Genomic DNA, 55,436 nt, shown 5'->3' with positions numbered 1-55,436 from the left:
CCACCTGATGCTGCTGCTGCAGTACGGCAACATGAGCAAGGACACCACCAAGTACAACACCCGCATGTTCGCCGAGAAGGTGATGCCGCACGTGAAGGACCTGTTCTCCGACTGGGAGGACAAGTGGTGGCCCAAGCCGATGGCCAAGGGCCAGCGCGCCGCCGTCCCGGCCTTCCGTCCCCAGACCGTCGCGGCGGAGTAGGCCTTGTCCGATCCGGTGACGACCACCGTCGAGGTGAACGGCTTCTCCTGCCGCGTCTGGACCAAGGGCAGCGGGCCCAAACTCGGCTTCCTGGCAGGCTTCGGCGGCCTGCCGCGCTGGGTGCCGTTCCTCGACGAGCTGGCCAGGACGCGCACGGTGATCGTGCCGTCGCTGCCGGGCTATCCCGGCGGCGGCCTCGGCCACACCGTGCTCGACACCCATATCGACTGGGTGCTGGCGGTGCGCCAGATCGTCGAGAAGGCCGGGCTGGCCGGCGCCGACCTGCTGGGCGCCTCGGTCGGCGGCGCCTTTGCCGCCGAAATGGCCGCGATCTTTCCCGGTCATGTCCGGAAACTGGCGCTTATCGCCCCGTTCGGCCTGTTCGACGAGGCCGTCCCTGCCGCCGATCCCTGGGCGCAGCGCAAGGACGCGGTCGCGGGCCTCATGTGCGCCGACGCGACCAAGTGGGAAGCGCTGGTGGCGCCGCCGGAAGGCGCCAACTCGATCGAATGGCCGATCGAGATGACGCGCGCGTCCGAGGCTGCCGCCCGCGCCCTGTGGCCGCTCGGCAATACCAGGCTCGAGAAGCGGCTCGGCCTGATCGAGGCACCGACACTGGTGCTGTGGGGCGACAAGGACGCCGTGCTGCCGCCAAGCTATGCGCAAAAGTTCGCCGACGGCATCAACGGCTCGACCAAAATCCAAACCGTTGCCGGCGCAGGCCACCTCGCCTATCTCGACCAGCCCGAGTTGGTTGCCCGGGCCGTGCTGGAGCATCTCTCCTGACGCCTTCGTGGTTGCACAGTCGGTTGGGATGGGTATTGTCCGCCGCGTCGCAGTTTCACGGGGGTTACGAGCCAATGACGATCCGCTCGATCAATTGGGCCGCAGGGATTTCCATTCTGGCCGCCACGCTGGCCTTTGGCGGCAGCTTGCCGGCCGCCGCCCAGGGTCCGGTCCAGGCGGTTCCGCGCGCCGGCGTTTCGTTCGCCAACACCGTCACCGTGCGGGGCTGGATCGAATCGATCGACACCGAAACCCGGACCATGGTCTTCACCACGCCGGAGGGCCGGCTGGTCAACCTGGCGGTCGGCGACGGCGTCAAGAACCTCGACACGATCCCCGAGAACGCCGCGGCCGACATCACCTACAACGAGATCGTGACGCTCCTGAATCTGCGCCAGAAGGGCCCCGGGTCGCGCGAAGCGCGCCGCGATAGCAGCAAGCCCGATTCCTCGACTGATATCGATCTCGGCCGTGTCACCTTCACGGTCACCGCCGTCGACCTCGCCACCAACCAGGTTTCGGTGATCGACGGCCGCGGCGGCCCGATCCGCACCTATTCCGCGCGCTCGATCGCCACGCAGGACATGCTGAAGAAGATCAAGGTCGGCGACGTCGTGATCGGTCTCACGACGCCGATGTCGGTCACGGCGATCACGCCGGTCAACTAGGGACCGGCGTCAGGCGCTTCGCACTGATCAGTCAGGTTCGCTGAGCGCGCACCATTGGAGCGCGACGGTCTGCGCCTGATGCTCTTCCGGCGCGTTGACCAGCGTCTCGTAGCCGCGCTCCGAAACGATACTTGCTCGGCTCGGCGGACACGGCTTTTCTCCCCATTGGACAGCAAGCCGGAACTGTGCCGGTTGCTGCCAGAGGAGTCGAGTATGCGTCATGCCCTGATCGTTGCCCTCACCGGGGCATTCACTGTTGCCGGCTGCCAGTCGTCCTATGTGCCGCTGGCGGGACCGGGCGCCGACAGCGCCGGCCAGCAGTTCGGTCCCCCGCCACCCGGCATGGGCGCGGTCTATTTCTTCAATCCGACCTCAGCCAGTCCGGTCCTGAACGTTAGGGCCAACGGCCAGGAGATCGGCCGGCTCGGTACGCAAACCTGGATGCGCGCGGAGTTCGCGCCGGGCCCGAACACGTTCCATTGCTGGGGTGCAAATTCCACCAACCAGGTCACGATCGACCTCGCCCCCGGCGACATGCGCTTCATCGACGTCGAGATGCAGCCTGGGCAATTCGTCTGCACGATTCGCGAAGCCGATCCGGGCGCCGGCCGCGCTGCCGTCCTGAACGGTAATCGCGCGGTGCAGTACTGACGGGGCGCGTCAGGAGATCGCGACGTCTTCCCAGAAGCCGATCCAGTGATCGACCGGCTTCATCTTGGCCTGCGGCGCCTCGTAGGACCATGCTGCGCGCGGGCTCTGCGCCGCCCCTTCGACGACGTCGTAGAACTGCACGCCGTGCGGACATTCGAGATCGCTCGCCGTCTTGGGCGTGACCTTCAGCAGGTCCATCTTCACCGTGTCGCGCGGGAAATAGACATAGCCGCCGACTTCGAGGGTCTTGTCGCTCTCGGCAATCACCTTGCCGTGCCAGGTCGCCTTATGGGTCATCGATGCATCCCCTGAGTGGATGCCCATTAGGTGATGGCCGGAGCGGGACATTCAAGCGGCAATCTGCGGCCTGAAGCTGGGCTCGGTGGCCACCGCACTCGGCCGCCCCGCCATCTCACGCGCCCAGCGGTTGACGTTCGGCGCCTGGTCGGCAATCGCCTTGAGCTCGGCGACATCGGGGAAATAGGCGTAAAGCGGATAAAGGTAGAGGTCGGCCACGGTCAGTGAATCGCCTGCCAGGAAACGATGCTGTCCGAGCTGGCGGTCGAAGACCGGCAACACGTCCGCCGTCTTGGCCAGATACTTCTGCGCCATTTCCGCCGGCACCGGCAGGAAGCCGGCGCGCGCCGCGAAGTAGCGCAGCGCGGCGTTGACCAGCGAATCCGCAACGGCGCTCGCCCACTGGTCGCAAACCGCCGCGGCGGCCACGTCGTCCGGCCACAGCTTCGGTCCCGGAAAGACCCGCTCGAGGTAGCGCAGGATCGCGATCGACTCGTAGAGCGTCAGCTCGCCATGCGTGATCGCGGGGATTTTGCCGAACGGGTTGAGCGCGCCGATCGTGTTGGGCATCGCGTCGACCATCTCGTAGTCGACGCCCTTCTCGTGGCACGCCAACCGCACCGTTCGGGTGAAGGTGCTGGGCGACAGTCCGTGGATCTTGAGCGTTGCCATCATTGCCTCCTTGGTTGTCGAAACTCATCTGATCGAAGGTCCGACCCCCTTCCGCCCTTCGGGCACCTTCCCCCGCAGAAGGGGGAAGGCGAAGAAATTCATGCCTTCCCCCGTCTGCGGGGGAAGGTGGCGCGTAGCGCCGGAACGGGGTCGGAGCTTCGTCAGTAGCGGTCGTGCCGGCGGACCCAGGCCATCGAGAAGGACAGCGCCTTCTCGTCCCGCCCCTTCGAGGTGATGTCGAGCAGCTGATAGGCGCCGTTCAGCATGTCGAGGCCGCGGGCATACGTCGAATAGGTGCGATAGATCGCGCCGTCGTCGCGGCGGAAGGCGCTGAGGCCGGGAGCCTCCTGGCCGTAGGGCGCCAGGGTGTCGTGGTTGTACTTCGGCTCCTTCTCGTCGGGCGGGAAGGAGACGCCGAAATCGAAGTTGAAATCGTTGTGCAGAGAGGAGACCCAATGGAAGGTCCAGCCCATGCGCTTGCGGTACGCCTCGAGCCTGTCGATCGGCCCACGCGACACGACCACGAACGAGGTGTCGCGATGCGCGAGATGCACGTCGATGCCGTTGAAATTGTCCGACCAGAAGGAGCAGCTCGGGCAGCCCTCGTTCCAGTCCGGGCCGAACATGAAATGCTGCACGATGAGCTGACCCCGACCTGCGAACAGGTCACCCAGAGTCACGCGACCCTCGGGCGCGTCGAAGACGTACTCCTTCTCGACCTTCATCCAAGGCAGCGCGCGACGTTCCTCCGCGAGCTCCTCGCGCAAGCGCGTGAACTCCTTCTCTCTGGCAAGCTGCGCGCGGCTGGCTTCGAGCCACTCCGATTGCGAGACGATGCGATGGCTTGTCATGCTGTCCTCCGCAGAAAGGCTTCGAGCTTGTCGAACGAACCGCTCCAACCGTCGTTATGGCCCTGGCGGCTGGGCGTGTCGGCGAACGAGCCATGGATCAGCGTCAGCTCGGTCTTGCTGCCGACGGAGCGGAATTCGAGGCGCACCGTGGTCTCGTGCCCGCGCGGCGTGTCGAAGTCCGCGCCCGCATGGTGCGCCCAGGTGAAGACCAGTCGCTCCGGCCGCTTGACCTCGAGATAGCGGCCCGACGTGGCGAAGGTCCGGTCGGGACGATGCCCGCGCGCGCGCCAGGCGCCGCCCGGCCGAACGTCGAGGTGGGCCTCATCGAGCATGACGCCGGGCGGACACATCCACTGGATGAACTGGGTTTCGTCGGCCCAGGCGTCGAACACGCGCTCGCGCGGCGCGTCGAAGATGCGGACGAGGCGCAACGTGTTGTCGTCAAGAACGGCGGCCACGGCGTTTCTCCTTCGCAGGTTTCGGAGTCGTACGGGCAAGGAAAGCATCGAGCTGGTCGAACTGCTGCTCCCAGAAGCGCCGGTAGAACTCGATCCAGTCGGCCGCTTCGCGCATGCCCTCGCCGCGCAGGCTGCAGCGGCGCCATTGCGCCTCGGTGCTGCGCTCGATCAGTCCCGCCTCGGTCAGCACCTTGAGATGGCGCGACACGGCCGGCAGCGACATGTCGAACGGCTCGGCCAGCTCGCCCACCGTTGCCGCTCCCGTCGCCAGCCGCGCCAGGATCGCGCGCCGGGTCGGATCGGCCAGCGCCGAGAAGGTTTGCGAGAGCGCATCCATATTTAACCAATACGTTAAATACGACAGATCGTCAAGTCCTTGCCCTGTCGACCCGTTGAGGGACGCCAAGAAGGCATCTTGCTTAACTGCCCGGCGATCGGCGCCCTAGGCACGCGTATGATTCCCAGAGACTATGGGTAAAGTGGAGTTCGCAATGCCACCGTTTTCACCCCAATGGAATGCGTTTACGAGAGAAGCTGCGATTGCCTCGCAATCAATCAGCTCTGGTCTCACCACGCTTCGAAAGGCCTATTATAGTTCGACGGGCCTCTACAGCCATGCGTTCTTCAGTCTGGCGATAGGCTTCGAGCGGCTTCTCAAGATCATTGTCATCATCGACTACGCGGTGCGCCACAGCGGCGCGCTCATGCCAGAGAGGATGTTACGAAAGTATGGTCACGATATCGGGCTTCTATTCGCCGATGCCCGGCTTGCGCGCGCACGAACAGCGAGCCGTAGCGATATCTTCGATCTTCCGGCCAATGGTATCGAAGCCGATATAATACGCTTCCTTACGAAATTTTCGAAGAGCACGCGCTACTACAATCTCGACTATCTCTCCGGCGTCGCCGTTACCGTCGATGATCCCATAAGAGAATGGTTCGACAGCATCGGAAGCCGCATCTTCGAAGCACATTACAAACCAAGTGACCAGCGACGAGACCGCGCCCGCGCGGAAATCGTGGACGCGCTCATCGGGTCACATTCAGCAGTGTTTCATACAGCTGAAGATGGTTCAGCGCTAACAACCGTCAGTTCGGCTTCCTTTCGAACAGCACAGAATAAAGTGCTTCAAAAATACGGGACATTTTATTGCGCCAAGATTGCTCGATATCTCTACATACTCCTCCACGACTTGGAGAAGCCTGGACATCAGGTCGGACTGGACGTGGCCGGACTGCATGAGCTCTTCTTCATCTTTCTGGAGGACAGATATCTACTTTCTCGCAAGACCTTTCCGCCGAGAGGACAATAACTTCTATGCGATGCCGCTTCGCTGGGCCGACCCCGAAGCGCTATGCCGGCAACAGCGGACACCGATCGAAGATCAGCGTCATGAAGTCTACGGCGCGACGCGCTCGCGTGACCGTACATGCATTTTTTAGCCTGACCGAACGCTGACATCATTACCTCAACGGTATTCGACGCCTGCCGTGGTGGAGCGCATCTCTGGCGCACCATCGAAGGAGGCTTTCATGCTCATGCATCGCCGCACGTTCCTCGCCGCAGCCGCCGTCCCGGCGCTGCTCCCGTCGCCCACGCGCGCCGCCTCAGGCACGATCGAGACGCGCGACGGCCAGCGTCTGTTCACGATAGACAAGGGCACTGGCCGGCCGGTCGTGTTCATCCATGGCTGGACGCTCAGCTCCGCGATCTGGAGCCTCCAGGTCGAGGCGCTCGCGTCGCAAGGCCTGCGCGCGATCGCTTACGACCGGCGCGGCCATGGCCAGTCGAGCAAGCCTGAGACCGGTTACGATTACGAAATCCTCAGCGCCGATCTCGCCACCCTGCTCGACAAGCTCGACCTCAAGGACGTGGTGTTGGTCGGTCATTCCATGGGCGCCGGCGAAGTCGTGCGCTATCTCGCGCGTCATGGCCGCGCGCGCGTCAGCCGCGTGATGCTGGTCGCGCCGACAACGCCCTATGCGCTCAGGACCGACGACAATCCGCAAGGCGTCGACCGCGCCCTGTACGACAAGATCGTCGCGGCACTGTGGAGCAATCGATACGGCTACCTCGCCTCGGGCGCGCCTGGCCTGCTCGGCCGCAACGCCGAACCCGAGCTGGTCGAGTGGGCGATGTCGATCGCGCTGCAGGCCACGCCGCAGGCGCAGATCGGCTGCCTGCGCGCCTTCTCCGAGACCGACTTCCGGCCCGATCTCGCGGCCGTCAAAGTGCCGACCCTGATCGTCTACGGCACCGCCGACTCGCCGATCACACCGATCAACGCGGGCCGCACGCAGGCGGGTATTGCGGGCAGCCGCGTGGAAATCTATGAGGGCGCGCCACATGCCTTGTTCGTGACGGATGCGGAGCGTTTCAATCGGGACCTGCTCCAGTTCGCGAGGAGCTAGAATCCGGATGGAAGCGATCTATCGGGTCGACGGCGTCACCGCCGACACCAGCGCGCACGCGGGCGGGCCGTGGGACCCAAAGCTGCAGCACGGTGCCGCACCCTCGTCGCTGATCTGCTGGGCTGTGGAGCGCCTGCCCTCGCCCGTGCCGATGCGGGTGGCGCGGCTCACCGTCGACCTGATGCGGCCGGTACCGGTGGCGCCGCTCACGATCGAGACAGAGGTGTTGCGCGAAGGGAAGAAGATCCAGCTCGTCGCGGTACGGCTGCTGGCCGGAGGCAAGGAAGTGGTGCGCGCGACCGCGCTGCGGATCCGCAAGCAGGCCGAGGCGCTGCCGGTCGAGACCCCCTACCCGCCGCTCGACCTGCCGTTGCCCGAAGCAGGCAACGACGCGATGGCCGGCGCGATGTCGAACACGCCGTTCCTGTCCGGCCTATCGGCGCGCAACGTCAAGGGCGCGTTTGCGCAGGCCGGGCCGGCGGCGATCTGGTTCCATGCGACGCGGCCGATCGTCGAGGGCGCGGCGATCTCGCCGCTGATGCGCGCCGCCATCACCGGGGATTTCTGCAACGGCACCTCCTCGGTGCTCGACTTCCGCCACTGGACGTTCATCAATGGCGACCTGACGCTCAGCCTCGCCCGCGAGCCGGTCGGCGAATGGATCCTGCTCGATGCCGAGACCTGGGCCGGTCCCGACTCGATCGGCCTCGCCGCCGCGAGGCTCGCAGATCGCGCCGGCTATTTCGGCCGCGCCGTCCAGAGCATCCTGTTCGAGAAGCGGTCGTAGTCTTCTCTTCCGGACCGCGACCTTCCAGATCGCTCATGCTCATGAGCGAGCCGGAGGCTCGCGGTCCGGAAGAGAAGACATTCCAATAGGGATGATCTCGGAAGAGGCCAGGGAGAATGGCGTGCCGGACCAGTCGCCGAGCCATCGTTCGACCGTGAGGCCCGCGGCGTCGATCAGCGACGCGAGTCGCTCCTGCGGCGGGAACGCAATCTTCGATTGCGATGAATACAGACGGCCATCCGCAAGCTCGTAGTAGGTCCCGTACGTCACGATGCCCGTGACGGGATCGCACGATGCATCGTTCCAGGCGAGCACGCGGCCAAGCGCGGGGTGTTCGATGTGCCGCTTCGAATTCGCGGACGTCCACGCGCGCCACTGCCCAAATTCGGGATTGCGGGAATCGAAGATAAAGTGGCCCGTGGGCGCGAGATGAGCCGCGATGGTGCGAAGAACGGCCGCGCGATCCTCATCGGTGAGGAACACCTGGAAGGCGTGACCGGTCAGCACGACGAGATCGAAGTGCCGGTCGAGCCGGACTGTCCGGGCATCGTGGCGGATCCACTGCACGCGCTCGCCGCCCGGCCTCTTGGCTGCGATGTCGAGCATGGCAGCAGCGGGATCGACTCCGACCACTACACGGCCGGCCTGCTCCGCCATAGACGCTGCGAACAAACCGGTGCCGCATCCGAGGTCGAGCACCGAGCCACAGCCCTCGGCCAGCGTGCGGCAATAGTCGAGATCCTCGGCCCAGCCGTTCTCGAGGTCGTAGAACTGCGCCAGATCCGGATCGCCATAGAGCCGGTCCGTTTCCACGAATCGCTCAGCCTCTCTTCCAGCTCGTGCCTTTCGGCCCGTCCTCGAGGATCACGCCCTTGGCCTTGAGCTCGTCGCGGATGCGGTCGGACTCCTTGAAGTCCTTCGCCTTGCGCGCGGCCTGGCGGGCGGCGATCGCGGTCTCGATCTCCACATCGCTCGGCCCCGTCGATCCTGCCGGCGTCCAGCGGAACCACGCCTCGGCGTCCTCCTGCAACAGGCCGAGCGCTCGCGCGCCGGCACGGAGCTGCGCCGGATCGTCGAGCTGATGGATCGCGGCGATGGCCTGCGGCGTGTTGAGATCGTCCGACAGCGCCTCCTCGACCGATTGCGGGACGGCCACTTCGGCAATCGCCTTGCCGCGCAGGAATCCGTACCAGCGATCGAGCGTCGCCTTGGAAGCCTGTAGGCCCTCGTGCGTGAAGTCGAGCGGTTGACGGTAGTGCGCCGACAGCAGCAGCAGGCGGATCGCCTCGCCGGGATACTGGTCGAGCAGCTCGTGCACGGTGAAGAAGTTGCCGAGCGACTTGCTCATCTTCTCGCCGGAGATGTTGAGGAAGCCGTTGTGCATCCAGTACTTCGCCATGATGGCGTGACCGAAGGCCGAGCGGCTCTGGGCGATCTCGTTCTCGTGGTGCGGGAAGATCAGGTCGAGGCCGCCGGCATGGATGTCGAAAGTCTCGCCGAGATGCGCAGCGCTCATCGCCGAGCACTCGATGTGCCAGCCCGGCCGCCCGCGGCCCCACGGGCTCGGCCAGCCCGCCTGCACGTCGGTCGACGGCTTCCACAGCACGAAGTCGGCCGGGTCCTTCTTGTAGGGGGCCACCTCGACCCGCGCGCCAGCGATCAGCTCGTCGCGCGGCTTGCGCGACAGGCGGCCGTAGTCGGGCATGCTGGGCACACTGAACAGCACATGGCCGTCGGCGGCATAGGCATGGCCGCGTTCGATCAACCGCTTGATCAGCGATACCATCTCGCCGACATAAGCAGTGGCGCGCGGCTCGACGTCGGGCGCGAGCGCGCCGAGCCGGCCCATGTCGCTCTGGTAGGCCTGCGCGGTGCGGTTGGTGAGGGCGTCGATCGTCTCGCCGTTCTCCGCCGCGCGGGTCATGATCTTGTCGTCGATATCGGTGATGTTGCGCACGTAGGTGACGCGCGGATAGCTCCGCTTCAGCATGCGGTAGAGCACGTCGAACGCGACCACCGGGCGTGCATTGCCGATATGGACGTAATCGTAGACGGTCGGGCCGCAGACATAGAGGCGCACGTGCTCCGGCTGGAGCGGCACGAACGGCTCTTTCTCGCGCGACAGCGTATTGTAAATGACCAGGGACATCGCCCCTTACTCCCCAATGCAGATATGAACGAAGGCTGACCGGCCCGGAACGGGCGTCAGACCTCGGAACATCGCGGGAGAAAGATGAACGACATGGCGCCTCTTTATACGAAGCGTTCGTGCCGTGCAAACTCTTGTCCGCGGCATGTCCTGCTCAAGCCGCTTCGCCCTCCAGCCGCGCCCTGGCCTTGGCGCGGCCGATCAGCGGCAGGAGCCTGGCCATCTCCGGCCCGTTGTCCTGGGCCGTGAGCGCGAGCCTGAGCGGATGGAACAGCGCCCGGCCCTTGCGCCCGCTCGCAGCCGACAGCGCGCTCGTCCAGGCCTTCCACGTCGCGTCCGTCCAGGGTTCCGACGGCAAGGCCTTCGCCGCGTCGGACAGGAACGCCGGCTCCTCGATGCGCGGGGTGATCGGTCCGCGCACGACATCGGCCCAGATCGTCGTGTCGGACAATGTCGTGAGGTTGCCGCGCACGGCGAGCCAGAAGGCCTCACCCAAGTCGTCCGGCAACCGCTCGCGTACCGCAGCATAAGGCATGGCATGCAGGGTGCGGGCGCTGAGATGCACCAGCTCCTCCTCCGAGAAGCGCGCCGCCGCGCGCCCGACCCTCGCGAAGTCGACGGTCGCAACGAGGGCGTCGAGCGATGTCACCGGCTCGACGGGATCGGCCGTGCCGAGGCGCGCCAGCAGCGCGCAGATCGCCAGCGGCTCGATGCCCCGCTCGCGCAGCTCGCCGACCGACAGCGATCCGGTGCGCTTGCTCAGGCCGCCGCCGCCCGCATCGACTAGCAGCGGCAGATGGGCGAATACCGGAACAGGGCCGTCCAGCGCCTCGAACATCTGGATCTGTGCACCGGTGTTCGTGACATGATCCTCGCCGCGGACCACATGAGTGATGCCGAGGGCGATGTCGTCGACCACCGAGGTGAAGCTGTAGAGGTAGGACCCGTCCGCGCGCACCAGCACCGGATCGCTCTGGCTCGCCTCGTCGACATGCTGGGCGCCACGCACCAGGTCGGCCCAGCGCACCTGCTCGGGCGCGAGCTTGAAGCGCCAGTGTGGCCGGCGCCCCTCGCCTTCGAGCGTTCTGCGCGCCGCATAATCGAGCTTGAGCGCGGCCCGGTCGTAGACCGGCGGCCGGCCCTGGGCGAGCAGCCGGCGGCGCTTGAACTCCAGCTCCTCTGGAGTCTCGTAGCAGGGATAGAGGCGGCCGGACGCGATCAGCGCGTCGCGCGCCGTGTCGTAAGTGGCAAGGCGATCGGACTGGCGCTCCTTGATGTCCCAGGTGAGACCGAGCCAGCCGAGATCGCGCTCGATCGCCGTCTCGAACTCGGGCTTGCTCCGGGCACGGTCGGTGTCGTCGAGCCGCAGTATGAATTTACCGTCATGCCGTCGTGCAAATAGCCAGTTGAACAGCGCCGCGCGGATATTTCCGACATGTAGCAGGCCGGTGGGGCTGGGCGCGAAACGGACGACGACGGACATCGGGGCGACTTGTGACGATGGTGCATTGGCGGGTCAAGCGAGCTTCGTCTAAGGTCCGCCGCGAGTGGATCGGCGCAACCGTGCGCCGATGGTGTGTACCCACGGAGTAGTACAGTGAAGCGTCGTCATCTTTTGGTTGCCGGCTTCGGCACGCTGGCAGCCCCCGCGATCGTTCGCGCCCAGGCCAAATATCCCGACCGTCCCATCCGCCTCGTGATCCCCTTCGCGCCGGCCGGTCCGACCGACATCATCGGCCGCAAGGCCGCCGAAAAGATGACCGGAATCATGGGGCAGACCTGGGTGGTCGACAACAAGGCCGGCGCCGCGGGCTCGATCGGCGCGGTCGAGGTCAAGAATGCCAAGCCGGACGGCTACACGGTGCTCCTCGCGACCTCCTCGACTCATGCGATCAATCCGACCGCCTATGCCAAGCCGCTCTACGACGCGGTGAAGGACTTCACGCCGATCTCCTCGATCTGCGTCAATCCGGCGGTGCTGGCGGCCCGGACCGACATGCCCGACACCGTGACGGGCCTCGTCGAGCTGATGAAGAAGAACCCGGGCAAGTATTCCTACGGCTCGTCCGGCACGGGAGGGATCTTTCATCTCACCGGCGAGTACTTCAAACGCGCGGTCGGCGGCATGGACGTGGAACACATCCCCTACAAGGGCTCGGCTCCTGCCCTCAACGACATGATGTCGGGCCAGCTCGCCTGGATGTTCGACACCTTCGCCACCATGCTGCCGCTGCATCGGGCCGGCAAGATACGCATCCTGGGCTATGCCTATTCCGTACGGGCCCCCATCGCTCCGGAGATCCCGACCATGATCGAGGCCGGCGTAAAGGGCTACGAGGCCTATACCTTCAATTTGATCCTGGGCCCGGCCAACATGCCGAAGAACATCGTCGATTCGCTCGACCAGGCGTCGCGTAAGCTGATGGCCGATCCCGACATGGTGAAGTTCCTCAACGATGTCGCAGCCGCGCCGACGCCCGACACCACTCCCGAGCGCACGGCGAAGTTCATCACCGACGAGATCGCCAAGTGGGCGCCCGTGATCAAGGACGCCGGCATCCGGGTCGAATAGCTGCCCCCTCCGCCCCCCTTCCGCCCTTCGAGGACGGAAGGGGGTCTCCTTGGCGTGCCGAGCTCGCTTCGTTTATGGTCACGCTCAGGGAGTGAAACTGGAGTGCGTCCATGAAGCGTCGTCATCTTCTCGCCGCGGGCCTCGGCTCGCTGGCTGCGCCAGGGCTTGCCCGCGCGCAGGCCAAATACCCCGATCATCCGATCCGGCTCGTTATTCCGTTCGCTCCGGCCGGGCCGACCGACATCATCGGCCGCAAAGCGGCGGAGAAGATGACAGCGCTGTTGGGTCAGACCTGGGTGGTCGAAAACAAGGCCGGCGCGGCCGGCTCGATCGGCGCGGTCGAGGTCAAGAACGCCAAGCCAGACGGCTACACGCTGCTCTGCGCGCCGTCCTCCACGCACGCCATCAATCCGACCGCCTACGTAAAGCCGCTCTACGACGCGGTGAAGGATTTCACGCCGATCTCATCGATCTGCGTCAACCCGCTGGTGCTCGTCGCCCGGCCCGAAATGCCCGACACGGTGATGGGCCTCGTTGAGCTGATGAAGAAGAACCCGGGCAAATATTCCTACGGCTCGTCGGGCGCCGGCAGCATCCTTCATCTCGCGGCCGAATACTTCAAGCGCGAGGTCGGCGGTATGGATGTCGAGCACGTCCCCTACAAGGGGTCGATGCCGGCGCTGCAGGACCTGATGTCGGGCCAGATCGTCTGGATGTTCGAGACCTTCTCGACCACGCTGCAGCTGCACAAGGCCGGCAAGGTACGCATCCTGGCCTATGCCTATTCCAAGCGGGCTGCCATCGCACCCGAGATCCCGACCATGATCGAGGCCGGCGTGAAGGGCTACGAGGCTTATACTTTCAACCTGATCCTGGGGCCGGCCGGCGTGCCGCAACCGGTCGTCGACACGCTCGATCAGGCCTCGCGCAAGATGATGGCGGATCCGGAGATGGTGAAGTTCCTGGAGGACATCGCCGCGGTGCCGGCGACCGACACTTCGCCGGAACGCACGGCCAAGTTCATCCGGGACGAGATCGCCAAATGGGCGCCGGTGATCCGCTCCGCGGGGGTGAAGATCGAATAGGCAATTGGAACTTTTCCTCTCTGCGCAGCGCGGGGAGGAAAAGCGCCGCTACGGGCGCGGCGCGAGCGGCACCGGCTGGCCGCTCGCGGCCGGAGACGCGGCAGTACCGTATGGCGTCGCGGTGCCGCTGCCGGGCCCGTAGCCGGCGCCAGCGCCAGCGCCGACGCTCGGCGCCATCACGGCCCCGGGCGCATTCGCATTCTGGCTGCTGATGTAGTAGCCCGCGACGGCGTTCGACTTCTCGCCCGCCGTCTTCGCCGGAACATCGAGCTCGCCGATACGATTGCCTTGTTTGTCCAATCGGTAGCCTTGGGCATCGAGGACGAAGTCCTCGTTGTCGAGGGCCGCGCCGCTCGCTTCCTTGCGGTAGGGCGCCGGATATTGGACGACCTTGTAGTCAGGCACGGGGAGTCCACAGGCGCCAAGGCTCAGGCCGCTCACTACCGCGGCAACAACACGAATAGACGCCATCGTACTCCCCCATGGCCGAAACCTAGGGCCGGGTCGACTGCGGGCTGATGATGTTGCCGCGCGCGTCGAGCCGGTTCCCCTGGCCATCATAGCGGAAGCCGAACTCATCCTTAAAGGCCTGAACGCCGGCCGGAGGCGGCGGCGGGGCCGGCGGAACGTAGTCCGGAGCCGGAGTCGGGGTATAAACGACCGTGCCCGGGGTCACATAGGCTTGGTCGGCCCGCCAGCGGCGGGAATCCATCTCCCGGCCGACGCAGCGGTCATAGGGGCCGGTTCCGGGCTGCAGGCCGTAGGAATAGCAGGCGTCGCGGGCGTCGGAGGTGAGCCGCGCCTCGGCATAATCGCGCGGCACGCGGCCGCGGGCGCGGGCTTCCTGCTCGCGCTGCACACAGCGATCATAGCCGATGCTGCCGGGCGGGAAGCCGTATTCGACACACGCCTGGGCCGAGGCCGAGGTGGTGTAGACCGGCCTGGGACCCGGCGGAAGGGCGGAAGTGGTGGTCGAATTGTAGCTGCAGGCAGCGGCTGACAGTCCCACTGCTACGACAGAAAACAGCCTGGCACGAAGCATAGGGCGTTCCTCCAGCGGATAATCTCACCCGCAAACGCGGGGATTCGCCGGAGGTTGCGCTCAAGCGGCCTTCTTCAGCGCGCCGTCGCGCAGCTCGCGGCGCAGGATCTTGCCCACGTTGGTCTTCGGCAGCTGATCGCGGAACTCGATGTATCTCGGCCGCTTGTAGGCGGTGAACTCCTTGCGGCAGTAGACAGCCAGCGCCTCCCTGGTCAGGTTCTTGTCCCGCCGGACCACGAACAGCATCACCGCCTCGCCCGACTTCTCGTCGGGCACGCCGACCGCGGCGCATTCGAGCACCCCGGGATGGTTGGCCACCACCGCCTCGATCTCGTTGGGGAAGACCTTGAAGCCCGAGATGATGATCATGTCCTTCTTGCGATCCACGATCTTGATGTAGCCGCGCGCGTCCATCTCACCGATGTCGCCCGACTTGAAGAAGCCGTCCGGCGTCATGACCTTGGCGGTCTCGTCGGGTCGCTGCCAGTAGCCGCTCATCACCTGCGGTCCCTTGATCGCGATCTCGCCCGCCTCGCCGAGCGGCAGTTCCTTGCCGGCATCGTCCAGGATCTTGATCTCGACATTGGGCATCGGCAGGCCGATCGAGCCGGTATAGGCCTGCGAATCGGTCGGATTGCAGGTGACGCCGGCGGAGGTTTCGCTCAGGCCGTAGCCCTCGACGATCGGGCAGCCGGTGATGGCGAGCCACTTCTTCGCAACCGCCTCCTGCACCGCCATGCCGCCGCCGTTGGAAATCAGCAGGCCGGAGAAATCTAGCCTGGCGAACTCGGCGTTGTTGGCCAGCGCGTTGAACAGCGTGTTGACCGCCGGGAAGATGTTGAGGCGGTGCTTCGCCAGCTCCTTGACCGTGCCGGGAATATCGCGCGGGTTGGGGATCAGCACATTGAGCGCGCCGGTGCGCATGCCGAGCAGGCCGCAGGTGATGAAGGCGAAGACATGATAGAGCGGCAGCGCGCAGACGATGGTGATCTGGCCGGTGATCGGCTTGCGCCTGAGGCCGGGCTGCATCCAGGCTTCCGACGCCAGCAGGTTGGCGACGATGGTGCGATGCAGGAGCATCGCGCCCTTGGCAACGCCGGTGGTGCCGCCGGTGTACTGCAGCACCGCGATGTCGTCGGGCCCGAGCTCGCGGCGGTCGAAGGCCATCGAGCGGCCAGCGGAGATCACCGAATTGAACGGAACGTGACCCGGCAGCGACCAGGCGGGAACCATCTTCTTCATCGTGCGCACGACGAAGTTGACGATCGGGCCCTTGAGGACGCCCAGAAAGTCGCCCATCGAGGCGACGACGACATGCTTCACCGCCGTGCCGGCCAGCGCCCGCTGCAGGGTCGAGGCGAAGTTCTCCAGCACGATCACTGCCTCGGCGCCGGAGTCCTCGAGCTGGTGCTCGAGCTCGTGGGCGGTGTAGAGCGGGTTGACGTTGACTGCGATGAAGCCCGCGCGCAGCACCGCGGCGACGGCGATCGGATATTGCAGCACGTTGGGCATCATGATCGCGACCCGCGCGCCGCGAGCCAGGCCGCGGCCCTGCAGCCACGCGGCGACCGCCCTGGACAGCGTGTCGACCTCGCCGAAGGTGATCGCCTTGCCCATGCAGACGTAGGCGGGAGCATCGCGATACTTCGCGAAGCTCTCCTCGAGCAGCGACACCAGGCTCGGATAGACCGACGGATCGATATCCGCCGGCACGCCCGGCGGATAATTCTTCAGCCAGAACCGGTCCATTTTTGCCTCCGCCGCTCCCTGTTCATTCTCCTCTCCCCAGACAGGGGGAGAGGAGAATGAGGAGAGTGACTACTTCTTTTCGAGGGTGGATTTGATCTCCTCGTAGGACTCCTTCATCCGGCCCTGGATGATGCCGACCGCCTCGGTGCCGGACTTCTGAACCAGTTCGGCGATGTCGCGGGTGTTGGCGATGGAGGCTTCCATCGCCTTCTTCGCGAATTCCGTCTGCTTGGCGAGGATGTCCTGCGGCGAGCCCGTCGGCTTGAAGTCCTTGGCCATCTCGGTGATGTCCTTGACGGTCGCCTCGAAGATCTCGCGCTGCTTGTTCGCGATCGCCGTGGCGCCGCCCGCCATCGCCTGCCAGGAGCGGGTCATCGCTTCGAAGTTTTTCTGATGGTGCTCCATGATCTTCGTCATGTCGAAGGATGGCACCTTGAGCTGCTCGCCAATCTTGCGGAACATATCCGTAAAGGCCTGGGATGCGTCGGCCATGAGAACCTCCTTCAAAACGACCTAGAGCTGGAGCTTCAACCCCTGCTCCAGCACGTGCAAGGCCAAACCGGCCAAACCGCCGATCAAGGTGCCGTTGAATCGGATGTATTGCAGGTCGCGGCCGACGGTGAGCTCGACTCTCCCGATCAGCACGTCGATGTCCCAGGACTTGACCTGGTCGGCGATGAAGCGGCCGACGCCGCTCCTCTGGCTCTGCACGAACTCGCCCAGCACCTCGACCATGCCGCGATTGATCTCGGCGCGGATCGCCGGGTCGCGCGCGAGCTGGCCGCCGATGTCGACCAGCATCGCCTCGAGTTGGCGCTGGACCTGCGAGTCCCCGCTCCCGGCATCGCGCTCGAGGAAGCTGCGCAGCCCGTCCCACGCGTGCCCTGCCAGCGCCGCGACTTCCGGGCGGGCCATCAGCTCGCTCTTCATTTCTTCGGCACGGCGGGCGAAGGAGCGCGAGGTGCCGAGCCGCTCGACGAAGCTCTTCGCGAAGCGGTCGAATTCCGCGCGCACCGGATGGTCGGGATCTTTCCGCGCCTCCTCGAGGAAGGCGATCGCCGACGCCACGATCTTGCGCAGCAGGTAGGCATCGGCGCGATAGAGCTTGAACACGGCCGGCAGCTCCTGACGGATCTTGTTGCGCAAGGCCGCCAGCGCCTGCTCGTTGGTCAGGAACTTCTCCAGCACGCCCAGCAGCTCGTCGAGCAGGCGCCGGTGCTGACCTTTCTCGGTGATCGTGCCCAACAGGCCGGCAGCGAGCGGCGCGATTTCGATCTTCTGGAGCTCCGTCTGCAGGCGTTCGGCCAGGAACCGGCGCAGCCCGCCCTCGTCGATCGCTGCCAGCGCCTTGGGCAGCATCCGGACCGCGAAGGCCGACAGCGCCGCGCTGCGCTCGCGGTCGCCAAGCCACGTCGCCATATGCGCGGCGAAGTCGACCTCGCCCAGCTTCTTCGCGACCGTCTCGGGCGCCAGGAAATTGGACTCGATGAAGTTGCCGAGATTGTCGGCGATGCGTTCGTGGTTGCTCGGAATGATGGCGGTGTGCGGGATCGGCAGGCCGAGCGGCCGGCGGAAAAGCGCGACCACGGCATACCAGTCCGCCAGCCCGCCCACCGTCGCCGCCGACGCGAACGCGGCGACATAGCCCCACGCCCAATGCATCGGCTCGAAGTGCCGCGCGACGCCGAACAGGGCGGCCGTCGAAATCAGCAGCAGCGTCGCGGCCAGCTTGATCCGGCGGAGCTCGCGCGCACGGTCCGCATCGCGGCCCTGAAGAGGCGAAGCGTCATCCATCCTGTCGTATATAGTGCGCCGGTCGTGCCTTTCGCGGGAGGAAATCATGAAGGTCGGGTTCATCGGCGTCGGCAACATGGGCGGCCCCATGTGCCGCAACATCATCAAGCGCTCCAACCATCAGGTGACGGTGTTCGACCTCAATCCGGCCGCGGTGAAGACCTGCACCGATCTCGGCGGCACGGCTGCAAAATCGATCGCCGAGGTGACAAAGGGCGCTGACGTGGTGATGACCTCGCTCCCCATGCCCAAGGACGTCGACGCGGTTACCCTCGGCGACAACGGCATCCTGGCCAATATCTCGAAGGGCCAGACCTATATCGACCTCTCGACCAATGCGCCGTCGATGGTGAAGAAGATCGGCGCCGCCATGGAGGCCAAGGGCATCGCCATGCTCGACGCTCCCGTAAGCGGCGGCACGACAGGAGCGGAAGCCGCGACGATCGCCATCATGGTGGGCGGCGACAAGAAGGTGTTCGACGACGCCCTGCCGGTGCTGCAGTCGTTCAGCGCCAACGTCATCCACATGGGCGGGCTCGGCTCCGGCACGGTCGCCAAGCTGGTCAACAACATGTTGTCGTTCTGCAACATGGCCGCGCTGTGCGAAGGCATGATGCTGGGCACCGGCTACGGCCTGGAGCCCGAGAAGCTGCTGCAGGTGATCTCGAGCTCGAGCGGCAACTCGAACGCCATCAAGAACTTCACCCTGCGGGCCCTGCCGGGCCACTACTCGCCACCGTCCTTCGCGCTCGACCTCGCCTACAAGGACCTGCATCTCGCCCTCGAGCTCGGCGACGAGCTCGGCATTCCGCTGCAGCAGGGTGCCTCGACGCACAACCTGCAGCGCCTCGCCAAGGGCATGGGTTGGGGGCCGGACGACAGCTCCTCGGTGCTGCGCGTCTACGAGACGATGCTGCGCCGCAAGGTCAAGCCGTAGAAATCGGGAGGAAATCATGAAAGTCGGATTCATCGGCGTCGGCAACATGGGCGGCCCCATGTGCCGCAACATCATCAAGCGCTCCAACCACCAGGTGACGGTGTTCGACCTGAACCCCGCCGCGGTGAAGACCTGCACCGATCTCGGCGGCACGGCCGCCAAGTCGATCGCCGAGGTGACCAAGGGCGCCGACGTGGTGATGACGTCGCTGCCGATGCCGAAGGACGTCGAGGCGGTGACCTTGGGAGACGGCGGCATCCTGGCCAACATCGCCAAGGGCCAGACCTATATCGACCTCTCGACCAATGCGCCGTCGATGGTCAAGAAGATCGGTGCCGCGATGGCAGCCAAGGGAATCGCCATGCTCGACGCTCCCGTCAGCGGCGGCACCGTCGGGGCGGAAGCGGCGACCATCGCCATCATGGTCGGCGGCGACAAGAAGGTGTTCGACGACGCCCTGCCCGTGCTGCAGTCGTTCAGCGCCAACGTCATCCACATGGGCGAGCTCGGCACCGGCACGGTCGCCAAGCTGGTCAACAACATGATGGCCTTCTGCAACGCCGCCGCGGCCTCAGAAGGCATGATGCTTGGCGTCACCGCCGGACTCGATCCGGCGAAGCTCGCCCAGGTGATCGCCAGCTCGAGCGGCAACTCTGCCGTCTTCAAGTCGTTCTCCGAACGCGCGCTGAGCGGGCAGTTCTCGCCGCCGTCCTTCGCCCTCAACCTCGCGCACAAGGACCTGCATCTCGCCATGGAGCTCGCCGACGAGCTCGACGTGCCGCTGCCGCTGGGCTCGGCCACGCACAACCTGCAGCGCATGGCGCGCAAGATGGGCATGGGCAACGCCGACAGCTCGACCGTCCTGGCCGTCTACGAGAAGGTGCTCGGCAAGACGGTCAAGCCGTGAGCGGGGCCGTCCTCCCGACGCACGGCCGCTTCGACTTCGTCCCGATCGTCGACCGGCCGGATTATTCCTGGCCGGGCGGCAAGCGGCTCGCACTCTGGGTCGCCATCAACGTCGAGACCTTCGGCTACGGGCTCGACGGTCCGACCCTGGGCAACCCGCTGCCGATGCCCGACCAGCGCAACTGGTCGTGGCGCGAGTACGGCAACCGGGTCGGCCTCTGGCGCATGCTCGAGCTGGCCGACACGTTCGGCATCCCCCTCGCCCATCAGGTCAACTCGTACCTGTACGAGACGCATCCCCAGATCATGGCAGCGCTGGGCAAGCGCAGGCGGGACGAGATCATGGGGCATGGCCGCACCAACTCGGAAAAGCCCGGCATGCGGCCGGAGGCCGAGGAGCGCGCGCTGATCGCCGAGGCGACGGAGGCCATCCGCAAGCACGAGGGCAAGGCGCCGGGCGGCTGGATGACGCCGCTGCAGGCCGAGAGCCCGCTCACCAACGATCTCCTGAAGGAAGCCGGCTATCGCTATTGTGTGAGCTGGCCGTGCGACGACCAGCCCCACTGGCTGAAGACCCGCTCCGGTCCGCTGCTCAACGTGCCCTACGCGGTCGAGACCAACGACTACGTGTCGGTCATCCATCTGCGCCAGGACGCGCCGGTGTATGGCGACGTCGTGCTGCGCCAGTACGAAGAGATGCTCGACCAGAGCGTCGAGCGGCCGCTGGTCCTGGCGCTCTCGCTCCACACCTTCATCATGGGCCAGCCACACCGGATCAGGGTGCTGCGCGACATTTTCCGGCGCATCACGGAGCATGTGCATTTCGACCGGGTGTGGCTGGCCACCCCCGGCGCCATCGCCGACCACTGCATCGGGCTGGAGCCGGGGATCGTGCCGGGGAGCTAATCGAGAAGAGGTTGCCCCTAGCCTTCGATGCCCGCTCTAGCCTCCCCCTAGTAGGCAGGACTATCGCAAGTAACGTTCACGCCTTCTCCTACACGCGCTTCAGAAGGCGCTTTGAGCGGCGGAAGGCATTAATTTCCTCGCAACCAAGCACGTGCGATAGCCCTGCCCCAGGTTGGGTCGTCAGTTGCCGGCTGATCGATTTGCAAGGTGCACGCGGAGCAAGCACAGGGGACACACAATGGTTGTAGAACGAGTCTACACGGGGGAGGCGGATGTAATTCATGGAAGGTCGACCTGAGCTGGCACTGACCGTACTTTTGCTTCTTCTAGTTGTAATTGTTGCTTGCAACCACGCCGGGTAACGTTTACTCTGCATGCAGTCCAGTCAGAAGCGTAGTCGCGCATGAGCCTTCCGAAAGTTCGACGGAGTGGCGTACAATGGCTTGTTTCTGCCGACCTCTCCGCGCGACGGATCGAGAACGCCAGCTTCCGATAAATCGTGGAGGCACGCGCGATGCGATGGACCAGTGTTCGCCGCTTTTCAATCGATCTTAGTCTGAGATCGAGCAGAGAGGGAGAAGACCAATGACAGATTTTTATTCTGAAGGTAGTGGGGGCGGATCGGTCACAGGTGCGACGCGGTCGCTTTCCGAAGTAACTGGGGAAGATTTCACGGCAGCCTTCCCGGCCCGATCGACGCGCCCCAAGTGGGCAGTCACGCGGTTCCCGGTTAGCATGGAGCATTTCAGGCAGCTTACCCAGGCGGCAGAAAGGCCTGACGCCGCATCCGCAGCGCCGGCACTAGAGGACGACACTTCCGCTGACGCAGACGAGGTCGCCGCCGCAAGTGAGGAAGGGTTCGACCCTGCAGAGGGAGCCCAAGCATCTGCTCAAGCCCTCGCACCTCCGGTCGGCGTGGCGTTCGAAGGAATACCGGCCACGGCTTGGCGACCGCCCGACAACACCTGCGCGGTCGGACCGGAACACGTTATGCTTGCCGTCAACACGGATCTTGCGGTCTATAACAAGAATGGCACGCTGCGTTTCCGCTGGCCTAACTTTACGACACTGTTTCGGCCGGTCCTGCCGAGCAACGCCGGCCTGTTCGATCCTCGGGTTGCCTATGACCACTACGCGCGACGCTGGATCGTCGTGATCGCGGCGCGGCGTGAAGCACCGGCTGGCTCATGGTTAATGGTGGGCGTCTCCCAGGGCAGCGATCCTGGCGGCGCTTGGTGGATCTGGGCACTAGACGCCACGGTGGATGGCTCAAATGCGACCACAAACTGGGCCGACTACCCGATGCTGGGCTTCGACACCCAAGCCATCTATATCGTCTGCAACATGTTCAAGATCGGAGGCGGCTTCCAGTACTGCAAGCTTCGCATCCTCAATAAGGGCGAACTGTACGCGGGCGGCATTGGTCCGGGCCACAATGTTAGATGGTACGACTTCTGGAACCTGAAGAACGCCGACAACAGCGTGGCGTTCACGGTTCAACCCTGTACCCATTTCCGGGGCACCGGGGGCAATCCGCCCGCTTACATGGCCAACAGCCTTTGGCCTAGTGGCAGCAGCCTCACGCTATGGACGCTGACAAATCCAATCGCCCTCTGGACAGGCGGCGCGCCCGCTCTCACCCGACAAGCGGTCGACTGCCGATCCTACGACCTGCCACCGGACGCTGAGCAATTAGCCACCAATACGCGCATCGAAACCAATGACAGTCGGCTTCTAAATGCTCTTTACCAGAACGTTGGCGGCGTTCAAAGGCTCTGGACCTGCCACACCAGCAAGATCACCTGGTCGGGCGAGAGCGTGGCGCGTTCGGCGGTACAATGGTACGAGATCGACGTACCGACCAAGAAGGTGGTGCAGCAGAACGGCTACGGTGCCCGGGGCGCCTACTACTTCTTCCCCGCAATTCAAACCGACATCTCGCGCAATGCTTATGTTGTATTCAGTCGTTCGAGCGCGAGCGAGTTTGGCTCGCTGCGTCAAACCGGCCGCCGCGTCAGCGCGCCCGCAAACGATCTCGAAAACAGTGCGCTGATCAAGGCAGGAGAAAGTGCATACCTCGGCGCCCGCTGGGGCGACTACTTCGGTGTTTCGCGCGACGGCGGTGATGCCGGCCGGGTGTGGGTCTATGGCGAGTATGCCGAAAGCGGTGGCCAATGGGGTACCTGGGTCGCCAGCATGAAATTCTGAATAGGTGGGTTGAATTGTCGGCCTGCCAGAAACTGATCGGCAAGGGAGAGCAATCATGTTCACACTAATCTCAAGGCTACCTATCCGGGAATTGCTTTGGCGGCAGGCGCCAACTTTTTTGATCGCACTGGTTGCTGCTGAATTGTTCTACAAGTTTCATAGTTTCTTGCTGGAGACGGGAGCGTTCTTAGCCACCTGGTTCGTGCTGGATGCCGTTGCCGGCCTCGTCGCAAGGCTCATCGGCAAGCAACCGCTTGCTACTCTTGACTATTGAAAGATCCTTCTCGAGGCCCAGATATCCAATCACGGCCGCTTCGGATCTTGACCGCTGCGGTCGTGCTGGCTTCGTCCTGGCTTTGCTGGTCGGCTCTGCCGACCAGCACGAGGAATGATACTATGATCCGATCCTACCAAAGCTCATTTACATCGGGATCGGCCCAGTCTGGCGCCGGTTCTTCATCCGGCCGTCCCGTCGAGCCATCGCCGGATGGCCCTGGCAACAGACCACCAAGTCCGGGTGAACGGGAAGCGCCGGTGCCTGGAACACCTGCCGGAGAAGCCGAACGTCGGCGGCTAAAAAAAGACGCAGAGAAGCCTGAACGTCCGGCTCCTAATCCACAGCAGAAACCGGGTCAGCAGGACTCCGGTTCCTAGCTAGCAGGGTGGGAGGAACATGATCCTGCAGGAAGCTACGCCACCTCTTTCTCCTCTCCCCCGATAGGGGGAGAGGCGGGGAAAGGGGGGTGCGCACGGCCTTCGATGCGAGAGGAAGACGAAACAAGCCGTTCCGTCGCCTCATCCACCGTCATCACGTCGCCGAAGGAGATCTGGAAGCCGTTGAGGGCGGCGGCGTGCTCCTCGTCGGTCGAGGTTGCCGTGGCGTCCGACAGCAGCGCCACGCGATACTCCATCATCGAGGCGTCGCGCGCCGTCGACTCGCAACAGACATTGGTCTTGGTGCCGGCGACCAGCAGGATCTCGACACTGTTGTCGCGCAGCACGCGATCGAGATTGGACGAATCGCCGATCATGGCGCTGAACTTGATCTTGCGCACGTACAGGTCGTCAGCCTTCGGCTCCAGCGCCGCGTAAAGCTTGAAGCCCTCGTTGTCGGATGACAGCAGCTTGAGCCGGCGCGCCGCGTTCTCGGGAGTCAGCTTGTACTTGTGATGCTTGCCACACTTGGCGAGCGCCTCGGCACTATCGGTCTGGATCCAGACGACCCGTCCACCCGCCGCACGCACCGCCGCGGCCATGCGGTTGATGTTGGGTACGATCTCGCGCGCCTGCGGCGACTGGTTGGGATAGTCCTCGGCGACGTAATAGTTCTGCATGTCGACGACCACCAGTGCGGTGCGCGCCGCATCGATCTCGTCGAGCGCGAAGGGCTTGCCCTGCAGGCGGATCACACGGGCGCGGATCGAGTCCGGGACGATATACTTGTGCATCGGCCAAACGTCTCAGGCCGATGCCGTCAGGTCAACGCCTGCAGGAACGGCGGCAGCTTGCGGCCCTGGCTGAGGATGTACCGACCCATCGCGCCGGCGACCTGCGCGACCGCCGGCCGCGCGCTCATGCGGTCGCGCCACGCCAGCAGCTTCAGGTGCGTCGCGTCCATCGGCGCGCCCATGCGCGCGCCGAAGAGCTGCGCCATGTAGAAGGCGATGTCGGCGTAGGAGTAGCTGCCGGCCAGCCATTGCCGCGAACCGAGGGTGCGCTCCATCTCGTCGTAGAAGGCCTTGGACGCCGCCCGCGCCTCGACGGCGGCCGGATCGTCCGGGACATCCTGCAGACCCATCAGCCGGACGATCGGCGGGAAGTAGACCTCGTCCGACTTGTGCTCGAGCAGGCGGGCGCGGGCGCGCGCCTTCGGCTCGGAGGGCCACAGCGCGGGCTCCGGCCTCACTGTCTCGAAATACTCGAAGATCTGGGTCGAATCGAAGAGCTCGAGATCGCCGTCGATCAGCACCGGCACCTGCCGCTTGGGATTGATGCGCAGCACCTCGGGATGCTTGGGCTGATAGAGCGTCGCCATCTCGAATGGCACCATGACCAGCTCGAGCTCCAGGCCTTTTTCGCGAGCGGCGATCTCGGCCTTGGCACCGAACATGCTGAGGGGACCGGAGTAAAGCTTCATGGCGCCGACGCTATCACCGCTCGCCGGCGGGCGCGCACGACCTAACCTCGGGCCAGGTGGCAGGATTCGTCAGCTTCGCTCAGATCGGATTTGCGAGGCCGAGCCAGACTTCGACGATGCCCTGCCGCGGTTTCGGGGTGTAACCGAAAAGCGGCTTGATCGTCACCGTTCGGCTTCGGTCCTTGTAAAGGCTCGCGAGATAACCATCGATCACCTCCTTCATCTTGCCCGCCTGCTGGCAATCCGGCTGATAGAAACAGCGTATCTCCTGCAAGCCGGCGGCGGCCGCCAGCCGTTCTTCGCCCGGAACCTTGAACCCGGCCTGGTCAAGCTGGGCCGACAGCCCCTTGATGTACTCGCGATCCAGTCCGGCGAACTGGATGTATGCCGTGACCTTCACGGAACGCAGTTGCACCTGCTCCGTGCGCTGTACCGCAGTCTCCTCCAGCTTTGCGATCTGCAGTTGCTGGTCGCGCTCGGCGTCGGCGGCAATCGGCGCGCCGGCTTTCTCGGCGACGCGCTTGAGCTCCGTGCCGAGCCGGCCCATTTCGGTGACGAGCGACTTCACGTCGACCGCGAGCGACGCGAGAACCGCCGCGTCCGGCACGGCATTGCGCAACCGGTCGGACTGCTGCTGCGCACGGTCGTCGATCTCGCTGACCCGGTCGCGCGCCGCTTTGAGCGCCGTATCGATCTCCTTTGCCCGGACCGTGAAGTCCCCCCGCAGCTTTTCCATTTCGGCGGCGACGAGGGCTGCCTTGTTCCGCATTTCGCCGAGTCCCTCGTCGAGGACCTGACGACGCAACTTTAGTTCGGACAGGCTGTTGGCGGCGCTCTCCGTGGCCGACTTCGCAACGCGCTCTGCCTCCTCGGCGAGCTTCTTTGCCTTCTCCGTCGGTTCGCTGGCCTCCCGTCTGACATGCTCCTGAACCGCGCTGGCGATCTTTCCGTCCAGATAGGAAATCAGCCACGGTGTCCCGACCAACCCCACGCCCACGAGAAACGCGGCCGCCAGCGCCGTCCAGGTCTTGAACAACTGCTTTTCGACGTTGTCCCGAACCTCGCGCTCCAGATTGCCTTTGAAATAGTCGAGGGTATCCTTGTCGAATTCGGGCATCGGGCGTTCTCCTGCCGCATACCAGCGAGGAGAGCATAACCCAGACGCTCGATCACATCATGACGAACATCGCGACCGCGGCGACCGCCATCATCGCCGTGGTGAGCCAGCCGAATACCCGCTGGGTGCGCGTTGCGGCGAACTGGCCCATCTGCCTTGAGCTCGACGCGACGACCATCATGGCGACCAGCACCGGCACGACGATGACGCCGTTGACGACCGCGCTCCAGACCAGCGCCTTGATCGGATCGAGCGTCGAGAGATCGACGGCGATGCCGAGCAGGATGGCTGCGGCGATCACGCTGTAGAATCCACGGGCCTTCCGGGGTGGATGTTCCAGCCCGGTCGGCCAAGCAAAAAGCTCGCCCGCGGCGTAGCCGACGGAGCCTGCCAGCACCGGCACGGCGAGAAGGCCCGTACCGATGATGCCGATGCTGAACAGGATGAAGGCGAAATCGCCGGCGATCGGCTTGAGGGCCTGGGCCGCCTGCTCGGTGGACTGGATGTCGGTCTGTCCGCTTGCGTGCAGCGTCGCGGCCGTGGTCAGCATGATGAAGAAGGCGACGAGATTGGACATGCCCATGCCGGCCCAGGTCTCCCAGGCAATGCGCTGAAGCTGAGCCGGGGCGTGCTGCGGCTCCTCGAGCAAGGGGGCCTCCTGGGGATCCGCCTCTTCCTCCTCGACTTCCTGCGAGCTCTGCCAAAAGAACAGGTACGGGCTGATCGTGGTGCCGAACACGGCGACCACCAGGGTGAGCGAGTCACCCGACAGTGCGAATCGCGGCAGCAGCGCGCCCACCGCGACCTGGTGCCAGTCAATGCGGACGGTGAAGACGATCCCGACATAGGCGAACAGCGAGAAGGTCAGCCACTTCAGCACGTCGACATAGCGGTGATAGGGAATGAACACGGTGCCGATCAGGCACGCGACCGCAAACAGCGCGGTGTAGAGATGCTGGTTGCCGCCGGCCGCGAGCTTCACGGCGGCGCCCATGGCCGAAAGATCGGCACCGATATTGATGGTGTTGGCGACGAACAGCAGCGCCACCAGGGCGCCGACCACCGGACGCGGGAACACGTCGAGCATGTTTGCAGCCAAACCACGGCCAGTGACCCGTCCGATGCGCGCGCTGATCGACTGGACCGCGACCATCATCGGCCAGGTCAGCACCACCGTCCAAAGCAACCCGAATCCGGTCTGGGCGCCGGCCTGCGAATAGGTCGCGATGCCGCTCGGATCGTCGTCGGCAGCGCCGGTGATGACGCCGGGACCGAGGCGCCTGGTGAGGCCTTTCAGGGACAAGGTGGACGAGAACGCCTCCTGTGGCTCGAAGTTCCTGTGTTCCTCCCTGGTGAAGCGCGGGGAGGAACTTGATCGATGCTTTGCGCCTATATGGGTCAGATTTTCCTGAACGGCTTGGGCCCATCGAAGTCGCCGATATAGCTCAAATGCGTCACCAAGCCGGTGCGCGGGCGCCACTGATGGAGTGCGATCGCCGGCGGCTCCATCATCATGGTGAGCGGCGCGCCGTCGTGCAGGTCGAGTGTCGCCTGATGGGCCGTGCTCGGCGCGATCGAGGCCATTGTCCCGGCCCAGCGCACCTGGATCGGGCGATGGACATGGCCGCAGACGGCGCGCTCGACGGTGCCGTGCCGCCGCACCAGCGCGGCCAGGTGCTGGTCACCGTGCTGCAGGCGCGCACGGTCGAAGGCGTCGATCCCGCATTCGAACGGCGGATGATGCATCAGGAGCATCACGGGCTTGTCGCCGTGCTCGCCCAGTCGCGCGTCGAGCCAGGCCAGCCGCTCCTCGCACAGCTCACCGTACGGCTTGCCTTCGACCAGCGTGTCGAGCGCGATCAGCCGCACCGGCTGGTCCTCGACCGCGTACTGCAGGAAGCCCTCGGCGGGGAAAAAGCCCTTGTCGGCGAAGGCGGCACGCAGCGGTTCGCGCGCGTCGTGGTTGCCGGGAATGACATAGAGGGGCATCGGCAGAGGCGCGAGCAGCCGCCGCAGCAAGGCGTATTCCTCCGCCTTGCCGCCGTCGACCAGGTCGCCGGTCATGATCGCGAGATCGGGCAGCGGATCGAGCCGCAGGACATGTGCCACGGCACGCTCGAGATAGGCCGCGGTGTCGATGCGATCGTAGAGGAGCTGGCCCGGCCCCCTGATATGCGGGTCGGAAAGCTGCGCGATGAGCATGGTCAGCCCCTGAAGCCGTTGACGATCGGATAGCGCCGTTCCCGGCTGATCAGCCGCGACGTGATCTTCACGCCGGGCGGTGCCTGGCGACGTTTGTACTCGGCGGTTTCGAGCAGGCGCCAGACCCGCGTGACGGTCGCGACATCGTAGCCTTCGGCGGCAAGCTCCTCGGCCGACAGATCGCGCTCGATCAGTCCCTTCAGGATCGCATCTAGCACCGGATAGGGCGGCAGCGAATCCTCGTCCTTCTGGTCGGGCCGCAGCTCGGCCGACGGCGGCTTGTCGATGATGCGCTCGGGGATCACCCGGCCCGGACGGCCCATCGCACCGACCGGCAGATGCGCGTTGCGCCAGCGGCACAGTTCGAACGCGGTCGTCTTGTAGACGTCCTTCAGCACGTTGTAGCCGCCGCACATGTCGCCATAGAGCGTGGCGTAGCCGACCGCCATCTCCGACTTGTTGCCGGTCGTCACCACCATGCCGCCGAGCTTGTTCGACATCGCCATGAGCGTGACGCCGCGGGCACGGCTCTGGATATTCTCCTCGGTCACGTCCTCCTTGCGGTTGCCGAACAGCGGCAGGAGCATCGACCGGAATGCTTCCATTGCCGGCGCGATGCTCACGATGTCGTACCTCACCCCGATCGCCTCGGCGCAGGCCCTGGCGTCCTCCAGCGAATGCGCGCTGGTGTAGGGCGATGGCATCATGATCGTGTGGACGCGCCCCGGTCCCAGCGCATCGGCGGCCACGGCAGCCGTCAGCGCGGAGTCGACGCCGCCCGACAGGCCGATGATCACCGAGGGGAAGCCCGTCTTGTTCACGTAATCACGCAGGCCGAGCATCATTGCCTGGTAGATCGATTCGATGTCGCTCGGCTCGGGCGCGATCGCGGCGGGCAGGCACTCCCACCCGCTCTGGCCGCGGCGAAACTCGACGGTCGCCACCTCTTCGCGAAACGAGGCGAGCTTGGCTTTGAGCTGGCGGTCGGCACCCAGCGCAAACGAGCCGCCGTCGTAGATCACCTCGTCCTGGCCGCCGACCTGGTTGAGATAGACCAGGGGCAGGCCGCTTTCGATCACGCGCTTGACGCCGAGCTGCACGCGCACGTCAGTCTTGCCGACCTCGTAGGGCGAGGCGTTGGGCACCAGCAGGATCTCGCCGCCGGTCTCGGCAATGCATTCGACGACGTCGGGCGTCCACACGTCCTCGCAGATCGGCACGCCGATGCGCACGCCGTTGAAGACCAGCGGCCCGGGCATCGGCCCCGGCGTGAAGACGCGTTTGTCGTCGAACACGCCGTAGTTCGGCAGGTCGACCTTGTAGCGCTTGCCGACAATCTCGCCTTTGTCGAGGCAGATGATGGCATTGTAGAGCTTGCCGTCCTCGTGCCACGGCGTGGTGACGAACAACGCCGGGCCGCCGTCCCGCGTGTCGGCACGCAGCGCTTCCACCGCCTCGTGGCAACGTTTGACGAAGGCGGGCTTCAACACGAGGTCTTCCGGGAAGTACCCGGCAAGCACGAGTTCTGCTGTCAGCACGAGGTCGGCACCCTGCCTGGCCGACTCGTCGCGCGCCGCCCGGACCTTCGCGAGATTTCCGGCGACGTCGCCGACCTTCGGATTGAGCTGGGCGAGCGCGACCTTGAGGCTGTCCGTCATCTTCAAGCCTTGGCGGCGACGACCTCGATCTCGACCAGCATCGCAGGATCGGCCAAGCCGGCAACGACCAGCAGCGTCGAGGCGGGATAGGGCTCGCTGATGAACTGGTCGCGCGCGGCGCGGTTCGGCACGACGAAGCGGCTGTCGGTCAGGAAGGTCGTGATCTTCACGATGTCCTTGTAGCCCATGCCGCCGGCCTTCAGGACCTGGCCGATATTCTTCCAGACCTGCACCGCCTGCTTGTCGAAGGTCGGCTGCAGCTTGCCGCGCGAATCGACGCCGACCTGCCCTGAAACGAATAGGTAGCGCGCGCCGGCCTGGACCTCGGCGCCGAGGCTGTACTTGCCGGAAAGCGAGACGCTCTTGGGATTGTGATACTTGATGGCCATTTTCGGCTCCCCCATGTAAGGAGGCGCACGGTTTCAGGTCGGAGCGCATGGCGTCAAGCAGCAAGAGCGTCCACATCGTCGGCGGCGGCCTCGCGGGCAGCGAAGCGGCGTGGCAGCTCGCGCAGGCGGGTGTGCCCGTGATGCTGCACGAGATGCGGCCGGTGCGCGGCACCGAGGCCCACCTGACCGATTCGCTCGCCGAGCTGGTCTGCTCCAACTCTTTCCGCTCCGACGATGCCGAGAACAACGCTGTCGGCGTGATCCACGAGGAGATGCGCCGCGCCGGCTCGCTGATCATGCGCGCGGCCGACACGCACAAGCTCCCCGCCGGCGGCGCGCTCGCGGTTGACCGCCACGCCTTCTCCGCCGCCGTGCAGGAAGCCCTGCTCGCCCATCCGCTGGTGACGTTGCAGCGTGAGGAGGTGGCCGGCCTCCCGCCCGCCGAGTGGGACCACACCATCATCGCCACCGGCCCCCTTACCTCCACGGCGCTCGCCGAGGCTCTGGCCCGGGAGACCGGCGAGGAGTCGCTCGCTTTCTTCGATGCCATCGCGCCGATCGTGCATCACGACAGCATCGACATGTCGATCGCCTGGAAGCAGTCGCGCTACGACAAGGCAGGTCCCGGCGGCAGCGGCGCGGACTACATCAACTGCCCGCTCGACAAGGAACAGTACGATGCCTTCGTCGCCGGCCTGCTGGCGGGCGACAAGACCGAGTTCAAGCAGTGGGAAGCCACGACGCCCTACTTCCAGGGCTGCCAGCCGATCGAGGTCATCGCCTCAAGCGGGCCGCAGAGCCTGCGCTTCGGGCCGATGAAGCCGGTCGGCCTGCGCGATCCGCGCACGGAGCGGCGGCCATGGGCCGTCGTGCAGCTCCGCCAGGACAATGCGCTCGGCACGCTGTGGAACATCGTCGGCTTCCAGACCAAGCTCAAGCATGCCGAGCAGGTTCGCCTGTTCCGCACCATCCCGGGCCTGCAGAATGCCGAGTTCGCGCGCCTGGGCGGGCTGCACCGTAACACGTTCCTCAACAGCCCACGGCTGCTCGACGCCACTCTGCGTCTGAAGGCGTTGCCGCGGCTGCGCTTCGCCGGCCAGATCACCGGCTGCGAAGGCTATGTCGAAAGCGCCGCCGTCGGTCTGTTGGCCGGCCGCTTCGCGGTGGCCGAGCTGCGCGGCGAGATGCCGAGCGCACCGCCGATGACGACCGCGATGGGCGCCCTGCTCAATCACATCACCCGTGGCGCGGACGCCACGACCTTCCAGCCGATGAACGTCAACTTCGGCTTGTTCCCGCCGATCGAGGGCAGCTACCGCGGCAAGGAACGCAAGCAGGCGCTGGCTGCGCGGGCGCTGCGCGATTTCGACAACTGGCTCGCGCCGGCCGCGGCTGCAGCGTAGGCTCATGCTCTTTCTGCATTGCAAGCATCCCGCTCGCCCATGATCATGAGCGAGCGGGATGCTCGCGGTCCGGAAGACCAAGATCCGGCCAGCGCGTCATGAGGGCGGCAACCATATCGTCGATGCGCGCCGCCAGCAGCCGCTCGCCCTTGAAGGCGGAGGCGCAGGTCGGGTCGCCGGTCGCGGCGGACTCCTTGAAGTCCGCGGCCGGCATGAGCTTGTCCATCCGCACGCTGCGTGGATCGAGCGCCAGCACGACCGAGGTCTCCCGCTCGTCGGCGTGGCCGCCGTCCTTGTGCTCGATCAGATGGTCGGCCGCCTGCCCCGCGTGGCGCATGTGCAGCACCAGCACGCCGGTTTCCGCGGCGACCTCGTCGAGCGGCTTCTCGGTCGACACGCCGGTATTGATCAGCGCAATGCGCCGGACGCCCTGAGCAGTCAGGTTCGCGATCAGCTCGCGCATCACCGCCTTGAAGGTATCGGCCGTCAGATGCTGGCTGCCTGCGAACGAGGTGAACGCCGGGTAATAGCCGAAGCCGACGACCGGTGCGGCGACCACCGGCAGCCGTCCAATCAGGCGCTGTCCCAGCGCGCGCGCCGTGAGCGCATCGGTCTTGAGCGGCAGGTGCGCGCCATGAGCCTTCGATCCCGCGCCGATCGGGATGACGACGACGGCATCGGCGTCGAACCGCGCCTTGGCCTCGATCCAGGTCAGCTCCTCGAGCCAGACGCCGGCGGTCATGGTTCCCACGGCAGCTTGACGTGCTTGGCCGTCCGGCCAGGCGGGCCCATGACGATCATCTTGCGCCACTTCGCCTGCGGCGCACTGTCGTCGAGCACGATCCTGCCGTCGACCAGTGCAACACCGAGGTCCTTCCACAACGCGTCGAGATCGACGGCGGTGTTGGCGTTGACGTGGCGGTCGATCAGTTCGCTCATCGCCTTCGTGCCGGTCGCGCGGTTGCAGGCCTGCGTATAGGCATCGAGCGAGACTCGGCTCGCACCGTCGAGCCCTTCCCACAGCGCGCCGGCGAGGCAGTCTTCCAGTCCCTTGGCGCCGTTGCTCTCGCGGCGGATGGCGAGGTCCGCCAGCAGCATGAACATCGCGCCGCCCCAGTAGTTCTCGCGGCCCGAGGCCGCCGGCAGGCCGCGCGGGAAGACGCCGACTCCCTGCGGCATGTTCATCACCCATTCCTTCCAGACCGCTTCCTCGGTCTTCCAGCCGGCGCGGGCGCGGATGATCGGCTCGACGTAGGTGGCCGAGCCCTCCATGAACCATGTGCCGCGCCCACGGATGAATGGCATGCCCGAATGCACCAGCTCGTGCACCAGGACCCAGTCGTTGAACAGGCGGCGCGAATCCATCGTCTCGCCGACCTCGACCATGATGGTGACACCGCCCCCCGGCTGGGTGCGGCCGAAGCCGACGCCGCTGCGCGGCATTGGCACCAGCCCGACCAGCATCTCCGGCGCGGTGAAGCCGTGCCAGTAGTTGGCCTGGGCTTGGGCCGTGCGCTCCACCCAGTCGACGATCGCCTTGCGCGAGCTTTCGGTGAAGCCTTCGAGCAGCGCCAAGCGCAGCACCGCGTCCTTCTTCGGCTGGCCCGGCCGCAGGCTGCCCGGCGCGGGCACGACGAGCTCGTGCAGCTCGAAGCGGCCGAGCGCGGTGTAACCGGCGAAGCGCACCGTGGCGCCGGCAAGCCGCCAGGCGTCACCAACTTTCGGCAGGCCGCTCGAAAACGCCATGCCCTCCGGCGTGCGGACGCGGATGTCGATCACCGGCAGGCGCTGGTAGCCGCGTGGCTCGAGCAGCCAGCCGCCGATCGGCATCAGCACGCCCTTGCCGCGCTGGATGCCTTCGGCTGGCGTGTCGACTGCGCGGGCATAGCCGCCGAGATCGAAGCGATAGTGCGCTTCGACGAGGCCGTTCACCGCCTCGATCCGTCCCCCGGTGAAGTTGCTGAGGAAGGGCTGCGCGCGTTCGCCCTCGAGCGCGAAGCTGAGCGGCTGGCTCGACCGGCAGTGGTAGGTGACGTCGAGGGTGAGCGCCTCGTGCAAGGTGACATCGACTGTGCAGTCCGGCGCGGGCATGGGCTGCGCGAAGGCCGGCACCGTCCCGAGGAGAACTGCCGCCAGCAGGGTACGAAGGAACATGACTCACTCTAGCCTGTGATAGGGTGCGGGCAATGGACCTGCTCGATCACGTTCTGCGGCGGATGGGCCGGCACGCCACCACATTGCTGCCTTTTTCGCTGCTGATCGGCGTGCTGTTCCAGGACCTCGCCGCCGCCACTCGGCCGTTGGTCGGCCCGCTCGCGACCCTCCTGCTGATGCTCGCCCTGGTGCGCACCGACTGGCCGCGCGTCCGGGCGCTGCTGGCCCGGCCCGGGCTCGCGCTCGCCCTGTCCGCCGCGATCCTGGTCGCCGTGCCGCTCGCGGTCTGGCCGTTCTGGAGGATGCTCGACGTCTGGCCCGGGCTCGTCGCCGCGCTCTGCCTCAGCGCCATGGCGCCGACCGTGGTCTCGGCCGCGACCACGGCGGCATTCCTGCGGCTCGACGTGTCGCTCGCGCTGCTCGTCTCGCTGATCACCAACTTCGCCGTGCCGCTCACCATGCCGCCGCTGGCGCTCTGGCTGCTGGGCTTCGACCTCAAGATCGGCGCGGCGACGCTCAGCCTGCGACTGGCGGCGATCGTGCTGATCGCTCTGGCTGGCGCGATCGCGATCCGCGCCTGGCTGAAGCCCGACGGCGTGCGTCACAGCGCGCACAAGATCGACGGCTGTGCGGTGCTGGTGCTGATGGTCTTCGCGATCCCGCTGATGGACGGCATTGTCGCCCGTGCGCTGGCCGAGCCGATGAAGCTCACGGGCTTCATCGTCGGCTCCTTTGCCGGCATGTTCCTGTGCAACGCCGTGATGGCGCTCGGCACCCTGCCCTTCACCGGCCTGCGTACCGCCCTCACCGCCGGCTACTGCTCCAACGGCCGCAACAACGCACTGCTGATGGCCGTGCTCCCGGCCACCGCCGATCCCGACATCTTCCTGTTCATCGCCGCCGTGCAGGTGCCAATCTACGTGATACCGAGCCTGCTGCAGCCGATCTATCGGAGGCTGTTGCGCGAGGATGACGACACGACCATTCAGGCTCCTCGCCCCCGATAGGGGGCAGGAACTTGAAGTCACGCGTTGCGCGTGGCGATCGACTTGCCGGCGATGTAGCCGAAGGTGAGGCACGGGCCGATGGTCGTGCCGGCGCCGACGGCCTTGGTGCCGATCGGGTTCGCCATGGCGATACCGGCGCAGTAGAGGCCGGCGATCACACTGCCGTCCTTGCGCAGCACCTGGCAGTTCCGGTCGGTGCGCGGCCCGCCCTTGGTGCCAAGACTGACATAGAGAAACGGCGCCGCGTGGAACGGCCCCTCCTCTACCGTGTCGAGCGCGCGGTCCTTGGTGTAGTAGCGCTCCCACGCCGTTTCGCCGCGATGGAAGTCGCGGTCAACGCCCTGCTTCGACCAACCATTGAAACGGTCGACCGTGGCGCGCAGCGTTGCGGGATCGAGGCGGATCGTTGCCGCCAGTGTCTCGATCGTGTCCGCCGTGCGCACGAAATCTGGATCCTTCGCTGCATACATCGCCGACAGCCGGTTGCTGTAGCGCGAGTCGAAGATGCGCCACACCGGCGCGTGCTTCGACTTGCCGTCCGGTCCGCGTTCGTCGATCGCCGAGCCGAGCGCCGGGCTGCCTTCGCTCACAAAGCGCCTGCCCTCGCGGTTCACCAGGATACAGTGCGGCGCATAGCTCTCGTACAGCGGCTGTGCATGGCGGCGGCCCTCGTACTGCGTGAAGGTCGCCGGCGCGATGTTGGACTGGTCCATGTGCGCGAGCTCGGCGCCGACTGCCTCGGCCATGCGCTGGCCGTCGCCGGTGTTGGTGTCGGGTGCGCCGGTGAGGTCGATGCCGGGGAAGTACTTCGGCATGTAGTCCGGCGCCCAATCGAAACCACCCGTCGCCAGGATCACTCCCTTGCGCGCAGCGATCGTCACCGCCTTGCCCTCGATGACGGCGTCGACCCCTGTGACGACGTCGCCGCCGGTGGTGAGCCGCTTCACGTCGGCATCAGTCAGGATCGTGCAGCCATTGTCGAGGCAGCCGCGCGTCAGGCCGACGATCAACCCGTTGCCCAGCCCGACCTTGCCCGCGAGGACGCGCCAGACGAGCGACGGCCCGAGCTTCAGCACGGCGCGCACGGGGTCCTTGAGCACGCCGCTGACCATTTCCTTGTAGGTGAAGAACTGCGGCTTTACCGACTTGCGCACCCGGTTCCACCAGCGGCCGAGGATGTAGCGGCTGATCAGGGTTGGCGAGACCATGCGTCCGTAGAGCTTGCCGCCCGGCGCCTCGACATAGAAGTCGGGATGGTTGACCAGCTCGAAAACGAGCGGCGTCCTCTCCTCGAGGAAACGCAGCATCGGTGCCGAGTTCTCGGCCAGCGCCTGCCACAACGCGTCCTCCGTCGCGGCCCAGCCCGGCGGTGCGGTGGCGCGGAGGTAGGCCAGCGTCTCCTCGGGCGAGTCCGCGAGTCCGGCCGCCTGCATGTGATGATTGGCCGGCACCCACGTACCCGCTGCGGACATGGCCGTCGTGCCGCCCAGCACATGAGACTTCTCTAGGACGATCACCTTCGCGCCGTCGACTGCCGCGGCGAGCGCCGCCGAGAGGCCGGCCGCGCCGGAGCCGACCACCACGACGTCGCAATTCATTGCAGCTTCCACACCCGTCGCCACATCGGGGTGAACAGGGCGGCCATCCCTTCCATGCTGAAGCGCATCAGCACGATCACGATCAGCGCGAAGACCGCGAGGTTCCATTCGCCGTAGGCCTGCAGGTAGGTCATCACGATCTGCACCGGGGCCGCTCCGATCACCGGTCCGAGGAAGGTGCCGAAGCCGCCGATCACCACCATCACCACGATCTTGGCCATCTCGGAGAAGTCGATCATCTGCGGGCTGAGCAGCACGATGAAATGGCCGTAGAAGCCGCCCGCCAGCCCGGCAATGGCGCTGGAAATGGCGAACACGGCGATCTTCACCTTGGTGGTGTCGATACCCAGGCTCTTGGCGCGCAGCTCGTCATCCTTGATGGCGCGCATGAAATAGCCAAGCGGCGAATCGATCAGCAGCCGCAGGCCAAGCAGCACCAGAACCGTAAGCACGAGGAAAGTGAAATAGTACGGCATCGGGTCGGTCGTGCCGTACAGCGACTTCACGCTCAGGCCAAGCTCGCCACGGGTGAACTGGTAGTCGGCGGTGAGATAGATGTGGAAGGTCTCGGCAAAGGCCCAGGTCGCGATGGCGAGATAGATCGCGCGCATGCGAAGGACGAGACGGCCGAGGATCAGGCCGCACACCGCCGCCAGCAGCACGCCGCAGGGAATGCCGACCCAGGGCGAGATCTTGAGGTGATAGCCCATCAGGCCCGAGGTGTAGGCGCCGATCGCCGCGAAGGCATGATGCGCCAGCGAGAACTGGCCGGTGTAACCGGCCAGCAGGTTCCAGCTCGCCGCCAGGATCACGTAGTAGAAGGCGATTGTGAAGACGTGCAGCACGAAGCTGCCGGCGACCAGCGGCACCAGCGCGAGCAGCAGTGCCGCGACGACGATGGTCAGGGTGGAGCGGCGGAACGAAGCGTTCATCCCAGCAGGCACTCCTGGATCAGCGTGCGCACCCGCTCTTCGCCGAACTCGCCGACAGGACCTGCCGCCTTCACGGTCCCGAGGTTCATCATCACCACGTCCTCGGCATGGCGCAGCGCATCGGACACGTTCTGGTCGACCAGAAGGATGGTGGTGGAGATCGCTATCCGGGCAGTCTGCAGCAGATGATAGACCTGCTCGGCGAGGTTCGGCGCCAGGCCGACCGTCGGCTCGTCGACCAGCATCAGGCGCGGCTCGGTGATCATCTCGCGCGCGACCGAGAGCATGCGTCCCTGCCCGCCGCTCAGCGACCCTGCCTTGTCGCGACGGCGCTCGGCCAAAACCGGAAAGATGCCGTAGATGCGCGCGATGCGTTCCTTCAGCCGCGCCGGTTCGCGTCGCAGTGTCCAACCGCCGATCTTCAGGTTCTCCTCGATGGTGAGTTGCGGGAAGGTATTGAGCTCCTGCGGCACGTAGCTCACGCCCAGCCGCTTGATCTCATGCGGGGCCAGGTTTGCGATCGGCCGACCGTCGAGCGCGATCGAGCCGCGATGGGCCCCGAGCAAGCCGAACACCGTCTTGAGCAGGGTGGACTTCCCCGCGCCGTTGGGGCCGATCACGAGAACGAAGCCGCCCTGGGGCACGGTGAGCGACAGGCCTTGCAGGATGTCGACGCCGGGCTGATAGGCGGCGAAGACGTTGTCGATGGACAGCAGCGCGCTCATTCGAGGGCCTTGCCGAGATAGCCCGCGACCACGGCGGGCAGGCGCGCGACCTCGTCGAGCGTGCCCTGGGCGGCGACCCGCCCTTCCATCATCACCGTGACCTGGGGGCAGAGCTTGCGGATGATCGCCATCTCGTGGCTCACCACGAGGAACGCGGCGCCCTGCTCGCGATTCACCTCGACGATCATGTCGAGGATGACGTCCTTGATCACCGGGTTGATGCCGGCGAACGGCTCGTCGAGCACGTAGCAGCTTCCCGGCACCATGAAGCCGCAGCCCATCTGGAGCAGCGCGCGCTGGCCGCCGGACAGCTTCTTGGCCTGCGTGTCGGCAAGCGGCCCGAGCGTGGTGAGGCGGATCATGCGCTCAGCCTGCGCCTCACCGTCGTCGTTGGACGTACGGCGCGCGAAGAAGGCGGTCAGCAGGTTCTCCCGCACCGTCAGGCCGCCGAACAGCCTTGTCACCTGAAACGAACGCACCAGCCCGCGCCGCGCGATCTCATGCATGGCGAGGCCGCCGATGCTCTGGCCGGCAAGCTTCACCTCGCCCGCGTCGGGCGCGTAGACGCCCGTCACGAGGTTCACCAACGTTGTCTTGCCAGCACCATTGGGGCCGATCAGGCCGCGGATCTCGCCCGCGTCGACACTCAGCGTCACATCGTTGGCCGCCTGCAGGCCACCGAAGCGCTTGCGCAGGCCGATCGCTTCCAACGCGGCCGCCATCACGCCTCGCGGCCGCGTTCGCCGAACAGGCCGGTCGGCTTCAGCACGAGGATCAGCAGCACCAGCGCAAATCCGTAGATGTTCTGGTAGGCCGAATCGACGAAGGCCGCGCCGAACGACTCGATCAGCCCCAGCAGCACACCGGCGATCAGCGCTCCCGGAATCGAGCCCAGCCCGCCGATCACCACGATTTCGAATCCCTTAACTGTTGTTATCAGCCCGTTGGTGGGAAACACCAGGAACACCGGCGCAAGCAGCGCACCCGCCAGGCCGGCCAGCGCCACGCCGATGCCGAAGGCGACGCGGTCGACCCGCAATACGTCGATGCCGGCGGTCTGCACGCCGACCCGACTCTGCGACGTCGCGCGCAACGCAAGCCCGTACCAGGTGTAGCGCAGCACCGCCCAGAACACCCCGAGCGCCACGAGCGCGAACAGGAAGGCAGCCACGCGTGCGCCGGCAAGCGGCATCGGCCCGACCATGACGATCGGCAGGTTCGAGCCCGGCGTGAACTGGTTGGGACCGGCGATGCCCGTCGCGAGGCTGCGCAGCATCAGCAGCAGCGCCAAGGTGACGACGGTCGCATAGTCGTCACGCGCCTCGGGCGGCTTCCTGAAGATCGGCTTCAGCAGACTCCACTGCGTGAAGAGACCGAGGACAAAGACGCCGGCCGTCGACACCACGATCGCGAGCCACCACAGGTCGGGGCCGAGCAGGAACGCCACCAGCATGTACTGCAGGTAGCTGCCGATCATGTAGAACTCGCCCATCGCCCAGTTGATCATGCGCATGATCGAGTAGATGAACGTGATCCCCAGCGCCATGAGGGCGTAGAGCACGCCGATCATGATGCCGGAGATGAACGTCTGGACGACGAGCTCGGTCGAGTACATCTACTTGCAAGCCCGTATCATCCCGAGCGCAGCGAGGGATCTATGCGGTTGCCCATAGATCCCTCGCTCCGCTCGGGATGACACCTTCGGTGTCACTTCTTCGAGTAGGTGACGACGACTTCGGCGTCCTTCCAGTCCTGCTTCGGCTGCGTCATCTGCAGGATGAGGACCGGCGGCACCCAATTGTGCCAGTAGACGCCGTCGGCCTTCGGGAAGGTCACCGGCGCGTCTGGCCAGCTCTTGTAGCTGCCGCCTTCCAGCGTCTTGATCAGCGTCTTGGGATCGGTGCCGTTCGCCGCCTTGATCGCCTGGGAGAGGATGGCGATCGCGCCGAAGCCGTTCAGCGCGCCGTAAACGGGATCTTCCTTGTACTTCTCCCTGTAGGCCTTGGCGAAGTCGGTACCGATGTCGGACAGCTTCGACCTGGGCGAGTAGTAGGCGATGAAGTAGATGCCGTTGCCGTTCTTCTCGTGCAGCTGCCAATACTGCGGCCGCGTGGGCGCGTCATAGGAGATCAGCATCGGCGTGGTGGGCAGGAGCCCGACCGTCGTCGCCTGGTCCATGATCAGATCGAGCGGCTGGCCGACGCCGATATTGATCACCATGTCGGGCTTGAACGCCTTGATTTGCAGCAGCTGCGGCGTGAGGTCGGTGACGGTGCGGTCGAACATCACCTTCTGGATCTCGACGCCGCCACCTGCCGCCTTGTTCTGCGCGATCGTCTCGTCGGCCAGGCCGATGCCGTAATCGGTGGTCTCGGCGATGAGCGAGACGCGCTTGTATCCCTTGACCTTGATGAACTCCATCCAGGTCGAGACGCGCACCGGATCGATGGCATGGGTGCGGAAGGCGATGTCGTAGTGCTTGGCGGTGATGTCCGAAGCCGAGGCCTGCACCGCGAGGGTCGGCACACCCATGTCCTTGGCGACCTCGTTGACCGCGATCGCGACCGAGGAATGGAAGAAGCCCGGAACGGCGACGACCTTGTTGTCGCTGACCAGCCGGCGATAGGCGGCGACACCGGCCTCGGGCTTGCCCTGCGAATCCTGTACGAAGAGCTGCATCTTCTTGCCCAGCACGCCGCCCTGGGCATTGATCATTTCGACGCCGATCTCCGCACCGCGGCGGATGAGCTGCCCGCCCGTCGCGTCTCCCGGGGCCGACAGCGGGATGATCAGCCCCACACCGATGTCCTGGGCCTGGGCCGACCAGGACGCGGCGACCAGTGCCGTCGCGAGCAGAAAACCTCGGATACGCATCGTCCAAACCCCCGTTGCCGTTGCGCTGGCAGGAGTATCCCAGCAATTTCGATGCCCGTCAGCCGAGCCGCTTCCGAAAGTCGCGCAGGAGGTCGAGCACGTCGAGCACCGGCACGCCGAGCGCCGCTTCCAGCGCGCTCTTGTACGGTGGCAAGTTGGTGCATTCGAGCACGATGGTGTCGATGCCGGGATGTCCGGTGAGCAGCGCCTTGCCGGCTGCAACCGTCTCGCGCTCGACCGCGTCACGATCGAGCGTCAGGCCGTTGCGCAGGAAGGTCGCCGCGAACGAGCCGTCGGGCGGCAGGCCTTCGACCGGCGTGTCAGCCGGCGCATCGACCGCCTCGAAATGGGCCGGCGTGAGGTTCGTTGCAGACGCTGTGAGGACGCCGACCTTCCTGCCCCTCAGCGTCCTGATCAGCAGCAGTGCCGACGTCGCCACCGGAACCGGCGACAGCGCATCGAGGTCCTTCTGGTAGAGCGCGAGAAACCCGCAGCTTGTCGACAGGCCGACGGCGCCGTCGGTCGCGAGCGCCTCCGCATTCGCCTTCAGCGCCGCAAGCACGCGCGGCCGGTCGGGATGCGCGGCGACCGCGTCCGCCGAGCCGATGCCCTTCATGGTGCGGAAGATTACCGGAAAGTTGAACGACGCTGGATTGCCGATATCCCCCTCGATCCGCGGGAAGCGGGTGTCGAGCATGAGGATGCCGAGAGGTTTCATACTCTTCCGGACCGCGAGCGTCTCGCTCGCTCATTCTCTTGAGCGAGCCGGAGGCTCGCGGTCCGGAAGATCATGACGGTTCGGGCCACTTCTTCTGCGGGGCCCGCGCACCCTCGAACCACTTCGACAGCCTCATCACGCCCGAATCGTCGAACCGGCGACCGGCGATCTGCAAGCCGATCGGCTTGCCTTCTTTCGTGTATCCGCAATTGATCGACGAGGCCGGCTGCTCGCTCATGTTGTAGGGCATGGTGAAGGAGATGTGCTCGAGCGGCCGGTTGACGTCGTTGGTCGGCGTCTCCCATTCGGCATTGTAGGTCGGCACCGGCGAGGTCGGCGACAGCACGTAGTCGAACGGCTGGGTCGCCCGCGTCGCGGCGGCACGGATCGCCATGTAGTTGTTGACGCCCCGGATCACCATCGCGCCCGAGACGTCGGCGCCGCCGCGGCACCAGTCGGCGATGAACGGCAGCACGCTTGCCTGCTTCGCATGGCTCAGCGCCGAGAAATCGACCCAGCTCCGCACCCGCCAGAACAGGTCCTGCAGATGCAGCATCTCGGGCGACAGGAAGCCGTCGAGCGGCTCGACCGTGGCGCCGGCATCGGCGAACAGCCGGGCCGCGGCCTCGATCGCGGATTTCACTTCCGGATCGACCGGCAATCCCGAGCCGGCATCGAGATGGAGACCGATCTTGAGGCCCCGCGGCTCGAGCGGGCCCGCCGACCAGTCGATGTCGGCAGGCGGCAGGCTCATGTGGTCGCGCGGGTCGGGCTTCGACAGCTCGGCCATCAGCAGCGCGGAGTCCGCGACGGTGCGGGTCATCGGTCCCACCGCGCGGCCGAAAAACGGCGGATCGACCGGCACGCGTCCCAGGCTCGGCTTCAAGGTGAAGATGCCGTTCCAGGATGCCGGCAGGCGCACCGAGCCGCCGATGTCGGTGCCGAGATGCAGCGGCCCATAGCCGGCCGCGCCCGCCGCTCCCGCGCCGGCGCTCGAACCGCCGGGATTCCACGCGAGATTCCAGGGATTGCGGGTCAGCGGATGAAACGAGCTGCGGCCCGACGAAAGCATGCCGTAGTCGGGCATGGTCGTCTTGGCGAGGATGATTGTGCCCGCCTCGCGCACCCGCGCCGCGGCCGGCGCATCGGCCACCGCAGGCACCATCTCGGTCGCAGCCGTGCCGAGCGGCACCGGCACGCCCTTGGTAGCGATATTCTCCTTGATCGTGATCGGCACGCCGTCGAGCGCGCCCTGCGGGGTGCCCGACTGCCAGCGTGCCTCGGACGCCTTGGCCGCCTTGCGCGCGCCATCAAAGTCCGGCGCGTAGAGCGCCTTGATCTTCGGCTCCCAGGCTTCGATGCGCTTGATGGTGGCGTCGATGACGTCGACAGGGGAGAGTTTCTTGCTCTTGTAGGCGGCCAGCAAGTCGACCGCGGTCATGTCGTGGATTGTGGTCATGGCTGCAACTCTACAGAAGCGCCACCGCTTCTGCGACAGTGGCGACTTCGGTAAAGGACTTGTATTGCGCTATCACCCAGCGTCGTGTCCGGCCTCGCGACTGTTCCGGTCATTTCCGGACCTTGCCGAAATGGACTGACAGATACGTACCCAGCACGAGGGCTCCGGCGAAGAGCAAGGCGACGTAGATCATGGCATCATTTTTCAGGCGGCGGCGCGGGATTGGTGTGCATGACGATGTAGCGCGTGAGTATCGGCCCGAGGAACAGCACGGCGACCAACCGCACGGTCTGCATCGCCATGACGAAGGAGACGTCGGCGTTGCTGGAGGCGGTGATGATCGCGATCGAATCGGAGCCGCCGGGGCTGGTTGCGAGATAGGCCGTCAGCGGATCGACTCCGGCACCGTAGACCAACAGGACGGCGACGAGGCCACACAAGCCGATCATCGCCACGATGCAGACCAGGATGCGCGGCAGGAGCCTGAGAGCATGGATCAGCAGCGTCCGGGTAAAGCGCAGCCCGATGTTCCAGCCGATGAAGGCGTAGCAGCCGGCCAGCAGCCACGGTGGCAGCTCGATCGTCATCACGCCGAAGTGCGTGAGCACGATGCCGACCACCATTGGCACCAGAAACGCGCCGGCGGGGATGTTGAGCCGCTGGGCGATCACCGGGCCGATCACGGCGATCGCCATCGTCTCGCCGAATGCCAGCCAGTCGACCGGCGGGAACCACACCATCTCGGGCGCCACGTGGTGCTCGGGATTGACGCCGAAAATCCTGGCCACCAGCGCGGCGGCGGCGGCGACCAGCACGATCCGCAGATACTGCATGAACGCCACCAGGCGCATGTCGGCCCCGTAGGACTCCGACATGATGGTCATCACCGAGGCGGCGCCCGGGCTGGTGCCCCACAGCGCGGTCGTGCCCGGCAGCATCTGCAGGCGCGTCATCAGCCAGCCGATGAAGGCCGAGACGATCACGACAGCCAGCACGCCGAACGTGAATAGCGCCCAGTGGTTCAGGATGTCGCCGACGATCGACAGCGGGATCATCTTGGCGATCATGCTGCCGACCACGCCTTGCGCCACGACGAACGGCGCGAGCGGCATATTCACCTTGCCGTTGCCCACCGAAAACGCAATCGCCGCGAGCAGCGGCCCGAGCATCAAGGCCGCGGGCGCATGCAGCCAGAGCAGCAGCGCAGCAAGGGCCACAGACAAGACGACAAGGGCAATCCATTGAACGGCCGGCGCCATCGTCCTGCGACCATCTCCAAAGCTAGGGGTCTACCCTAGTAATCCGTTGCAACACGCAGGCCAAGCCCCTCGCTATCGTTGAATGTGAACTACGCAAGCATTATATTGTAGTTATGGCTGGCTTGCGGTTTGAGTGGGACGCACGGAAATCGGCGAGCAATGCCCGCAAGCACGGCGTCACCTTTCAGGAAGCGCAGTCTGCTTTCGCTGATCCAGATGGCAAGGTGATCGACGACCCCGACCACTCGGATGAGGAGAATAGATACGTCCTGCTTGCCTTCAGTTACGCCCTGCGCCTCTTGGTAGTGGTCCACACCCTGCGGGGAACGTCCGATGTGATCCGCATCATCTCGGCGCGCAAGGCCACACCGCGTGAAACAACATTCTACCGACGGAGCAAATGACCATGCGAAAGGAGTACGACTTCTCCGCCGCTCGCAAGAATCCCTATGCCGCGCGGCTGAAGAAGCAGATCACGATCCGGCTCGACCAAGACGCGATCGATTATTTCAAGGCCGTATCGTCCGAGGTCGGCATTCCCTATCAGAGCCTGATCAATCTCTACCTGCGCGACTGCGTGACCGCGCGCCGCCGGCCCCGCCTTAACTGGCGTGCGGCAGCCTAGGTGGTGAACTCCTCCGCCTCACCGTTCATGCCCTTGATCGTCTGGATGAGCTCGGCAGCGGCCGTCGCCAGACGTGCATCATCCGTGCCGCGCAATACGAGCGAAACGCTGGGCCGGCCGTTGCGGAACGCAGGGTAGGAGCCGATGTCGATGTCCTCGTAGCGCTTCTGGAGCGCGCCCAGCGGCTCGGCGATGATGCCTTCCGGCAGGTTGGTGCGCACGGTACGCGCGAGGACCGGGTCGCCGCCGACCAGCCGGTGCTTCATCGACTGGAACATGCCCTGCGCCACTGCCGGGATGCCGGCGAAGGTGAAGACGTTCTCCATCTGGAAGCCGGGCGCCACCGATACCGGATTGTCGACCAGGATGCCGCCATGGGGCACCCGCGCCATGCGGCGCCGGGCCGGGGTGAAGAGCGCAGGATCGCCGTAGTGGCGGGTCATGCGCGCGACCGCCTCGGGATGCTCGGAGATACCGACCCCGAAGGCCTTGGCGATGCAGTCGGCGGTGATGTCGTCGTGCGTCGGGCCGATCCCGCCGGTCGTGAAGAGGTAGTCGAACTTCGCCCGCAGCTCGTTCACGGTCGCCACGACCGTGGCCTCGATATCGGGAATGACTCGGCATTCCATGACCCGGACGCCGAGCTTGCCGAGCTCAGTGGCGAGGTACTGGATATTCGCGTCCTTCGTGCGGCCGCTCAGGATCTCGTTGCCGATGACCAGGATGGCGGCGGTGACGGTCTTGGAAGTGTCTGGCATTTCAACAGCCTAGCACGGCCTTGTTCCCGCGGGCATCCGGTGCCAAATAGGGTCATATGAGTAGCCCACGCGACATCGAGGACGACAGCGTCGACTATTGGCGCCGCGACGAACGAACCATCAAGCTGCACGGGCCGGAAGGCTTCGAAGGCATGCGCCGGGCCGGAAGGCTGGCGGCCGAGACGCTCGACTTCATCACGCCCCATGTCGTGCCGGGCGTGACCACGGGCGAGCTCGACAGGCTCTGCCACGAGTTCATCCTCGATCACAAGGCGATCCCCGCCCCGCTAAATTATCGTGGCTTTCCGAAGTCGATCTGCACCTCGATAAACCATGTCGTCTGCCATGGTATTCCGGGCGACAAGCGGCTGCAGAACGGCGACATCGTCAATATCGACGTCACCACAATCCTCGACGGCTGGTACGGCGACACCAGCCGCATGTTCTTCGCGGGCGACGTCGGGGTGAAGGCGCGCCGGCTGTGCGACGTGACCTACGAGGCCATGATGCGCGGCATCGCCGCCGCCAAGCCGGGTGGCCACGTCGGCGACATCGGGCACGCGATCCAGACCTACGTCGAGGCACAGCGATTCTCGGTCGTACGCGACTTCTCGGGGCACGGCCTCGGCCGCATCTTCCACGACGCACCGAACATCCTGCACTACGGCCGGCCCGGCACCGGGCCGGTGCTGAAGCCCGGCATGTTCTTCACCGTCGAGCCGATGGTCAATGTCGGCACCTGGCAAGTGAAGATCCTGAGCGACGGCTGGACCGCGGTGACTCGCGACAAGCAGCTCTCGGCCCAGTTCGAGCACTCCGTCGGCATCACGGAGACAGGCGTGGAGTTCTTCACCCTCTCGCCGATGAGCCTGACCAAGCCGCCTTTCGATCTCGACGGCGCTTCGCTCGCGGCCAAGCAGACCGTGTCGGCCTGAACCGCGCTACCGTCGGCGCAGCTCGGCTGCCGTCGCCGGGCGAACGCCCTGCCGGTCGGCGCGGAAAATCGTATCCGTGATCGCGTAGGGTTGCTCGCGAAAATCCTGTCCAACGCGTGCTGCAATTTTTTCGAACAGACCGAAATCCGGCGACCACGCTACGAGAAAATCTCGATTGGGAATTCCGACAAGGGCCACACCGCCCAGTGCCGCCAGAAGGCGGCCACGAAATTGAGGCAGCAGAAGCCGGGCGGCATCATAGCTGTCCATCGTCTGAAAGTAGGCGAAAAGGCCCGTACCGTGCTTCGGTTCGTGAACTTCGATAGGGAGAGGCGCAGACAAGGCTTCGAGATTGGCAATGGCTGTTTCGTCAACCGACTGTTCAGCCATGCCCCAACCTTTGGCTTCCTCGCGATTGATGAAGCTTACGCTAGGGCCATTATCGACGACGTAGCCGACGACTACTCCCGGACTGAAGGGGCGATGAAGTAGGTCAGGAGTTAGCCGGACGAGATCGGCCTGCACGAACCGGGGGTAAACGAGTTCCTTCACCTCGGGCCACGAGGGCGGATGGGCCGGCCGGGACGGCGCCATTGCCACCATTTTCTCGAGGAACTCCACGATCGCGGCTTGCCTCTTCCGGGCGGGCAACGGTCCGGCCATGGCATAGAGATTCTGGAGACCAATGCTGCCCGCATCGATCTCGATAACACCAACCTCCTGTGCAGCGACTGCCTTCATGGCAGGATATTTCCGATGCAGGATGTCGAGGACCTCCGCCCGAAAAGATCCCAGGCCATCGCTCTGCCCAAGCGCCGCACCGACGGACGACAGCCCCGCGCTGGCACCCATGGCTGCAGCCAGTCGTCGCCTCACCTTTCGCATGTATACCTCCAGGCCCTTCTACCGATAGTTATGCCATCTGGACGGTCAAGGTAAGGTCCTGAATACCGGGTTCGGCATCCGGCGACAGGGTGATCTTCCCGCGCAGGCGGCCGTTCGCGCAGATCATAGTAAAGCAACCATCGAGGGCGTGAATCGGCACAATCGATTCCAGACGCCCCTCGCCCAGCCGCTGCTTCAAGGCGGCCAATTCGACGTTGCGCAGGCGGGCGGGCATGTCGAGCAGCAGGTTCTCGGCGAAGACTGCCTGGGCGACCTCTATGCGGCCGGCGGCATAGGCTGCCACGACGGCCTCGACCGCGCGCTTCAGCCAGGGCGACGGCGTCGCCGGAGCACGCGGCGGCTGCAGGGCGTGGACCGTCTCGGCGATGGCAATGGTGATGCGCGACATTGGCGCATAGGTGCGGTTGCCGAAGGCGAAGATCCCGATTTTCGACTCGGGCAGCAACAGCATGTGCGAGCCGTAGCCCGGCAGGCCGCCGGAGTGATGCACCCGGCGGCCGATCTTCGCGTCGGCCGAGTTCACCAGCCCGTAGCCGTAGGCGCTGGCCGCGGGCGCGCGGCCGTCGACCGCGTCGGGCAGGAAGGGCGGGGCGTGGAACAGGCTCATCTCGCGCACGGTCGACCGGCGCAGCGGGCCGCTTTCCGGATCGTCGCGCGCGGGCCAGGCATCGAGCAGGAAGGCGACGTAGCGGGCATAGTCCGACGCGGTCGTGGCGAGGCCACCCATCGCGCCGACCTCGCCGTCGGGCTCGAGCCGTTCGCGTGACCATTTGCCTTCGTCGAATCGATGGCCCCAGGCGAAGTCGTCGTGCGCCGCCTCGAACGCATCGAAGGTCGTGCGAGTCATGCCGAGCGGCTGCAAAACCGTGCGGTGCACGAAAGCCTGGTAGGGCTCGCCGCTGACGTTGGTCAGCACGCGGCCGAGCAGCGCGTAGCCGAGGTTGCTGTATTCGAAGGCGAGCCCCGGCGCACGGGCGAACAGCTTGCCGACCGCCATGAGCGCGTCGAGCGCGCCGGGAGTCATGCCGAGCATCCGGTCGCCCCACGGATCGTCAGTCACGAAGCCCGCGACGTGGCTCAGCAGGTGGCGCACGGTCACCGGCGGGCTGTCCTTCGTCGGCGGCGGAACGGCTGCGAATTGCGGGACGTACTGGGCGAGCGGCGCGTCGAGCGCCAACCGCCCCTGGTCGCGCAACGACAGGATCGCCAGCGCGGTGATGCTCTTGGTCATCGAGGCGATGCGGAAGGCCGTCGCGGACGTGGTCGGCCGCTTGGCCGCGACATCGGCCAGCCCGAGCGCGGTCACATGGACGAGGCGTCCGTCCTGGACGATGCCGGCAACGATGCCGGGAATATTGTGCTGCTGGGCGAAGGCAGCGTACGCTGCGTCGATCTGGGCGAAGGCGGTGGTCATGCGGTGCAGCCTAATCCATGGCTTCCCCCTTTTCCTGCCGCCTTTCTGCCGTCGTTGCTGGGGAACGTTGGCGCATGGGGAGAGCGAAAAAGGCCGCGGCCGCGCCGGCGGCACCGTCAGCCGATGACGATGCCCTGCTGTCGCTTCTTGCGGCGGGACTTCGGCTTCAGGCGAGTGACGGTCTGTGGCGGGTGAGCGGCAACACGCTGCCGCACCGGACGGTGCTGCGCGATGCCGGCGGCACCTGGAACCGGCTCGACCAGTGCTGGGAATTCGCGGGCGAGGATCCGACGGCGAAGCTCGCCGCCGCGATCGAGGCGACGCCGGCCGCTGCGGGTCACAACAGCGGCGCGCCGGCCGCCGCCGTGCCGCACTATCACGGCCATCGCGGCCGGCTGCGCGAGCGGGTGCTGAAGGCCGGCATCGAATCCCTGCCCGACTACGAGCTGCTCGAGCTGCTGCTGTTCTATGCAATCGAGCGGATCGACACCAAGCCGCTGGCCAAGCGGCTGCTCGAGCGCTTCGGCACCCTGGGCGACATCTTCGCCGCCGAGCCCGCCCAGCTGCGCGAGTTCGAGATCGACCAGCGCACCCTGGTGCTGTTCCGCGCCGTCCGCGAATCGGGCCGCCGACTGGCCGAGCGCAAGGTCAAGGACATGCCGGTCCTGACCAACTGGCAGCAGCTCATCGACTATTGCCACGCCGCGCTCGCGCACGAGAAGACGGAGCAGTTCCGCATCCTGTTCCTCGACCGCAAGAACGTTTTGATCGCCGACGAGGTGCAGCAGCGCGGCACGATCGACCATACGCCGGTCTATCCGCGGGAAGTCATCAAGCGCGCCCTCGAGCTCGGCGCCGCTGCGCTGATCCTGGTGCACAACCATCCTACTATGCATCCTTGGATCACGCTCGATCACGCTTCTACTCATTGAATCACTTAGACTTTGTGGCTTGGCGCAAGGTCCGGAGGCATGGCATATTGGGGCCGGTTTTGAGGGGGATCGGTCGCGACTCTGACCCCAGTTGCCGACCCCAACTAACCCGTCTGACGACCCCACTCGAGAGCCGATGGGAGAGCCCAGTGCCAAGCCTAACCGACGGAGAGATACGCCGCGCCCTGAATCAGGTCGGGCAGACTGGCAAACAGCTAAGTCTCGTCGATGGCGAGGGACATGGCACCGGCCGTCTCGTCTTGGTCATGAAGCCAATGCCCACTCGCGTTACGGCGGACTGGATGGCACAGCAATGGCGAGATAAGAAGCGCCTTAAGAAGAAGCTCGGTTCGTATCCGTCCCTGTCGCTCGGCAAGGCACGTGAAGTTTTCGCTCGCGACTTCGCCGACATGATCCAGAAGGGTCGCAGCATCAAGATCGCCGGCGACACCCGGCCCGGCACTGTAGCCGATCTCTTCGAAGCCTATGTGGCTCACCTGAAGGCGTCAGGAAAGTCATCCTGGAAGGAAGCCGAAAAAGTCCTCAACAAAATCGCCGATGCGTTCGGTCGCAGTCGACCAGCTCGTGACATCGAGCCGGACGAAATCACCGATGTTATCCGGCCGATCTACGATCGCGGCAGGCATTCGATGGCGGATCACGTCCGAAGCTACGTCCGGTCCGCGTATAGCTGGGGTCTGAAATCGGAGCACGATTACCGTAGCGCGACGCAGCGGCGCTTCCGTCTTGTCTACAATCCCGCTGCCGGCATCCCCACGGAGCCGAAAAAGGTCGGGACCCGCTGGCTTGATGAAGAAGAGTTCCTCCGTCTCTACCGCTGGCTTGAATGCCCAGACACGCCAGTTCACCCTCCTTACACCCGCGCCGTTCGTATTCTCATGCTCACGGGGCAGCGCGTCGAAGAAATCGCCCGTCTCCATGTCGACCAATGGGACGCTAAGGAACGCATCATCGATTGGTCAAAAACCAAGAACGGCAAGCCGCATGCCATTCCGGTGCCCGAAGTCGCAGCGGAGCTGATCGATTCCATCAAACCCAATGTACATGGCTGGTTTTTTCCTTCCGCGATGAACCCGACCAAGCCCGTGAGCCACGGCACGCTTTACGCATTCATGTGGCGTCAGCGCGAACGCGAGGTGATCCCTGTCGTGACCAACCGGGATTTGCGCAGGACGTGGAAGACCTTGGCTGGAAAGGCCGGCCTATCAAAAGAGATCCGCGATCGGCTGCAGAACCACACGCTCCAGGATGTTAGCTCGAAGAGCTACGATCGCTGGAACTATATGGCGGAAAAGCGAGCTGCGATGAAAAAGTGGAATGCATTCGTCCACGCGATGCTGAACAATAAGCGGTCCAAGCAGACAAAGGAAAAGCACACGCTGATCATCCATAGCGCGACTGATGGAGCAACTCAGCAAGCGGATTGACAGTAGTCAGCAGATCTTCGAGGGCAAGTCCCCGCTTTCTTGGCGTAGGTTCAAATCGTGGGCAGGATTTGAACCTACGACCTTCAAGTGATGAAATGGGTTCTGCGATGGGATAGCTCGCAAAGACTCGTTTCTCGTGGCCTCCGAACGCATCGTGCGGCGATGTCCAACCGATTTCTATCCCACGGTATCCGACTCCACCGCCCTCCTAGATTTCCTCTTCCATCCGTTGACGGCCCGTTGTTGCACGCCATTCTCGGCCGCCGATACCGTGTCCTCGGTTCGGCCATCGCGCCCAAGGTGCCAGAAGCAGAGAGTGAGAGGGAGGATCGGAATTCCGTGACGGGTTGAGGTCGAGAGAGAGGCTCTCGGCCGCCCGTCGCGGAGTAAAGCCCGATGGCTACTGCTGTTCAGAAGATCGTCCTGTCGTCTTCGCGCGACATTCCCTTCAACAAGCTGGTGCTCAGCCAGTCCAACGTCCGGCGCATGAAGGCCGGCGTCTCGATCGAGGACCTGGCGGCTTCGATCGCGCGACGCGGCCTGATCCAGAGCCTCAGCGTCTTTCCTGTCGTTAACGCCGAGGGCAATGGGACCGGCATGTTCGAGGTGCCCGCCGGCGGCCGTCGGTTCCGGGCGCTGGAGTTGCTGGTCAGGCAGAAGCGCCTGGCCAAGGTCGCGCCGGTTCCGTGCATCGTCCGTGAACGCGATGGCGGCATCCTCGCCGAAGAGGTCTCTCTCGCCGAGAACATCGAGCGCGCGCCGCTCCATCCCCTCGACCAGTTCCGCGCCTTCCAGGACATGCGCGACAAGAGCATGAGTGAGGAAGAGATTGCGGCCGCCTTCTTCATCCCGGCCCAGGTCGTGAAGCAGCGCCTGCGCCTTGCCTGCGCATCGCCAAAACTGCTCGACGTCTATGCCGAGGACGGCATGACGCTGGAGCAGCTCATGGCTTTCACCGTCTCAGCCGATCACGCGCGTCAGGAACAGGTCTGGGACGCGATCAAGGATGGCTGGTCGAAGGAGCCGCATCAGATCCGGCGCATGCTTACCGAGACCACGGTGCGCGCCTCAGACAAGCGCGCGGTATTCGTCGGTGTCGATGCCTACGAGGCGGCCGGAGGCATGATCATGCGCGACCTGTTCCAGTCCGACGATGGCGGCTGGCTGCACGACCCGGCGCTGCTCGACCGTCTGGTCGCCGAGAAGCTGAAGACCACGGCCGGGGAGGTTGCTACCGAGGGGTGGAAGTGGATCGAGGTCGCGGTAAGCTTCCCGCATGACGCCACCCGGGGGCTACGCAAGCTGAACGGGGAGGCGCTCGACCTCGTCGCCGAGGAACGTGCGACGATCGATGCGCTCAGCGGCGAATATCAGAAGCTCAAGGCCGAATATGAAGGGGCCGAAGAGCTGCCGGACGAAGTCGATCGGCGCCTCGACGAGATCGAAACGGCGCTCGCGGCCATCGAGGCCCGGCCGGTGCGCTTCGAGGCCGCGGACATCGCCCGCGCGGGCGTGTTCATCTGCATTGCCCATGACGGCCGGCTCGATATCGATCGGGGCTACGTCCGGGTCGAGGATGAAGTACCGCTCGGGCCCGAGGGCGACACCGGCCGGGAAGCCGGCGGCGATCCGGCCGAGCCGGAGGTGCAGAGGGCAGTCATCACGATCGGCGGTCAACCTGCCGAGCCGGACGAAGACGATGACGATGCGATCAAGCCGCTGCCCGATCGCCTCGTCACCGAACTGACCGCCCATCGCACGCTGGCGCTGCGCAATGCGCTGGCCGACAATCCACACGTCGCGATGACCGCGCTCCTGCACAAGCTGGTCTCCGACACCTTTCAGAACCGCGCATACACCGGCGCGCTGGAGGCTTCGGTCCGACACATCTTCTTCCCCGTGCAGGACGACGCCTTGAAGGACAGCCCTTCGGCCCGTGCGGTGCACGAGCGCCACGAAGCCTGGGCGGGCGATATCCCTGCCGAGGACGACGCGCTATGGGACTGGCTGGCAGCGCTCAACGACACGAGCCGCATGGCGCTTCTGGCGCATTGCGTGAGCTACGGCGTCAACGCGCTCTACGAAAAGCCCACCCCATACGGCGGCAATGGCGTTTCCCGGCACAGCCTCGACCTGCGGCTCGGCCAGGCCAACCGGTTAGCGCGGGCCACCGGCCTCGACATGGTGGATGTCGGCTGGCGTCCGACCGTCGGCAACTACCTCGGCCGGGTCACCAAGCCCCGCATCCTTCAGGCGGTCCGCGAGGGTGCCGGCGAACAGGCCGCGCAGCTCATCGAGCACCTCAAAAAGGGCGACATGGCCACGGAGGCGGAACGCCTTCTGGCCGACACCGAATGGCTCCCCGAGCCCCTGCGCCTGGTCCCCGAGACCGAGGAACCCGCGGCGGTCGCCCAAACCGATGGGGACGATGGCGCGGCGCTCCCCGACTTCCTCGCGGGCAATGACGAAGCGGACATTGCCGACGCCAAGGACGAGGGACAACCCCGCCTCGTTACGGCTGAATAATCTTAGGGCCGGAGCGGAGTGACCGCTCCGGCCTCTTTTTATCGGCTGGCACGAACTGCGGCCGCACATACACGCCACCGGCCTGATAGCCAATCTGGCCTGCGGCCAAGAACACCGAAATCTCGGTGACAAATCGCTGAACAGTCGCGTCCTGCCGGTGGCGAAACGATGCCTATGGCCGGTCGCCACGGCCGTGATCCGCGCGCGACAATCGCGTTGGCGGATCAGCGGTAGCTTGCTGGTTCGGGGAAATGTTAGGCGCATCCGCAAGGAGAGTTCGAGGTCGGCCGGGACGGGTTTGAGCCCGTCCGGTCGAGAGAGAGCGCCGGGCCGGCTCGCCCGTCTCCCGCTCTCCGAGGTGTTCTAGATGCTCCACGCCCCGATCCCGCCAGCCGTTCCGGCGGCCTCGCTCCCGCTTGCGCTCGACATTCCACCGGCCGCCGCCGTCCTGGCCGCTGCCGGAAATCTTCTTCCTCATCTCGAACAGGGTCGGCCTGTCGATGCCGCGACCCTGCGCTCCGCCATGCAACAGGCGTTTGGCGCATCCGACGTCAGCGGTGCTTGGGACTGGAAGACGGCCTATGACGCTTGCGAAGCTGCGACCGTCCTGTTCCTGCGCAAGTACGGAAAGGCGCTTCTCCGCAAAGCAGCCTCGCCGGCTTCCCGGCTCGGCGCGCTGACCAAGATCGCCAGCCTGCTGCCGACCCACACGCGACGGTCCGAGGAGACGCAGACTTTCCAGCAGTTTTCGACACCGATTCCGCTCGGCTTGGCCGCGCTCACCGCCGCCTCGCTCACACCCGCCGACCGGGTGCTGGAGCCGTCGGCTGGCACGGGCCTGCTTGCGATCCTCGCGGAGATCACTGGCTCCGATCTCATCCTCAACGAACTCGCCGCTACCCGTGCCGTTCTGCTCGCCGCTCTCTTCCCGGCCATTTCGGTCACGCGCTTCGACGCGGCCCAGATCGACGATCATCTGGACCGCGCGGTCATGCCCAGCGTGGTCATCATGAACCCGCCGTTCTCGGTGATGGCGAATGTGTCGGGACGCGGTGCCGACGCCGGCTATCGCCACGTCGCCTCAGCGCTAGCGCGGCTGGCGCCCGGCGGGCGGCTGGTGGCGATCAC

At 65.4% G+C, this 55,436-nt stretch carries 57 protein-coding genes (2 of these 57 only partly in view); 23 read left to right on the top strand and 34 right to left on the bottom strand.

Annotated elements, in window-relative coordinates; all coding sequences use genetic code 11:
- The 4 genes from ACQY8M_RS18600 to ACQY8M_RS18585 form a co-directional block, all read left to right on the top strand.
- Window positions 1-202, top strand: the end of a protein-coding gene (locus ACQY8M_RS18600) for an LLM class flavin-dependent oxidoreductase (protein WP_428674898.1). The gene continues 1,073 nt to the left of window position 1, outside the view; the window shows 202 of its 1,275 coding nt (coding positions 1,074-1,275); its start codon lies off the left edge, out of view; its stop codon occupies window positions 200-202.
- A 3-nt stretch (window positions 203-205) separates the two neighbouring features.
- Window positions 206-988 (top strand): alpha/beta fold hydrolase, encoded by a 783-nt coding sequence (locus ACQY8M_RS18595; RefSeq protein ID WP_428674896.1) that lies wholly within the window; start codon window positions 206-208, stop codon window positions 986-988.
- A gap of 74 nt (window positions 989-1,062) precedes the next feature.
- The gene (locus ACQY8M_RS18590; protein WP_428674894.1) at window positions 1,063-1,656 is read left to right on the top strand and encodes a hypothetical protein; all 594 of its coding nucleotides are present in this window, start codon (window positions 1,063-1,065) and stop codon (window positions 1,654-1,656) included.
- A gap of 213 nt (window positions 1,657-1,869) precedes the next feature.
- Window positions 1,870-2,307 carry a hypothetical protein gene (locus ACQY8M_RS18585; protein WP_428674892.1) on the top strand — a complete coding sequence of 146 codons (438 nt, stop codon included), beginning with the start codon at window positions 1,870-1,872 and terminating at the stop codon, window positions 2,305-2,307.
- 9 nt (window positions 2,308-2,316) lie between these two features.
- Here ACQY8M_RS18585 and ACQY8M_RS18580 read toward each other — a convergent pair whose 3' ends face one another.
- The 5 genes from ACQY8M_RS18580 to ACQY8M_RS18560 form a co-directional block, all read right to left on the bottom strand.
- Complete coding sequence (locus ACQY8M_RS18580; RefSeq protein ID WP_428674890.1) at window positions 2,317-2,604, bottom strand: DUF427 domain-containing protein; 288 nt, start codon at window positions 2,602-2,604, stop codon at window positions 2,317-2,319.
- Between the two features lie 51 nt (window positions 2,605-2,655).
- Complete coding sequence (locus ACQY8M_RS18575) at window positions 2,656-3,276, bottom strand: glutathione S-transferase family protein (RefSeq protein ID WP_428674888.1); 621 nt, start codon at window positions 3,274-3,276, stop codon at window positions 2,656-2,658.
- A 161-nt stretch (window positions 3,277-3,437) separates the two neighbouring features.
- Window positions 3,438-4,127, bottom strand: coding sequence for a DUF899 domain-containing protein (locus tag ACQY8M_RS18570; protein WP_428674886.1), 690 nt, complete (start codon window positions 4,125-4,127; stop codon window positions 3,438-3,440).
- A complete protein-coding gene (locus ACQY8M_RS18565; RefSeq protein ID WP_428674884.1) occupies window positions 4,124-4,585 on the bottom strand; it encodes an SRPBCC family protein in 462 nt (153 codons plus the stop codon). Before ACQY8M_RS18565 ends, ACQY8M_RS18570 begins: the two co-directional genes overlap by 4 nt.
- Complete coding sequence (locus tag ACQY8M_RS18560; protein ID WP_428674882.1) at window positions 4,569-4,922, bottom strand: ArsR/SmtB family transcription factor; 354 nt, start codon at window positions 4,920-4,922, stop codon at window positions 4,569-4,571. The genes ACQY8M_RS18565 and ACQY8M_RS18560 overlap by 17 nt, the downstream gene beginning before the upstream one ends.
- A 154-nt stretch (window positions 4,923-5,076) precedes the next feature.
- On the opposite strand from ACQY8M_RS18560, the gene ACQY8M_RS18555 reads away from it, so the two are divergent.
- From ACQY8M_RS18555 to ACQY8M_RS18545, 3 genes are all read left to right on the top strand, one after another.
- Window positions 5,077-5,898, top strand: coding sequence for a hypothetical protein (locus tag ACQY8M_RS18555; RefSeq protein WP_428674880.1), 822 nt, complete (start codon window positions 5,077-5,079; stop codon window positions 5,896-5,898).
- Between the two features lie 220 nt (window positions 5,899-6,118).
- A complete protein-coding gene (locus tag ACQY8M_RS18550; protein ID WP_428674878.1) occupies window positions 6,119-6,997 on the top strand; it encodes an alpha/beta fold hydrolase in 879 nt (292 codons plus the stop codon).
- A gap of 7 nt (window positions 6,998-7,004) precedes the next feature.
- Window positions 7,005-7,784, top strand: a complete 780-nt coding sequence (locus ACQY8M_RS18545; RefSeq protein WP_428674876.1) for a thioesterase family protein — start codon at window positions 7,005-7,007, stop codon at window positions 7,782-7,784.
- A 39-nt stretch (window positions 7,785-7,823) separates the two neighbouring features.
- On the opposite strand, the gene ACQY8M_RS18540 is transcribed toward ACQY8M_RS18545, so the two are convergent.
- The 3 genes from ACQY8M_RS18540 to gltX all read right to left on the bottom strand — a co-directional run bounded on the left by ACQY8M_RS18540 (window position 7,824) and on the right by gltX (window position 11,416).
- Window positions 7,824-8,597 carry a class I SAM-dependent methyltransferase gene (locus ACQY8M_RS18540; RefSeq protein WP_428674874.1) on the bottom strand — a complete coding sequence of 258 codons (774 nt, stop codon included), beginning with the start codon at window positions 8,595-8,597 and terminating at the stop codon, window positions 7,824-7,826.
- 7 nt (window positions 8,598-8,604) lie between these two features.
- Window positions 8,605-9,933 (bottom strand): cysteine--tRNA ligase, encoded by a 1,329-nt coding sequence (cysS, locus tag ACQY8M_RS18535; protein ID WP_428674872.1) that lies wholly within the window; start codon window positions 9,931-9,933, stop codon window positions 8,605-8,607.
- A gap of 154 nt (window positions 9,934-10,087) precedes the next feature.
- Window positions 10,088-11,416 carry a glutamate--tRNA ligase gene (gene gltX, locus ACQY8M_RS18530; protein WP_428674870.1) on the bottom strand — a complete coding sequence of 443 codons (1,329 nt, stop codon included), beginning with the start codon at window positions 11,414-11,416 and terminating at the stop codon, window positions 10,088-10,090.
- Between the two features lie 114 nt (window positions 11,417-11,530).
- Here gltX and ACQY8M_RS18525 point away from each other — a divergent pair, with 114 nt between their 5' ends.
- Both ACQY8M_RS18525 and ACQY8M_RS18520 read left to right on the top strand, forming a co-directional pair.
- The gene (locus ACQY8M_RS18525; protein WP_428674868.1) at window positions 11,531-12,505 is read left to right on the top strand and encodes a Bug family tripartite tricarboxylate transporter substrate binding protein; all 975 of its coding nucleotides are present in this window, start codon (window positions 11,531-11,533) and stop codon (window positions 12,503-12,505) included.
- Between the two features lie 110 nt (window positions 12,506-12,615).
- Complete coding sequence (locus tag ACQY8M_RS18520; RefSeq protein ID WP_428674866.1) at window positions 12,616-13,590, top strand: Bug family tripartite tricarboxylate transporter substrate binding protein; 975 nt, start codon at window positions 12,616-12,618, stop codon at window positions 13,588-13,590.
- Window positions 13,591-13,638: 48 nt separating this feature from the next.
- On the opposite strand, the gene ACQY8M_RS18515 is transcribed toward ACQY8M_RS18520, so the two are convergent.
- From ACQY8M_RS18515 to ACQY8M_RS18495, 5 genes are all read right to left on the bottom strand, one after another.
- The gene (locus ACQY8M_RS18515; protein ID WP_428674864.1) at window positions 13,639-14,061 is read right to left on the bottom strand and encodes a hypothetical protein; all 423 of its coding nucleotides are present in this window, start codon (window positions 14,059-14,061) and stop codon (window positions 13,639-13,641) included.
- A gap of 22 nt (window positions 14,062-14,083) precedes the next feature.
- Window positions 14,084-14,632: a hypothetical protein gene (locus ACQY8M_RS18510; RefSeq protein WP_428674862.1), complete on the bottom strand. Its 549-nt coding sequence runs from the start codon at window positions 14,630-14,632 to the stop codon at window positions 14,084-14,086.
- 60 nt (window positions 14,633-14,692) lie between these two features.
- A complete protein-coding gene (locus ACQY8M_RS18505) occupies window positions 14,693-16,381 on the bottom strand; it encodes a long-chain-fatty-acid--CoA ligase (RefSeq protein ID WP_428674860.1) in 1,689 nt (562 codons plus the stop codon).
- 69 nt (window positions 16,382-16,450) lie between these two features.
- Window positions 16,451-16,873, bottom strand: coding sequence for a phasin family protein (locus ACQY8M_RS18500; RefSeq protein WP_428674858.1), 423 nt, complete (start codon window positions 16,871-16,873; stop codon window positions 16,451-16,453).
- A 21-nt stretch (window positions 16,874-16,894) separates the two neighbouring features.
- Window positions 16,895-18,175, bottom strand: coding sequence for a DUF445 domain-containing protein (locus ACQY8M_RS18495; RefSeq protein ID WP_428674856.1), 1,281 nt, complete (start codon window positions 18,173-18,175; stop codon window positions 16,895-16,897).
- A gap of 46 nt (window positions 18,176-18,221) precedes the next feature.
- On the opposite strand from ACQY8M_RS18495, the gene ACQY8M_RS18490 reads away from it, so the two are divergent.
- The 5 genes from ACQY8M_RS18490 to ACQY8M_RS18470 all read left to right on the top strand — a co-directional run bounded on the left by ACQY8M_RS18490 (window position 18,222) and on the right by ACQY8M_RS18470 (window position 23,406).
- A complete protein-coding gene (locus ACQY8M_RS18490) occupies window positions 18,222-19,112 on the top strand; it encodes an NAD(P)-dependent oxidoreductase (protein WP_428674854.1) in 891 nt (296 codons plus the stop codon).
- A 16-nt stretch (window positions 19,113-19,128) separates the two neighbouring features.
- Window positions 19,129-20,019, top strand: a complete 891-nt coding sequence (locus ACQY8M_RS18485; protein WP_428674852.1) for an NAD(P)-dependent oxidoreductase — start codon at window positions 19,129-19,131, stop codon at window positions 20,017-20,019.
- On the top strand, window positions 20,016-20,924 hold the full coding sequence (locus ACQY8M_RS18480) for a polysaccharide deacetylase (RefSeq protein WP_428674850.1): 909 nt from the start codon (window positions 20,016-20,018) through the stop codon (window positions 20,922-20,924). Before ACQY8M_RS18485 ends, ACQY8M_RS18480 begins: the two co-directional genes overlap by 4 nt.
- Before the next feature lie 585 nt (window positions 20,925-21,509).
- Entirely contained in the window at window positions 21,510-23,132 is a 1,623-nt protein-coding gene (locus tag ACQY8M_RS18475) for a hypothetical protein (protein ID WP_428674848.1), read from the top strand.
- A 55-nt stretch (window positions 23,133-23,187) separates the two neighbouring features.
- Complete coding sequence (locus ACQY8M_RS18470) at window positions 23,188-23,406, top strand: hypothetical protein (RefSeq protein ID WP_428674846.1); 219 nt, start codon at window positions 23,188-23,190, stop codon at window positions 23,404-23,406.
- Between the two features lie 415 nt (window positions 23,407-23,821).
- On the opposite strand, the gene ACQY8M_RS18465 is transcribed toward ACQY8M_RS18470, so the two are convergent.
- The 7 genes from ACQY8M_RS18465 to ACQY8M_RS18435 all read right to left on the bottom strand — a co-directional run bounded on the left by ACQY8M_RS18465 (window position 23,822) and on the right by ACQY8M_RS18435 (window position 30,635).
- Window positions 23,822-24,580 (bottom strand): isochorismatase family protein, encoded by a 759-nt coding sequence (locus tag ACQY8M_RS18465; RefSeq protein WP_428674844.1) that lies wholly within the window; start codon window positions 24,578-24,580, stop codon window positions 23,822-23,824.
- A gap of 26 nt (window positions 24,581-24,606) precedes the next feature.
- Window positions 24,607-25,269: a glutathione S-transferase family protein gene (locus tag ACQY8M_RS18460; RefSeq protein ID WP_428674842.1), complete on the bottom strand. Its 663-nt coding sequence runs from the start codon at window positions 25,267-25,269 to the stop codon at window positions 24,607-24,609.
- Window positions 25,270-25,348: 79 nt separating this feature from the next.
- Window positions 25,349-26,386, bottom strand: a complete 1,038-nt coding sequence (locus ACQY8M_RS18455) for a hypothetical protein (RefSeq protein WP_428674840.1) — start codon at window positions 26,384-26,386, stop codon at window positions 25,349-25,351.
- A 52-nt stretch (window positions 26,387-26,438) separates the two neighbouring features.
- Window positions 26,439-27,689 (bottom strand): Nramp family divalent metal transporter, encoded by a 1,251-nt coding sequence (locus ACQY8M_RS18450; protein WP_428674838.1) that lies wholly within the window; start codon window positions 27,687-27,689, stop codon window positions 26,439-26,441.
- A 95-nt stretch (window positions 27,690-27,784) separates the two neighbouring features.
- Window positions 27,785-28,588, bottom strand: coding sequence for a phosphodiesterase (locus tag ACQY8M_RS18445; RefSeq protein ID WP_428674836.1), 804 nt, complete (start codon window positions 28,586-28,588; stop codon window positions 27,785-27,787).
- Window positions 28,589-28,590: 2 nt separating this feature from the next.
- Window positions 28,591-30,246: an NAD+ synthase gene (locus tag ACQY8M_RS18440; protein WP_428674834.1), complete on the bottom strand. Its 1,656-nt coding sequence runs from the start codon at window positions 30,244-30,246 to the stop codon at window positions 28,591-28,593.
- Window positions 30,247-30,248: 2 nt separating this feature from the next.
- Window positions 30,249-30,635: a RidA family protein gene (locus ACQY8M_RS18435; protein ID WP_428674832.1), complete on the bottom strand. Its 387-nt coding sequence runs from the start codon at window positions 30,633-30,635 to the stop codon at window positions 30,249-30,251.
- A 47-nt stretch (window positions 30,636-30,682) separates the two neighbouring features.
- Here ACQY8M_RS18435 and trmFO point away from each other — a divergent pair, with 47 nt between their 5' ends.
- Window positions 30,683-32,038 (top strand): methylenetetrahydrofolate--tRNA-(uracil(54)-C(5))-methyltransferase (FADH(2)-oxidizing) TrmFO, encoded by a 1,356-nt coding sequence (trmFO, locus tag ACQY8M_RS18430; protein ID WP_428674830.1) that lies wholly within the window; start codon window positions 30,683-30,685, stop codon window positions 32,036-32,038.
- Window positions 32,039-32,081: 43 nt separating this feature from the next.
- On the opposite strand, the gene ACQY8M_RS18425 is transcribed toward trmFO, so the two are convergent.
- The gene (locus ACQY8M_RS18425) at window positions 32,082-32,780 is read right to left on the bottom strand and encodes a creatininase family protein (protein ID WP_428674828.1); all 699 of its coding nucleotides are present in this window, start codon (window positions 32,778-32,780) and stop codon (window positions 32,082-32,084) included.
- Window positions 32,777-34,192 carry a hypothetical protein gene (locus tag ACQY8M_RS18420; protein ID WP_428674826.1) on the bottom strand — a complete coding sequence of 472 codons (1,416 nt, stop codon included), beginning with the start codon at window positions 34,190-34,192 and terminating at the stop codon, window positions 32,777-32,779. Before ACQY8M_RS18420 ends, ACQY8M_RS18425 begins: the two co-directional genes overlap by 4 nt.
- Window positions 34,193-34,224: 32 nt before the next feature.
- On the opposite strand from ACQY8M_RS18420, the gene ACQY8M_RS18415 reads away from it, so the two are divergent.
- A complete protein-coding gene (locus ACQY8M_RS18415) occupies window positions 34,225-35,199 on the top strand; it encodes a hypothetical protein (RefSeq protein ID WP_428674824.1) in 975 nt (324 codons plus the stop codon).
- A 17-nt stretch (window positions 35,200-35,216) separates the two neighbouring features.
- Here ACQY8M_RS18415 and ACQY8M_RS18410 read toward each other — a convergent pair whose 3' ends face one another.
- From ACQY8M_RS18410 to ACQY8M_RS18370, 9 genes are all read right to left on the bottom strand, one after another.
- The gene (locus ACQY8M_RS18410) at window positions 35,217-36,797 is read right to left on the bottom strand and encodes an FAD-dependent oxidoreductase (RefSeq protein WP_428674822.1); all 1,581 of its coding nucleotides are present in this window, start codon (window positions 36,795-36,797) and stop codon (window positions 35,217-35,219) included.
- Complete coding sequence (locus tag ACQY8M_RS18405; RefSeq protein ID WP_428674820.1) at window positions 36,794-37,729, bottom strand: branched-chain amino acid ABC transporter permease; 936 nt, start codon at window positions 37,727-37,729, stop codon at window positions 36,794-36,796. Before ACQY8M_RS18405 ends, ACQY8M_RS18410 begins: the two co-directional genes overlap by 4 nt.
- Complete coding sequence (locus tag ACQY8M_RS18400; protein WP_428674818.1) at window positions 37,726-38,454, bottom strand: ABC transporter ATP-binding protein; 729 nt, start codon at window positions 38,452-38,454, stop codon at window positions 37,726-37,728. Before ACQY8M_RS18400 ends, ACQY8M_RS18405 begins: the two co-directional genes overlap by 4 nt.
- Window positions 38,451-39,176: an ABC transporter ATP-binding protein gene (locus ACQY8M_RS18395; protein ID WP_428674816.1), complete on the bottom strand. Its 726-nt coding sequence runs from the start codon at window positions 39,174-39,176 to the stop codon at window positions 38,451-38,453. Before ACQY8M_RS18395 ends, ACQY8M_RS18400 begins: the two co-directional genes overlap by 4 nt.
- Complete coding sequence (locus ACQY8M_RS18390) at window positions 39,176-40,069, bottom strand: branched-chain amino acid ABC transporter permease (protein WP_428674814.1); 894 nt, start codon at window positions 40,067-40,069, stop codon at window positions 39,176-39,178. Before ACQY8M_RS18390 ends, ACQY8M_RS18395 begins: the two co-directional genes overlap by 1 nt.
- 92 nt (window positions 40,070-40,161) lie before the next feature.
- Window positions 40,162-41,328 carry an ABC transporter substrate-binding protein gene (locus ACQY8M_RS18385; protein ID WP_428674812.1) on the bottom strand — a complete coding sequence of 389 codons (1,167 nt, stop codon included), beginning with the start codon at window positions 41,326-41,328 and terminating at the stop codon, window positions 40,162-40,164.
- 58 nt (window positions 41,329-41,386) lie between these two features.
- Complete coding sequence (locus ACQY8M_RS18380) at window positions 41,387-42,046, bottom strand: aspartate/glutamate racemase family protein (RefSeq protein WP_428674810.1); 660 nt, start codon at window positions 42,044-42,046, stop codon at window positions 41,387-41,389.
- A 70-nt stretch (window positions 42,047-42,116) separates the two neighbouring features.
- Window positions 42,117-43,505, bottom strand: coding sequence for an amidase (locus ACQY8M_RS18375; RefSeq protein ID WP_428674808.1), 1,389 nt, complete (start codon window positions 43,503-43,505; stop codon window positions 42,117-42,119).
- 197 nt (window positions 43,506-43,702) lie between these two features.
- Complete coding sequence (locus ACQY8M_RS18370; RefSeq protein ID WP_428674806.1) at window positions 43,703-44,764, bottom strand: AbrB family transcriptional regulator; 1,062 nt, start codon at window positions 44,762-44,764, stop codon at window positions 43,703-43,705.
- Window positions 44,765-44,877: 113 nt separating this feature from the next.
- Here ACQY8M_RS18370 and ACQY8M_RS18365 point away from each other — a divergent pair, with 113 nt between their 5' ends.
- A complete protein-coding gene (locus ACQY8M_RS18365) occupies window positions 44,878-45,168 on the top strand; it encodes a BrnT family toxin (protein ID WP_428674804.1) in 291 nt (96 codons plus the stop codon).
- Window positions 45,165-45,389 carry a BrnA antitoxin family protein gene (locus ACQY8M_RS18360; RefSeq protein WP_428674802.1) on the top strand — a complete coding sequence of 75 codons (225 nt, stop codon included), beginning with the start codon at window positions 45,165-45,167 and terminating at the stop codon, window positions 45,387-45,389. The genes ACQY8M_RS18365 and ACQY8M_RS18360 overlap by 4 nt, the downstream gene beginning before the upstream one ends.
- Here the strand turns inward: ACQY8M_RS18360 and ACQY8M_RS18355 are convergent.
- A complete protein-coding gene (locus ACQY8M_RS18355) occupies window positions 45,386-46,147 on the bottom strand; it encodes a competence/damage-inducible protein A (protein WP_428674800.1) in 762 nt (253 codons plus the stop codon). The genes ACQY8M_RS18360 and ACQY8M_RS18355 overlap by 4 nt on opposite strands.
- 56 nt (window positions 46,148-46,203) lie before the next feature.
- On the opposite strand from ACQY8M_RS18355, the gene map reads away from it, so the two are divergent.
- Window positions 46,204-47,082: a type I methionyl aminopeptidase gene (gene map / locus ACQY8M_RS18350; protein ID WP_428674798.1), complete on the top strand. Its 879-nt coding sequence runs from the start codon at window positions 46,204-46,206 to the stop codon at window positions 47,080-47,082.
- A gap of 6 nt (window positions 47,083-47,088) precedes the next feature.
- Here the strand turns inward: map and ACQY8M_RS18345 are convergent, their stop codons facing one another.
- On the bottom strand, window positions 47,089-47,934 hold the full coding sequence (locus ACQY8M_RS18345; protein WP_428674796.1) for a DUF1444 family protein: 846 nt from the start codon (window positions 47,932-47,934) through the stop codon (window positions 47,089-47,091).
- Window positions 47,935-47,995: 61 nt separating this feature from the next.
- Window positions 47,996-49,402, bottom strand: coding sequence for a serine hydrolase domain-containing protein (locus ACQY8M_RS18340; RefSeq protein WP_428674794.1), 1,407 nt, complete (start codon window positions 49,400-49,402; stop codon window positions 47,996-47,998).
- A gap of 74 nt (window positions 49,403-49,476) precedes the next feature.
- Between ACQY8M_RS18340 and ACQY8M_RS18335 the strand changes: the two genes are divergently transcribed.
- The 4 genes from ACQY8M_RS18335 to ACQY8M_RS18320 form a co-directional block, all read left to right on the top strand.
- Entirely contained in the window at window positions 49,477-50,334 is an 858-nt protein-coding gene (locus ACQY8M_RS18335; RefSeq protein WP_428674792.1) for a JAB domain-containing protein, read from the top strand.
- 149 nt (window positions 50,335-50,483) lie between these two features.
- Window positions 50,484-51,782, top strand: coding sequence for a tyrosine-type recombinase/integrase (locus tag ACQY8M_RS18330; RefSeq protein WP_428674790.1), 1,299 nt, complete (start codon window positions 50,484-50,486; stop codon window positions 51,780-51,782).
- 396 nt (window positions 51,783-52,178) lie between these two features.
- The gene (locus tag ACQY8M_RS18325) at window positions 52,179-54,308 is read left to right on the top strand and encodes a ParB/RepB/Spo0J family partition protein (RefSeq protein ID WP_428674788.1); all 2,130 of its coding nucleotides are present in this window, start codon (window positions 52,179-52,181) and stop codon (window positions 54,306-54,308) included.
- Window positions 54,309-54,675: 367 nt separating this feature from the next.
- Window positions 54,676-55,436: the start of a strawberry notch-like NTP hydrolase domain-containing protein gene (locus ACQY8M_RS18320; RefSeq protein ID WP_428674786.1), read on the top strand. It continues 3,565 nt past the right edge of the window; the window shows 761 of its 4,326 coding nt (coding positions 1-761); the start codon lies at window positions 54,676-54,678; the stop codon falls past the right edge of the window.

This window comes from Reyranella sp. (genome assembly GCF_965279465.1).
Classification (GTDB): Bacteria; Pseudomonadota; Alphaproteobacteria; order Reyranellales; family Reyranellaceae; genus Reyranella.
This window is presented reverse-complemented; position numbering and strand designations above follow the sequence as displayed.

Coding starts and splice junctions, on each gene's coding strand:
- ACQY8M_RS18590 (WP_428674894.1), top strand. CDS start 1,063: ATGACGATCCGCTCGATCAATTGGGCCGCAGGGATTTCCATTCTGGCC.
- ACQY8M_RS18585 (WP_428674892.1), top strand. CDS start 1,870: ATGCGTCATGCCCTGATCGTTGCCCTCACCGGGGCATTCACTGTTGCC.
- ACQY8M_RS18580 (WP_428674890.1), bottom strand. CDS start 2,604: ATGACCCATAAGGCGACCTGGCACGGCAAGGTGATTGCCGAGAGCGAC.
- ACQY8M_RS18575 (WP_428674888.1), bottom strand. CDS start 3,276: ATGGCAACGCTCAAGATCCACGGACTGTCGCCCAGCACCTTCACCCGA.
- ACQY8M_RS18570 (WP_428674886.1), bottom strand. CDS start 4,127: ATGACAAGCCATCGCATCGTCTCGCAATCGGAGTGGCTCGAAGCCAGC.
- ACQY8M_RS18560 (WP_428674882.1), bottom strand. CDS start 4,922: ATGGATGCGCTCTCGCAAACCTTCTCGGCGCTGGCCGATCCGACCCGG.
- ACQY8M_RS18555 (WP_428674880.1), top strand. CDS start 5,077: ATGCCACCGTTTTCACCCCAATGGAATGCGTTTACGAGAGAAGCTGCG.
- ACQY8M_RS18550 (WP_428674878.1), top strand. CDS start 6,119: ATGCTCATGCATCGCCGCACGTTCCTCGCCGCAGCCGCCGTCCCGGCG.
- ACQY8M_RS18545 (WP_428674876.1), top strand. CDS start 7,005: ATGGAAGCGATCTATCGGGTCGACGGCGTCACCGCCGACACCAGCGCG.
- cysS (WP_428674872.1), bottom strand. CDS start 9,933: ATGTCCCTGGTCATTTACAATACGCTGTCGCGCGAGAAAGAGCCGTTC.
- gltX (WP_428674870.1), bottom strand. CDS start 11,416: ATGTCCGTCGTCGTCCGTTTCGCGCCCAGCCCCACCGGCCTGCTACAT.
- ACQY8M_RS18520 (WP_428674866.1), top strand. CDS start 12,616: ATGAAGCGTCGTCATCTTCTCGCCGCGGGCCTCGGCTCGCTGGCTGCG.
- ACQY8M_RS18515 (WP_428674864.1), bottom strand. CDS start 14,061: ATGGCGTCTATTCGTGTTGTTGCCGCGGTAGTGAGCGGCCTGAGCCTT.
- ACQY8M_RS18510 (WP_428674862.1), bottom strand. CDS start 14,632: ATGCTTCGTGCCAGGCTGTTTTCTGTCGTAGCAGTGGGACTGTCAGCC.
- ACQY8M_RS18505 (WP_428674860.1), bottom strand. CDS start 16,381: ATGGACCGGTTCTGGCTGAAGAATTATCCGCCGGGCGTGCCGGCGGAT.
- ACQY8M_RS18500 (WP_428674858.1), bottom strand. CDS start 16,873: ATGGCCGACGCATCCCAGGCCTTTACGGATATGTTCCGCAAGATTGGC.
- ACQY8M_RS18495 (WP_428674856.1), bottom strand. CDS start 18,175: ATGGATGACGCTTCGCCTCTTCAGGGCCGCGATGCGGACCGTGCGCGC.
- ACQY8M_RS18490 (WP_428674854.1), top strand. CDS start 18,222: ATGAAGGTCGGGTTCATCGGCGTCGGCAACATGGGCGGCCCCATGTGC.
- ACQY8M_RS18485 (WP_428674852.1), top strand. CDS start 19,129: ATGAAAGTCGGATTCATCGGCGTCGGCAACATGGGCGGCCCCATGTGC.
- ACQY8M_RS18475 (WP_428674848.1), top strand. CDS start 21,510: ATGACAGATTTTTATTCTGAAGGTAGTGGGGGCGGATCGGTCACAGGT.
- ACQY8M_RS18470 (WP_428674846.1), top strand. CDS start 23,188: ATGTTCACACTAATCTCAAGGCTACCTATCCGGGAATTGCTTTGGCGG.
- ACQY8M_RS18465 (WP_428674844.1), bottom strand. CDS start 24,580: ATGCACAAGTATATCGTCCCGGACTCGATCCGCGCCCGTGTGATCCGC.
- ACQY8M_RS18460 (WP_428674842.1), bottom strand. CDS start 25,269: ATGAAGCTTTACTCCGGTCCCCTCAGCATGTTCGGTGCCAAGGCCGAG.
- ACQY8M_RS18455 (WP_428674840.1), bottom strand. CDS start 26,386: ATGCCCGAATTCGACAAGGATACCCTCGACTATTTCAAAGGCAATCTG.
- ACQY8M_RS18445 (WP_428674836.1), bottom strand. CDS start 28,588: ATGCTCATCGCGCAGCTTTCCGACCCGCATATCAGGGGGCCGGGCCAG.
- ACQY8M_RS18440 (WP_428674834.1), bottom strand. CDS start 30,246: ATGACGGACAGCCTCAAGGTCGCGCTCGCCCAGCTCAATCCGAAGGTC.
- ACQY8M_RS18435 (WP_428674832.1), bottom strand. CDS start 30,635: ATGGCCATCAAGTATCACAATCCCAAGAGCGTCTCGCTTTCCGGCAAG.
- trmFO (WP_428674830.1), top strand. CDS start 30,683: ATGGCGTCAAGCAGCAAGAGCGTCCACATCGTCGGCGGCGGCCTCGCG.
- ACQY8M_RS18425 (WP_428674828.1), bottom strand. CDS start 32,780: ATGACCGCCGGCGTCTGGCTCGAGGAGCTGACCTGGATCGAGGCCAAG.
- ACQY8M_RS18420 (WP_428674826.1), bottom strand. CDS start 34,192: ATGTTCCTTCGTACCCTGCTGGCGGCAGTTCTCCTCGGGACGGTGCCG.
- ACQY8M_RS18415 (WP_428674824.1), top strand. CDS start 34,225: ATGGACCTGCTCGATCACGTTCTGCGGCGGATGGGCCGGCACGCCACC.
- ACQY8M_RS18410 (WP_428674822.1), bottom strand. CDS start 36,797: ATGAATTGCGACGTCGTGGTGGTCGGCTCCGGCGCGGCCGGCCTCTCG.
- ACQY8M_RS18405 (WP_428674820.1), bottom strand. CDS start 37,729: ATGAACGCTTCGTTCCGCCGCTCCACCCTGACCATCGTCGTCGCGGCA.
- ACQY8M_RS18400 (WP_428674818.1), bottom strand. CDS start 38,454: ATGAGCGCGCTGCTGTCCATCGACAACGTCTTCGCCGCCTATCAGCCC.
- ACQY8M_RS18395 (WP_428674816.1), bottom strand. CDS start 39,176: ATGGCGGCCGCGTTGGAAGCGATCGGCCTGCGCAAGCGCTTCGGTGGC.
- ACQY8M_RS18390 (WP_428674814.1), bottom strand. CDS start 40,069: ATGTACTCGACCGAGCTCGTCGTCCAGACGTTCATCTCCGGCATCATG.
- ACQY8M_RS18385 (WP_428674812.1), bottom strand. CDS start 41,328: ATGCGTATCCGAGGTTTTCTGCTCGCGACGGCACTGGTCGCCGCGTCC.
- ACQY8M_RS18380 (WP_428674810.1), bottom strand. CDS start 42,046: ATGAAACCTCTCGGCATCCTCATGCTCGACACCCGCTTCCCGCGGATC.
- ACQY8M_RS18375 (WP_428674808.1), bottom strand. CDS start 43,505: ATGACCACAATCCACGACATGACCGCGGTCGACTTGCTGGCCGCCTAC.
- ACQY8M_RS18370 (WP_428674806.1), bottom strand. CDS start 44,764: ATGGCGCCGGCCGTTCAATGGATTGCCCTTGTCGTCTTGTCTGTGGCC.
- ACQY8M_RS18365 (WP_428674804.1), top strand. CDS start 44,878: ATGGCTGGCTTGCGGTTTGAGTGGGACGCACGGAAATCGGCGAGCAAT.
- ACQY8M_RS18360 (WP_428674802.1), top strand. CDS start 45,165: ATGACCATGCGAAAGGAGTACGACTTCTCCGCCGCTCGCAAGAATCCC.
- ACQY8M_RS18355 (WP_428674800.1), bottom strand. CDS start 46,147: ATGCCAGACACTTCCAAGACCGTCACCGCCGCCATCCTGGTCATCGGC.
- map (WP_428674798.1), top strand. CDS start 46,204: ATGAGTAGCCCACGCGACATCGAGGACGACAGCGTCGACTATTGGCGC.
- ACQY8M_RS18345 (WP_428674796.1), bottom strand. CDS start 47,934: ATGGGTGCCAGCGCGGGGCTGTCGTCCGTCGGTGCGGCGCTTGGGCAG.
- ACQY8M_RS18340 (WP_428674794.1), bottom strand. CDS start 49,402: ATGACCACCGCCTTCGCCCAGATCGACGCAGCGTACGCTGCCTTCGCC.
- ACQY8M_RS18335 (WP_428674792.1), top strand. CDS start 49,477: ATGGGGAGAGCGAAAAAGGCCGCGGCCGCGCCGGCGGCACCGTCAGCC.
- ACQY8M_RS18325 (WP_428674788.1), top strand. CDS start 52,179: ATGGCTACTGCTGTTCAGAAGATCGTCCTGTCGTCTTCGCGCGACATT.